This is a genomic window from Sphingomonas glacialis (assembly GCF_006439055.1).
In the GTDB taxonomy this organism is placed as follows: Bacteria; Pseudomonadota; Alphaproteobacteria; order Sphingomonadales; family Sphingomonadaceae; genus Sphingomonas; species Sphingomonas glacialis_A.
The window spans coordinates 55643-112256 of the sequence record NZ_RCZC01000004.1 but is presented as its reverse complement, the minus strand read 5'-3'; the positions used below and the strand labels follow the sequence as shown (position 1 = coordinate 112256).

The following is a 56614-nucleotide window of genomic DNA, read 5'->3' as shown; positions in this document are numbered from 1 at the left end:
GACGACCGCGGCCACCACGACGCAGCTCAGCAGGATGCGGCGATAGTCGGACCGCGAACGTGCGACGTGAGAAGCGAAGCTCATGGCGCGGCCGTCAGGCCGGCGACACCTACGATGCCGGATCCGCAGGAGGCGCCGGCGCGGTCAGAAACCCCGGCGGCGGAACCGGGGTTCGACCGTTCCGGTTTGCGCACGGTGATCGAAGTCCGGTCCAAAACGATTCCCCCGACCTTCCCAAACCGCGAAAGGGCCTGCGCCTTCACGTGTTCGGCTTCCGGCCCCTAGATTCGGATCATATCGACATTTCGTGTCCACACGACAAGTCGCGACGATACCGCGTTCTGCCCTCTGCCGCCGAGGCCGTCGAGGTACACCACCGTATAATTGCCTCTTCCGAGCAGAGTGTTCAGCGTCGAGGGCATACGACAAGCCGGGAACTTCCGGGAGATCCAGCGTCGCGCAGCGATGCCAGGTTTAGCAAAAAGGACAGGCACATGACCATGATCGCCTCTGGAAGCCGCAACATCTTCGCCCGCCACGAGTGCCATCAAGGTAAGACAAACGAACTCGACTTCTGCCGAGATCCACACTTCTAGCCATAGCGGCAGTGCGCGACCCCCTCCCCGCGTACCGCCGGCTCCCCGCGCAAAGCACCGGGGAGTTCGTTCGGTGCCGGCCGCGTCCCGCCTCCCAAAGCGCGGCCGCGCCGGACGACTAGCAAGTCCCCCCAGGTGGCAGCTCGCGCGAGCGGCCGGTAGCTTTCGGCCATGCTGCGACGGTCCGGCGACCGCGACCTCGCAGCAGAACCCCCAACTCGGTTCCATCGGGTCTGGCCAATGCGCCTCGGGCGGCAGTAGGCAGGATCCTCGGATGAAAGATGCAACGATCTTGAAGACAGCAGACAGGACGTCCCGGTGATGCTTCATCCACTGGAGACCCCACCCCATCGGAACGCGGCGACTTCGTCCGTTTCACATCCATGTATAGTGTTCGGAGCCGAGAAACGCCCTAAGAGGGTGCGATGCGATTAACAGACGAATCCGCGGTAATCGCGATCATCGACGATGACGAGCCGCTGCGCGGAGCGCTCGACAACCTGATCCGCTCCTGCGGGTTCCGGACGATGCCGTTCCCTTCCGCCGAGACCTTCCTCGCGATGCCGCGCTGCGAGCGTGTCGATGTGATCGTCACCGACTTCGGCATGCCGGGCATGAGCGGCCTGGAGCTCCTGAAGACGATAAAGGAGCGCGGCGACGTCGCCCCGGTCATCCTGATCTCGGCCCACGCGGACGAGCAACTCGTCGGCCAGGCGCTCGGTCTCGGCGCCATAGCGTGCCTGCAGAAGCCCTTCGACGATGAAACGCTGCTCGCGGAGATCGATCGTGGGCTCGGGGCAGCTGGGAAGCGGTAGCGTATCCCGGCTCCAGCCGGACTGGGCGGCGCCGGTTCTTTCGCCGGACAGATCGGCCGTCAACGGCGACGCGGCCCCCTTCCCTTCGGCGAAATCTGTGCTGGCGCCCGTTCGGTGCCGGCGGGTTGATCGACGTCGGAGGCCAACCAAGCGTCGAAGTTTTTCCGGGCGACGGTGTTCAGGATGGTTGCGAAGGAATCACGGTTTGCAGCGTAAAGCGCGTGTCGCATCTCGGTGAACGCGTTGAACTTCTCCGTCTTCCCATCCGCCAGAAGCTGCGCCTTGTAGCGGCGAACCGTGCCTATCCACGTCACGAGGTACCTGTTGAACTTGCCACGGCTGATGCCGGGCTCGCGCTTGACCACCTCCGCGGTGAAGCCATCGATCTTCCTTGGCTCGAACTCAACGTCCTTGAAGAAGTGGTGGGCGATCCGCAGCAGCCTGAACGAATCCAGCGGCGCGAACTGGCCTGGTTCGACATCGGCGTCGGGTACGCCGCCGACTGCATGCTCCCCGCTATCGCCTGCAGCCTGGATCTCGGCTTCGGCGGCGGCCTTCCGCAGCTCGACCTGGGTTTCGTCCCGAACCTGCCGAAATTCCCGATCCGCGAGCTCGAACAACGCCGCAAGCGTGTTTATCCGACGCCGGAGGGGAGCCGGGATCGACTTCTTGTACTGTATCTCGTGATCGAGCGTGCTCCAGGAATCCTGCATTATGGTCCGGATCTGCAGCTCGAAGCGATCGGACGCGTAAAGATCGTACCCCGGCATCGCGGCTCGATCCGGCCGCAGCTTCAGGTCCAGGTGGAGTCCCTTGTACCCGAACACGTCCTCGGTGCCTTCGACCTCCGCCGTCTTGTCGGTCTCCCCCACCACTTCGAAATTCTCGCGGACCATGGCTCCGATGCGTTCGATCTGATCCTCGTAAAGGCATATCAGCCGGAGGCCGATGAGGTCGGTGATGTGGTCACGGATCTCGTATGGCTGTTCGCGTTCCTCCAGCTCACCCTGGTATTTCCGCGCGAACTTCTTGATCGATTCCTCGCGGTCCTTGATCCGGCCGATAGAGGTCACCGGCCCATGCTGGCCATGGGTGAGCAGCGACCGGAGCAGCGTCAAGAACGCGCCCTTCGCCTGTTCGAGGTGTACCGCACTATCATCGTAATAGTCGCGAAACGCGGCCTTTTCGGCATCGAAATCCAGCGATGGCATGCAATGGTCCCCCGTATCGCACAAGACCACGGGGAACCCTCACGACCAAGCGAAATTCCGCGCCGACTCGAAAGTGCGGTGAGCACCGAGTTGCGCGCGCGCGTCGGGGTCAGACCGAACGGCGAGGCGGGCTGCGCGCGGCAGCCCGCCCGGTTTCTATCCCGCCACCCGCTCGATGGCGGCGACGAGTTCCGCCGGATGCGTGATGAATGGCGTGTGGCCACTATCGATCGATGTCTCTAAGCGTACCGGCGTGGCCTTGACCATCTGGGCCTGTAGGCCGGGGCTGACGACCTGGTCGCGCGCAGTGTGGACGTAGACCTTGTCCACGCTCCCGAACCGCGCCGCCGTCAGATGGACCGGTTCGGCGAGCGGTCCGAGCGGTTCGTCGACGATTGCCTTGGCCACCATCTCGCCGACCTCGGAGGGCGCGTCGTTCGCGAACAGACCTCCGCGCCCCGCGTAGGCGATCTGGGCGATGCCGTGCTCCTTGTCGATCTTGAGAAGCGGGCCGACCTTGCTACCCGCGTCCGTCGTCGCCAGGCCGAGCAGGGACTGCCCGTCCTGCGGCAGATAGGCGGCGACGTACACCAGTGTCTTGATCTTGCTCGGCTCCGCTTCGGCTTCGGCGGAGATCGGGAAACCAGCGAAGCTGTGACCGACGAGGACGACCTTGCCCTTCTCCTGGTTGACCACCGCCGAGACGGCCTTCTGGTACAGCTCAAGGTTCACCTTGTCAGGTGCGGCGGGATTACCCGGTCGGCCCGGCAGGCTCACCGTGCGTACGCGATAGCCATCCTTCTTCAGGCCGGCCTCGACCTGTCCCCAAACACCTGCGGTCTCCCAGGCGCCGTGGACCAGGACGACGGCCGTCTTGGTCTGCGCCAGCGCCGCCGTGGACGAGGCGGCGAGTGCCAAAGCGGATACGACCGAGAGCATCTTCATCGAAATTCCCCTACGCATTGCCGGCCACAAGAGCGCGTCCGGTGTCGCGACCGAGGTAGCCTGCGGATCGGAGAGCGAAAATTATACACATGGATCGGAGCCGGCCGACTTTCGTCACGTGGGACCCATCCAGCCGGACCGCAGGGGATGATGATGACCGCGGGATGGCGGATGGGTCGGGAATTCGCCATCCTGAATGGCGGCGAACTCCCGCCCGAACTACGAGAGCCTCAGCGTTTGCCTACATCACCGACATCCGAAGCCCCGGATCCGAGGTCCGCTGGAACCTGGTTGCGCTGACCGCGACCCGACATGGCGGCCCATTCCGCCGCCGTATGGCAGACGGACTGTCCGAGGATCGAACCCGTCACCTCCACGGACCGGCAGACCTTCTTCTCCTTCTTCGGCTTCGCCGTCGACGTTGGGGCAGCCGTCCCTTCGGTCTGAGCGGCAACGGCGCCCGTAGCAAACAAACCCGCGACAATCGCCACACCAATGCACGTCTTGATCATTCCAAACCTCACATGTCGAAGGCTGCGTACCAGCCATCGAAAGCCGCTAGAGGGGCGGACGAAGGCGGCAATTATACGCCTGTATAGCCGCGGCCGTCGTGTCCCGCGGCTCTAGAAGCCGCGATTCCGCCACAACGGGCGCGACGGGAGAACCGTTCGCACATGCCCCTGCTTCTTTGTCCATCGTCCCTCCCTTCGTAGGTCGTCGTCGGTGAATGCCGGTAGCCGCTTCATAGGAAGCGGGTGCGCGGTGTGACGCGTTCGAGATCCGGGCCGATCGCCTTCGGCCTCGCGTCCATCGCGTAGACGTGTCCGTCGAGCCAGAACTGCTCCTCGACGAGACGTTCGTCCTCGATCTCGCGCCACCACCAGACCTTCTTCTCACCGTCAGCCCAGCGGTAGCCACGCTCGCGCAGCAGGTCCTTGACGCCGAAGTCGGCGCCCCTGGCGCGCACGATCCAGCTATCGCGCGATCAACACTCGATCATCTCGGCCAGGGCGGTGCGACCGGCCCCGTCGCTGTGGCGCAGCAGCTGGATCAGAGTGTCGACATCAGCCGATGCCCGGTGCCCGCAGTGATAGAATCCCGCCTGGACGAGGAGATAGCCAAGCACCCTTCCGTCGAAGCCGCGCGCCTTCCAGTCGACCTGCGCCATCGAACAGGTCCAGGCGAGTTGGCGCGCGTCTTCAAGCCGATCCTCGACCCAGGCGCGGTCGAAGCGGCTGTCGTGCGCCATCACGAAGCTCGACGACCGCAGCAGTCGGCTCGCGGCCTCGGCGTCGATCCCCCGACCGGCGAGATCGGCGTCGGTGAGGCCGGTCAGCGCCTGGATCTGCGGAGTGAGCGGCTCGCCCGGGTTCTCGCGTCATTCGTACGCCTCGTCGATGTCGGTGATCAAGCCGGCGCGATCGTAGCGGAAGCGGCGGAGGCGAGGCCTGCTGCTTTGACACTTGCTCCACTAGATTGGAGATCTGCAGGCGAAGCTGACGAACGCCTCGAGCAGCCCCTCCTTCGCGATTGCCGCCAAGGTGTTTGAGCTGGACGGGGTGCTTCCAGACGCGGCCTTTCCAAGCTTCCGTTGCGCTTGCTAGATTTTGCCAATCGTCAATCTCGGGGCCACGATATCTGTGGAGGCATTCGGCAGCTAAGAGATACGCCATTCGGGATGTCGGTTCCCTACGGCTGCCTTCGCGTGTCCTTATACAGGGTCAATGGTCCAGGCGTTTTATTAACAGGAAGTTGCAGGAACCATTACGCGCACAACGAGTCATAACTCCTGCAGCGACAGTCGGAGCCGAGGATGGCGAAGCCGGTTATCTCAACGCGTTGGATAGCAACGCTCTTCCCGTTGCGCTTGACGCAATGGATAGGACCTTTTCTCCTCGTCGGTGCCATAAGTGGTCTGCTCGCATCCTTAGTCTTGGTGACCGGCGTTGCGAACCTGGCCGCCTCAACCCCGCACCCAGAAGGCTGGGCACGCCTGTTGCATTACGCCTTCCAGCGCTCAACCGCGCACCACGCCGCTGGCATCGCGGCCCCGGCCGACCTCGCGAGTACCGCACTTATCGCCAAGGGCGCCGGATATTACGGGACCGCCTGTGCCCATTGTCATGGCGGGCCAGGGCTCGGCCAGAATCCGATCGTGTTGTCGATGCGCCCGCGCCCGCAGTATCTGGTTCGCGAGGTCGGGACATTCAGCGCGCCCGAACTGTTCTGGATCGTCAAGCATGGTGTCAAATATAGCGGCATGCCAGCCTATCCGGCGCAAGACCGCGACGACGAGATTTGGTCGATCGTGTCGTTCCTGCGTGCGCTGCCCAAGATGACTACCGCGCAATATCGCGCGCTTGCCTACGGCGACGCTTTGAAAACGTCGGACTCGGTCGGCGTGGGCCCGCTTGGCGACACCTTCCTCAAACGTTCCTATAGCTTCGCGCATTCGGATGAATGGCCGCTGGAAAGCAGCTACACGCATCCCGCGATCGGTTTTGACACGTTCTCGATCGACGGTGATGTGATAAAGACCTGCTCGCGCTGTCACACCGATGGCGGTACCGGACGCGACGGCGGCGCGATCCCCAATATCGCGATTCTGAGGCCCGAGTATATCGGCAAGGCGCTCACCGATTATGCTAGCGGAAAGCGGCACAGCGGCTTCATGCAGCCGGTAGCGACACAGCTCGACGCTCGCCAGATCGGTCAGCTCGCAAGCTACTACAACGCGCAGCCGCATCACCGCTCCGATAGCGCGACGGCCGGCACCGACATACTGACGCGGGGGCGCCAGATCGCAACGGTGGGCATCCCGGCGCGCGGGCTGGGCGGATGCGCCGGCTGTCACGACATCACCAAAGCATCGGCGAAAGCATTTCCTATGATAGACGGCCAGCACAGACTGTATCTTGCCGACCGGCTTCGCCAGTTTCGCACGCGACCTAAGAAGGTGGGCGGCAATCCTATGATTGCGATCACCCATCGGTTGGGAGACGGGGAAATCGACGCGGTAGCAGCTTATTATGCAGCCCGTTTGCCCGGAGCCCCCAGCCCGATTACCAAGGAACAGTAAGATTCAGAAACCGCCTCTCCCGACTCTTTTTCGCCGTCCGACTTACGCCATCGGGCGGAATTGTATTTCGCGTGGGCGGAGCGAGACAGCTACGTGCCCATTCAAGACGTTCCTGTTCTATCGGCGGCTTTGATCAAGGCCAAGGTTGATGCCCGGATCGAGGTATATCCGAATGTCGACCACGGGTTCGCCCTCAAATCGTTTTCGACATTCGATCAGAGCGCAAGCGAGCGTCATTGGAAGAAGCTGTTCGATCTCTTCGATCGGAAACTGAAGGCACGCGCATTAGCCGGAACCGCGGCGATTCAGATTGCCAAGGACTTCGATCGAAAGGATTGCAAAGTGGCAGCCATGAAAAGAAGCGTGCGGCAAAGCTCGCCAAACGCCACAACACATGGGTTTCTGCGGAGAGATTATGACATTCGGGCGAGAGACTGTTTGTGAACATGGCAATATTGCACGCGGTGTAGCGCAGCGAACTCGTACGGCCCTGTCACGCTGTGTGGCGAAACCTGATTCGCGCAGAGGTTGCCGACTTTTGTTCGCCCTGCGCAGCGCGGCGATCTCTGGTACTCGCGCCAAGCTTCAAGCTGGTCTGGCGTTACGCCCAACTGTGCCGCAACGAAATCCTTTGGATTTTCCACAAATGCCGCTGCTGCACTTGGCGTCAAGCTGATCGTAGAGCCATCACCATACGCCCCTGGCAGACTGATCACTACTGTGGCGCCCGCGTGCTGTAAGACGTAAACCGCTCGGGCGATCGTCACGCTATCCATTCATCAATCTTCCCCAACTGGCTTCGAAAGTTTTCAACGCATGAAAATCCGTTGCGGGCCACCAAACTGCCCAGCAATAGCACCACCTCCTCCGCCCCGAGCGATTACAGGCTCGACGATGCGCTTCCCGCTTCGGCTATGGCCTGGAACACGTCGCCACGAGGCTGCTGTGTCGCAAGCGCGCGCGGATGGCCTCAGGGTGGCGAGCGGCTTGGACGAGAGAGGGCATAAAAGTCGACCGCGTCACCCTTTTCAGGCCGGCTTGATCGGTATGGAGTCGGCTCTTGACCGTGAGCCGGCGAAAGCGATTTCGTGACGCGAACAAGTGACAGCATCACCTTGCCGCTTGGAAAGATACAAGCGGTGTCAGACTCTACGAAAAAGCTCACTTGCCGACATTCCGAGCATCCGAGCGGTTTCGCAACGCCGGTTGTTCGATCCTGCGCCAGAAGGCATCGCCTCCTCCTTCATCACGCGTGTGATGCGTTGCTCGCTTGCTCGATGACTCCGCTTGCCAGCGATCATTGCAGGATCAGGCCTCGGCGGGCAGCGAAAAGTCCATCGCGGCCAGGTCAGTGAGCAGATCGGGGGCCGTCGGATCCCACCCAAGCCGCGCGCGCGTCCAAGCATTCGACGCACTCATGTCGAGCGTTGCGAAGGGTGCCATCCAGCCAAAATACCGCCCGACTTCGTCGGCTTCGACTGAGCGGACTGGCAGCCCGGTCCCCTTTCCAAGCGCCTCGGCGATGGCGCGGGCGGTGACGCCCTCCTCGACCGACGCATTGTAGCGCGCACCCGGTTCGCCCTTCTCCAGCGCCAGGACGTACAGCTTCGCCACATCGCTGACATGTGCCGCCGACCAGCGCGTCTGCCCCTCGCCGACATAGGCCACCGCCCCGGATCGGCGCGCTTCGGCGACCAACGGCGTGATCGGGCCGGCCTTGGTGGTGTCATGGACTTGCGGCAGCCGGATAGTGCGCACGTCGATCCTGCGCGCGATCAGCGCCGCGCCGGCGAGTTCGGTGGCGATGCGCGGGTTGGCATGGCGCGGGTTGAGCACGTCCTCGGTCGCCGGGCCGCCGTTCAGCGGCGTGCCGATGCCGACGCCAGAGGTGATCAGGATCGGTTTCTGGGTCCTCTCCAGCGCCGCGCCCATCGCGGCGATGGCGCGTTCGTCCTTCTTGGCATTCTCGAAGAACGTCGCGAAATTGTGGTCGAACGCGCAGTGGATCACCGCGTCCGCCGCCGCGGCGCCGCTGACGAGTGTCTCGGGCGGCTCCAGCTCGCCACGATGGACGCCTGCACCGGCCGCTTCGAGGTGTCGCGCACCGGCATCGGAACGGGCGAGCCCGAGCACCTGATGGCCGCGCGCGATGAGTTCGGGAACGACGTGCGAGCCGATGAAGCCGGTCGCACCAGTAAGGAACACGCGCATTTGAAATCTTCCTTTGCCGGAAAGGCATATCGCAGCCGGTTCAAGAGTGTTAAAGTAGTGACGTTATCATGGTATACCGCCTAACAGGATCGATCATGGCCAGCGAAGCGCCCAACCCGCTCCCCAACCCGCTCGGGGCCTATCTCCGCGATCGCCGCACGCGCCTCGACCCGCTGGCCCTGGGGTTTGGCGGCGGTCGGCGGCGCACCCCTGGGCTTCGCCGCGAGGAAGTGGCTGCCCGGGCGAACATCAGCCCGACCTGGTACACCTGGCTCGAACAGGGTCGCGGCGGCGCGCCGTCAGCCGACGTGCTCGACCGTATCGCCAAGGGCCTGATGCCGACCGATCCGGAGCGCGAGCACATCTACATGCTGGGCCTCGGCCGTCCGCCAGAGGCGCGCTATCAGCCGGTCGACGGCATCTCCCCACGGCTGCAGCGGGTGCTTGACGGAATGGTGCTGAGCCCGGCGATCATCAAGACCGCGATGTGGGATGTCGTCGGCTGGAACAGGGCGGCGGCGGTGCTGCTGACCGACTATGCCAAGCTGCCGCGTGAAGGGCGCAACATCCTTCGCATGATGTTCGGCAGCGACCATGTCCGCGCTCGAAACGCAGACTGGGAAGGTGTTGCGCGCTTCGTCGTCGGCGCCTTTCGTGCAGACGTAGCGCGGGCGGGCGCCAACAACAGCGCGGCGGCCACCGAACTTGTCACGGAATTGTCCCGCATCAGCCCCGAGTTCGAGGCGCTGTGGCAAGACAACGACGTGGTCGCTCACGGTGAGGGGATAAAGCGCATCCATCACCCTGAGGCAGGACTGCTCGCCATGGAATTCTCGTCGTTCGCGGTTGAAGGGAGGCCGGAACTCGGAATGATTATCTATAATCCCGCCTCGGCCGCAGACGCAGAGCGATTGCGCATTCTGCTGGGCGCTCACGAAAGCTGAGCGGGAGGCGCCGCCGTTACAGCATATACGACCCAATCCCGGCCATTCTTGCCGCCTTTCCGATTCGCCGAAATCCTCCGTTCATTCACAATCCGATTGGCTTAAATTGCCCGTCTGCTGACCAACGGCTTCCGCGCAGGCAATAAGCGGCAGATGCGGTTGTATGGGATGCACGGCGCCCTGACCAGCGCGCGAGGGCCCCACATTGAATGCAGGAAACGAATGGCTGGGCGACCAGTCTTTATATCGTTGCTGCCCTTGCGCAATTTGCTGGCTTTGTGCCCAGCGCCGGGCTGCGGTTCGCTCGTCAGCCTTGTCTACTGCTCGCGCTCATCGATGTCGGGCTGGCCGACCGCGCCTATCCGGCATGTGGGCCATCCGTGACCGTCGCGCTGTGCAGCTTGCGGTCGATAGAAAGCGTTCGTCTAGATCGCTCTGATGTGCTGGCCGCAGACCTCTGGCCGGGGGGCTCGTGTCATACTGCCGGGTCCGCCCCGATCCTGACATAAAGCGATGGCCGCTGCCGAACACTGCGACCGCGCCAGAATTTACGAGTTTCCTACGAAAACGGCACTCAATCCGCCGGGATTTTTTACGTCGATTTCGGTCAGTGTCGTTCCTCGACAGGGGACAGAATGAAACAGCGTTCGTTGCGAGATTTTGACTTTAAGGTTCGGATGGGTGGAGCAGGTTTGCTTCTGCTGGCGACGTTGTGCCTTTTCTTCCTGCCTGCAAACCGCGGCAATCCAGACGCCCAGCCTAGTGCTTTCGAGTTATGCATGGCGCTAGTCGCAGTCTGTTCCGGCTGTGGCGGTGCAGCCTTGGTCCTTGAAGGCCGCAGGTTGTTCGAGCCGGTTTCAGATCCCTGCACCCGGCGCAACGTGCATGGCGACGAAACACGCGAAAATCGATGAACGCGCATCAAAACAGCCCGGTTACGGGATCGACTTCAGAACTTAGCGCGTCTGAAGCAATAGACCCTTTACTTGCCGGAGCGTCGGAAATGGGCATGTCCCGCATCGGCATTGCAACCGTGATGGCCTATCGGACCGTTCTGTACCGGGTGCCAACATTGCGGCCAGACCAAGGTCGGGTATGATCAGCATCGTGCCTGTCGCCGCGATCTTGCTGTTTTGGCTATTGGCCTGCATTGCAAGCCTATTGCTGGGTCTCAGGTCCCGTCGCCGGCGCGCGCGTCCCACCCGCATCTCCAGGCATCGCCGCGCGCAACCACAAGCGAGAGTTTCCAGGCACCAGAACGAAAACATAACCGATGACGTACGGATGGGTGGTCAGCGCTTTCGCTTTTTCCCTATCTCGTCGCGTGCATCATCGTGCGGCCAGCGCTGCTGCGCCAGACGGCCTAGCACACGCTGATGATCGCTAAGATTGAATTGGTCCTGCGATTGTTCGATCTGGTGAATGGCCGAGATCGGGGCAATGGATCGGCGCCGTGCCAGGTCGCACCCATGATGTGGCCCCAATGGCTGAAACGAAAGTCTGGCAGCGGTCATATCCCATCGGCAATGAGCTGCTGCGGCGTTGATCTTTCGCGTTCATCCTTACAGCCATCGGAGCTTGCGAAACCGAACATAGAGCAAGCCGCATATGACGAAGATTGCGCCAAGGATCACGAAATAGCCATAGTGCCAGCGCAGTTCGGGCATGAACTCAAAATTCATCCCATAGACGCCGGCGATCGCGGTCGGCACCGCGAGGATCGCCGCCCAGGCGGCGAGCTGGCGCGTGATCGCACCGGTGCGCTGTTGCTCGATCAGGTTACCGAATTCGAACACCGAGGTCAGCACTTCGCGCAAGCCGTCGACCATCGTCTCAACCCGCCGTGCGTGGTCGAACACATCGCTGAAATACGGCCTCGCTTCCGGGTCGATGCAAGGAAGATCGGTGCGCGCGAGCTTGCGTGCCGCTTCCTCCATCGGGACGAGAATGCGCTGGAAGCGGATCAGTTCGCGGCGCAGCGCGAAGATCCGGGCGATCTGCTGGCGATCCAGGAAGGTATCGAGGATCCGCGTTTCCATAGCCATGACCTCGTCCTCGATCGCGCGGACGATCGGCAGATAGCCGTCGACGACGAAATCGAGAATCGCATGGAGGACATAATCGACCCCTTGGCCGAGCAACGATGGCGCGGCCTCGAGCTGATCGCGCAAGGGGCGGTGCGACCGGTCCGAACCCTGGCGGACGGTGATTATATGGCTGTGGCCGACAAAGACGGCCGTCTGGCCGTAGTCGATCACGAAGTCGTCGAGATGCGCGGTGCGCGCGATCACGAAGAGCTGGTCGCCATAGACATCGACTTTGGGCAACTGACCATCCCGAAGCGCATCTTCGACAGCGAGCGGATGCAGGCCGTACAGGTCGGAGAGCATCGCGATCTCCTCGGCGCATGGATCGCATAACCCGATCCACACGAACTCCGAGCGATCGTCTGCACGATCGATGCGCTCGTCGATGGCGATGTCGCGAATGCGCACGCCATTCTGGTAGAGGCAGGAAGCGACAACCGTCATGCGTACGCGATCACTGGGACCTGTTTCGCGGATTGGAGCGGTCGGACTGCCCTGGCGCTTGCGTGGTATCAGGTTTCGCTGGATCTGGCGTACGCAAGGAGAGGCGGCCCCCAATGCGTGTCCGCGCCGAGCAGGTAGCAGGACCGGGCGGTCGGGGCGTGGCGAACGTATAGTGTCGCGTTGCCATCAGGCGGCCCTGCGCGGTGAGACGGGGTCCGACACGTATTCGTCGTCGTGCGTCATCCAGAGCGGGATATGCTGGGCGGCAAGCATCGCCTCGGGCGCGATCCGGTCGGCCACGACCGCAAAGCGACCCCCATCGATCAGCACTTCGGGCACCAGCGCGCGACAATTGTAGGTCGAGGCCATCGTCGCGCCATAAGCCCCCGCGGTGCGGAACACCGCCAGGTCGCCGGCCGATACGGCGTCGATGTCGCGCCCCATCGCGAAGGTATCTCCACTCTCACAGACGGGGCCGGCGATATTGGCAACCATGCGCGCTCCAGTGGGGTGGACCGCGACGAAATCATGGAACGCATCGTATAGCGCTGGTCGTGCGAGATCGTTCATCGCGGCATCCACGATCACATAGGGGACGACCGCGCCAGGTTTCACCCAAAGCACCTCTGTGAGCAGGACGCCAGCCTCGCCAGCGACGAAGCGGCCCGGCTCGAACATCAACGTCACGTTCCAGTCGCGCGTCGCTCGCGCCACCATCGTCCCATAGGCCGCGGGACTCGGCACAACATCGCCAGGCCGGTAGGACAGGCCGAGCCCACCGCCGAGATCGACATGGGTGATGGCGTGGCCGGCCGCGCGCAGATCGGCCACAAGACTGCCAACGCGCGAATAGGCCAGCTCAAGCGGATCCAGATCCAACAGCTGGCTGCCGATATGGATGGCGACACCGCGCAGGGCGAGCCCGTCGAGCCTGGCGAGGCGCGCATAGATCTCGACCGCATCATCGATCGCCACGCCGAACTTGTTCTGTTTGCGGCCGGTCGAGATCTTGGCATGCGTCCCCGCGTCGATATCGGGGTTCACCCGCAAGACAGCAGATGCCCGCTGACCCCGCGCGGCCGCCATCGCGGCAAGCACGACACCTTCTTCCTCGAGCTCGAGATTGAATTGGCCGATCCCGGCATCGAGCGCCGCTGCCAGCTCGCGCCGGGATTTGCCGACACCCGAAAAGATGATGCTGCTTGCCGGCATCCCCGCGGCAAGCGCGTGCAGCATCTCTCCCGCCGAAACGATGTCGGCGCCATAGCCTTCCTCGGCAAGGAGCCTGAGCACCGCAAGGTTCGGGTTAGCCTTGACCGCAAAGGCGAGATGCTTGCGTGGAACCGGCGCAAGGCCAGCGCGAAACGCGCGCGCCGAGGTGCGAAGCGCAGCCGTCGAATAGACATAGGCCGGAGTGCCGACCGCGGCTGCGATTGCGGGCAACGGCACATCTTCAGCGTGGAGGACGCCATCGCGACATTCAAAGGGGAGAGACATGATGATTCCGTTAAAAAGGGTGCTCCGTCGTTTCCGACGGGCGGGTCAGGCGTGGCCGCCACCGGAGCGCCTGCGGCGGCGGTCGCGGATCGCTTGGGCGAGCATACGATGCCGGCTCCGCTCGACGCGCAGCGCCGCGGAGACGCGCTTTCCTTGAACGATCAGGGCGAGACCGATGAGCGTCAGGATGAACGCGACAACGCTCAACCCGGCGTGCGTGCCATCGCCGTCGGCGATCCGTGCGGTAACCGCTACGACGACAAGCGCGACACCAAGGCCGCGCCACGCAAGATCACGGTGCGTCATGCCGGACGCCGCACGCCGCATTGGTGATCCGCAATCAAAGCGTGCCCGGCGCAAGCCGCCACGTGTTCGGCGCGCTCTGTATCTGCGTGTTCCTTGCCCTTGCAACCGTGCCACAGCACGATGTCGGCCGGGAATTCGCTTTCCTCGCAAAGCGCGGCGATCGGCTCGCCCCGCTCGAAGGTAATACCGATCGCGGGATCGTGCATCTGGGCTGCCGCCGCGCAGGCGCGATCGAGCAACGCCGGTGCATCGTCGACTCCTCGCGCTTCGATCGCGGTGAATCCGAGCGCGCGGGCAAAGCGCGCGGCGCAGAGCAGCAGCGTCCCGGTCCCGCATTCGGCATCGACGATCCGCACACTGCAGCGCTTGGCGGCGCGCAACGCGGCGAGCGCAGCTGCAACCTCGGGCCAGCGCGGGTCGCGACAGCCCGGGCGGCGTGTGGCCGCACTGCTGAGCTTTCGAGCGACAGGGCGCTTAAGCATAGGTCCATCAATCGTATGTTCAGCGGCATAGGTCATCGATCGGCGTCCTCGATCCAGCGTGAAAGGCAAGCGAGCACAATCAGGCGGCCTTGCGACAGTGTTGCGCTGTTTCCCATGGCTGGACCTGCGCGAAGGAGATTGTGGGTATTAGCGGCGTCGCGACCATCACGATCGTTGCGCCCGGGAACCCGTGGACTTCGCTGCGTGCAAACCCCACGGCGGCGGCGCGGGAAACGAAGCGGCCCTCAAGTTTGCCGCCATTATCCTGCACCAGCCAATGGCCGGCACAATCCTGTCCTACTCGCAATACCGGGACACTTTGGTCGGGTTCCGGATCGTCTGGCGTTGTCATATTATGATTCCTCATGCTGACCATTCAAGACATCAAAGACCACGGGCGGCCGCGGCAAAGGGTGCGGCCTGTGGCACGCGAGAGCCTCTGAGCGCCAAATCGGTCATGGATCGGATGGTCATGCGGTTATCGAGATAGGCCTGCGCGGCATAAAAGCGCGATGTCGTTTCAGCGCGATTTTCGTAGAAAGAGCGTAAATTCGCTCCGCTTGAGAGACGCGAGCATTGGTAAATGGCAATGATTGCGCAACGATTTTCACAGGTAGCCGAGCCGTCGGTATTGCCGCCAAAAACCGGGCGAACGGTTCGCAATATTGCGTGCGTTACGTGACTACGGGCAGCCTGGCGTGTCCTTGACGTTCATCGATCCGACCATATCGACGGGAGCTTGGCGTTAGCCGATCACAATGCGGTCGTCCGGGCGTGGTCCATCGCAGTGTCGTCGCACTTTTGACCATCGAGACGCGTTCGCCCCGTACATTACTGTCGTTCATGGTGCGGGGCATGCCGATGCGGTTCCGGTAGCCGGCGGGTGCCGGACGTCATGCTATGCGGTGAAGCCTTCCTGGATCTGCGATCCTCGAGGAAAATCAGAACGCGAAGGTAGACGTTGAGGAGGATGAGACCCAAAAGTACGGTTAGCGAAATGAGAAGCCCTTCAAGCGCCATGTCTAACTCGTTTTGCTAAGAGACGCATCGAGGTGCCCCGCAGGTCGATCATATCCGCCCAATGGAAGATTGCTTGCCGATTGCGGTGTACCTCACGATCGGCATACCTTCGTTCCGCGTTAAGGCGCGATATCGATTGATGCCCGATCGCGTCTAAAAGGCGTAAAGGTTCTGGAAATCAGCCTGCTTCCAACGAGCCGTTTTTACGCGTTCTTTACGCAAATCGGTCCTGTTCCATCGCGAGAGTTAATGCCGATACGTCGCACAGGGATCGCCTGAACCATTACAGGCGGGCCTCTCCATGTCCTTCGACCTTATCCTTGGCGGCATCGTCGCCGTCATAGTCCTCGTCTACCTGCTCGCTGTGCTCGCGCAGCCTGAGCGGTATTGAGGAGCGCGGCACCATGACCTTTGCCGGTTGGAGCATGATCCTCCTCTTCATCGTGCTGATCGTCGCGCTGGCCAAGCCAGCGGGCGCCTGGATGCACGCCCTTTATGCCCGCGAGACGCTGCCCTTGGGCTTTGTCGAACGCGGCTTTTACAAACTCGCCGGGATCGATCCCAAGGCCGAGCAGAGCTGGGTCGGGTATGCCGTATCGCTGATGGTGTTCAACCTCGGCGGCATTGCGCTCCTGTTCGCGATCCTCAAGCTGCAGGGCGTTCTGCCGATGAACCCGCAAGGGTTTGGCGGCATGGAGACGTTGCTCGCGTTCAACACTGCGGTCAGTTTCGTCACCAACACCAATTGGCAGAATTACGGCGGTGAATCGTCGCTGTCGAACCTCAGCCAGATGGCGGGGCTGACGGTGCAGAACTTCCTGTCGGCCGCGGTCGGCATTGCCGTCGCCTTCGCCTTCATCCGCGGATTTGCCCGCAAGCAGGCTTCGGGCATTGGCAATTTCTGGGTCGATGTGACGCGCGCCACGCTGTACCTGCTGCTCCCGATCTCGATCGTGCTCGCGCTGGTCTATGTCGTGATGGGCGTGCCGCAGACCTTCGGGCCGTCGGTCGTCGCGACGACGATCGAAGGCGCCAAGCAGACCATCGCGGTCGGCCCGGTCGCCTCGCAGCTTGCGATCAAGATGCTCGGCACCAACGGCGGCGGCTTCTTCAATGCCAACTCCGCGCATCCGTTCGAGAACCCGACCGCACTCAGCAACTTCCTGCAGATGATCACGATCTTCGTGCTCGGCGCCGGCCTCACGCTCACCTTCGGCAAGGCGGTCGGCAACGTCCGCCAGGGCTGGGCGATCCTTGCCGCGATGCTGCTCCTCTTCATCGCCGGTGTCGCAGTCGCTTACGGCGCGGAAGCCGCTGGCAACCCGATCCATCACGCGCTCGGCGTCGCCGGCGGCAATATGGAGGGCAAGGAAGTCCGCTTCGGCATCGCGGCCACCGCGCTGTTCGCAGTCGTCACCACCGCCACTTCGTGTGGTGCCGTCATCGGCATGCACGACAGCTTTACCGCGATCGGCGGGCTTGTCCCGCTGTTCAACATGCAGCTGGGCGAGCTCGTCATCGGCGGCGTCGGCTCAGGGCTTTATGCGGTGCTGATCTACTGCATCCTCGCGGTGTTCATCGCAGGGTTGATGGTCGGCCGCACGCCCGAATATGTCGGCAAGAAGATCGAATCGCGCGAGATGAAGCTGGCGGTGATCGCCATCGCGATCCCGCCGCTCGCGATCCTCGGGCTGACCGCGGTCGCGTGCATCACCGGTGCGGGGCTTGCCGGCCCGGCCGCCAAGGGTGCGCACGGGTTCAGCGAGATCCTCTACGCCTTCACCTCGGGTGCCGCGAACAACGGCTCGGCGTTCGGTGGCCTCAGCGGCAACACGCCGTTCTACAATCTGCTGCTCGCGCTCGACATGTTCGTCGGCCGCTTCGGTGTGATCCTGCCCGTCCTCGCGATCTCCGGGGGCCTCGCCGCCAAGCGTCGCGTGCCCGAGGGCGCGGGGTCGTTCCCGACCACCGGGCTGCTGTGGATCGGCCTGCTCGCGGCGATCATCGTGATCGTCGGTGGTCTCACCTTCCTGCCGTCGCTCGCGCTCGGTCCGATTGCGGACCAGGCGCAGGTCGCCGCTGGCACCGTGCTCTAAAAGGTCATCGACATGGCAAACCAGAACGCTTCGCTCTTCACCGGCCCGCTGCTCGCCGCGGCGGTCCGAGATGCCTTCCTCAAGCTCGATCCGCGCAAGCTGATCAAAACGCCGGTGATGTTCGTGACGGCAATCGTCGCGAGCCTCTCCACCATCTTGCTCGTCAAGGGGCTGGTCACCGGCACCGGCCATCCGGTGTTCGAGGGCCAGTTGGTCTTCTGGCTATGGCTGACGGTGCTGTTCGGCAACGTCGCCGAGGCGCTCGCCGAGGGCCGCGGAAAGGCGCAAGCTGCCTCGCTGCGCGCCACCAAGGCCGAGCTTCGCGCCAAGAAAATGATCGGCGTCGCGGGCGCCTGGGAAATGGTAGACGCAACCAGTCTGGTGATTGGCGACGAGGTACTCGTCGAGACCGGCGACCTTATCCCGGCCGATGGCGAGGTCGTCGCGGGCGTCGCTTCGGTCAACGAAGCCGCGATCACCGGCGAGAGCGCGCCGGTGATCCGCGAAGGCGGCGGCGACCGTTCTGCCGTCACCGCGGGCACGCGCGTCATCGCCGATGCGATTACGGTCCGCGTGACCGCAGGCGCTGGTCAGGGCTTTCTCGACCGCATGATTGCGTTGGTCGAGGGTGCGCAGCGGCAGAAGACGCCGAACGAGATCGCGCTGACGATCCTGCTCGCCGGGCTCACGCTGATCTTCCTGATCGCGGTTGGCACGCTGCCGGCGTTCGCCTCCTATGCTGGCGGGATGCTCGCGATCCCTGTGCTCGTCGCCTTGTTCGTGACGCTGATCCCGACGACGATTTCGGCGCTACTTTCGGCGATCGGCATCGCGGGCATGGACCGGCTCGTGCGCTTCAACGTGCTCGCCAAGTCGGGCCGCGCAGTGGAAGCCGCGGGCGACATCGACACGCTGCTGCTCGACAAGACCGGCACGATCACGATCGGCGATCGCCAGGCGACCGCCTTCCTGCCCGTCCCCGGCGTCACCGTCGCCGAGCTGACCGCCGCCGCCCGCCTCGCCAGCCTGTCGGACGAAACGCCCGAGGGTCGCTCGATCGTCGTGCTCGCCAATCAGGACGGCAGCGCTGCGGTGGCAATGCCCGCGGGCGCCGAAGAGATCAAATTCACCTCGCAGACACGCGTTTCGGGTCTCCAGATCGGCGATCGCGCGCTGGTCAAAGGCGCGGTCGATGCGATCCTCAAGCGGCTCCCCGATGCGCCCAACGGCGAGGCACTGCGCAAGATTGCCGACGAGATCGCGCGTGGCGGTGCGACCCCGCTCGCGGTCGCCGATGGCAATCGCCTGCTCGGCGTCGTCCAGCTCAAGGACATCGTCAAGGCGGGCATCCGCGAGCGGTTCGGCGAGCTGCGCCGGATGGGGATCCGCACGGTGATGATCACCGGCGACAACCCGCTCACCGCCGCGAGCATCGCTGCCGAAAGCGGGGTCGACGACTTCCTCGCCGAGGCGACGCCCGAGGACAAGCTCGCGCTGATCCGCAAGGAGCAGGAAGGCGGCAAGCTCGTCGCGATGTGCGGTGACGGCACCAACGACGCGCCCGCGCTTGCGCAGAGCGACGTCGGCGTCGCGATGAACACCGGCACGCAGGCGGCGCGCGAGGCGGGCAACATGGTCGATCTCGACAGCGATCCGACCAAGCTGATCGAGATCGTCGGGCTCGGCAAGCAGCTGCTGATGACGCGTGGCGCACTGACCACCTTCTCGATCTCGAACGACGTCGCCAAATATTTCGCGATCCTGCCCGCGATCTTCGTCGCGCTCTATCCGGGATTGGGTGGGTTGAACGTGATGCGGCTCGCCAGCCCCGAAAGCGCGATCCTGTCGGCGATCATGTTCAACGCGCTGATCATCCCGGCACTGGTGCCGCTCGCGCTGAAGGGCGTGAAGTACCGCCCTGCCCCCGCCGGCACGCTGCTCGCGCGCAACCTCGCCATTTACGGCGTCGGTGGGCTGATCGCACCATTCATCGGCATCAAGGCGATCGACCTCGTCGTCGCCGCTTTGCACCTTGCTTGAGGATTTCCAGATGTTGACCGAAACCTTTCGTGCGCTGCGCCCGACCGTCGTCCTGCTCCTGCTGGTCACGATCGTGACCGGCCTGCTCTATCCCGCCGCGATCACCGGCATCGCGCAGGTCGCGCTGCCGGTGCAGGCCAATGGCAGCCTGCTGAGCGACGTCCACGGGCAGCCGATCGGCTCCGCGCTGATCGCACAGAATTTCACGGGCCCGACCTACTTCCATCCGCGTCCCTCTGCCGCCGGCAAGGATGGCTATGATGCGAGCTCGTCGGCCGCGACCAACCTAGCGCCGGGTTCGAAGGACCTGCGCGATGCCATCGCCAAGCGCGTTTCGAGCGCGCGGGCGGAAGGGATGACCGGGGATCTACCCGCCGACCTGGTCACCACTAGCGCCTCGGGGCTCGATCCCGATCTGAGCCCCGAGGCGGCGTTGCTGCAAGCTCCGCGTGTCGCCAAGGCGCGCGGGCTCGCGGTCGGCAAGGTCACCGCGCTGATCGACGCGCAGACCGAGGCGCCGTTGCTCGGCATCATCGGCGAGCGCCACGTCAATGTTCTGCTGCTCAATCGACAGCTCGACGCAAGCGCCCAGTGAACGAGACCCGCCCCTCCCCCGAGGCGCTGCTGAAAGCAGCCCGGCGCGAGGGGCGCGGCCGTCTGAAGATCTTCCTCGGCGCAGCCCCTGGCGTCGGCAAGACCTTCGAGATGCTGCGCCAAGGCGCCGAACTGCTGCGCAGTGGCGCCGATGTCGTCGCCGGCGTAATCGAAACGCACGGCCGCGCCGATACCGACCGGCTGACCGCGCCGTTCGAGATTTTGGCGCGCGCAAAGATCGAGCACGGCGCGCATACTTTGGAAGAGTTCGATCTCGACGCGATGCTCGCGCGGCACCCCAAGGTCGCGCTAATCGACGAATTCGCCCACACCAATGCGCCGGGCAGCCGCCATCCCAAGCGCTGGCAGGATATCGAGGAGCTGCGCGAGGCCGGGATCGACGTGCTCAGCACACTCAACATCCAGCATGTCGAGAGCCTCAACGACGTCGTCGCGGGCTTTACCCGCGTCCGCGTGCGCGAGACGGTGCCCGATGCGGTGCTCGACGATGCCGAGATCGAAGTCGTCGACGTCCCGCCCGACGAGCTGATCGCACGCCTCAAAGAGGGCAAGGTCTATATCCCGGCCGAGGCGACGCGCGCACTCGGCCATTTCTTTTCCAAGTCGAACCTGTCGGCGTTGCGCGAACTCGCGCTGCGCCGCGCTGCGCAGACGGTCGATCGGCATCTTCTCGACCATGTCGCGAGCCTTGGCGAGGCCGGCACATGGGCAGGCGGCGAGCGGCTCGTCGTCGCGGTCGGCGACCAGCCGGGCAGCGACGTGCTGATCCGATCGGCCAAGCGCCTAGCCGATGCGCTGCACGCGAGCTGGACCGCAGTGGTGGTCGAGACGCCACGCTCGGCGAGGCTCTCGGCGCCTGCGCGCGCGCGGATGGCCGACGCGCTCGACCTCGCGACCGGGCTCGGCGCGACGATCGCGACCGTTCCCGCAAGGAGCGTGCTTGAGGGTCTGTGCGCGCACATCCGCGAGGCGCGCGCCACCGCGGTGGTCATCGGCAAGTCGCGGCGGTCGTGGTGGTTCGAGCTGCGGCATGGCTCGGTGGTCGACCGGCTGGTGCGCGCGCTCGATGGCGTTGCGATCCACGTCGTCCCCGTCGCGGAGGCCAGCGAGACGCGCCGCGAGACGCCGACGACGCGTCCGATCCTGGCGCGCGGCAGCGCCATCGGCCTCGCCTTCGTCGCCGCCAGCACCGCTCTGTCGCAACTGCTGCTGCCAGTGGTCGGGGCCGACGCGATCGACCTGCTCTATCTGCTGCCGGTGATTGCGACCGCGACGCTCTATGGCCTGCGCTCGTCGCTGATCGCGAGCGTCGGGGCGGCACTCGCCTATAATTTCTTCTTCCTGCCGCCGCTCTACACGCTGACGATCACCGATCCGCACAATGTTGTCACGCTGACCGTGTTCGTCATCGTCGCGGTGGTGGCCAGCCAGCTTGCGGGACAGGTGCGGCGCGAAGCCAATGTCGGCGCGCGTACCGCGACCGAGAATGCCGCGCTCGCCGCCTTCGGCCAACGCCTCGCCGCCGTTTCGGACGAGAGCGGCACGGCAATCGCGACGTGCGAGGAGATTGCGGCGTTGCTCGGTGTCTCGACGATCCTGCTCGCCGACCGGGATGGGCGCCATATGACGATCGCCGCCGCGCCGGCGATGGTTGCGCTGAGCCCGATCGACACCGCCGCCGCCGAATGGGCGTTCGACCGCGGCGAAGTGACTGGACGCGACAGCGGCACGCTGACCGCGAGCGAGTGGCAGTTCCACCCGCTGAAGACCGCGCTCGGCGTGCTCGGGGTATTGGGCGTGGCGCGCGAAGGCGGTGACCCGATCCCCGCCGAAAAGCGCGTGCTGTTCGCGACGCTCGTCGGGCAGGCCGCGCTGGCGCACGAGCGGCTGCAGCTCGAGGCGCAGGCGCGCGAGGTCAATTCGCTCAAGCAGCGCGACGATCTGCGCGCGACCTTGCTCTCCTCGATCGGGCACGATCTCAAGACGCCGCTCACCGCGGTCGTCGCCGCCGCCGACGAACTCGCCGTCGCGCACAGCGCGTCGCCCGCCAGCGCGACGCTCAAGAGCGAAGCGCGCCGCTTGCGGCGGGTGTTCGACGATCTGGTCGAGATGACGCGGATCGAGGCGGGTGCGCTCGTCGTCAAGCGCGAGGCGACCGACCTGACCGACGCCGTCGCCGCCGCCGCGCGTGACCTGCGCGCCGAACTTGCGCGGCACCGGCTGGTGCTCGACGTGCCGCCGACGCTTCCCTTGGTCGAGGCCGATCCGCGGATGCTGCACCATGTGCTGATCAACCTGCTCGGCAATGCCGCCAAGTTCGCACCGGCGGATACCGACATCGTGATCGAGGGGCGCCGCACGCCCGACGGGCTGACGCTCGGCGTGCTCGATGAGGGACCGGGCCTCCCGGTCGGCAGCGAAGCACATCTGTTCGACCGTTTTACCCGCGTCGATGGCAATGATCGTACCGGTGGGACGGGGCTGGGACTGGCCATAGTCCAGGGTTTTGCCCATGCGATGGGATTGCGCGTCAGCGCCGCCAACCGCGACGATGAGGGTTCGGCGTTTGTCGTAACATGGCCGAATGCGCTGATCCGGCGCACAATATCGGAATGAGTTTCTTGAAATGTATGTGACGGTGTTGCGTTTATCATGAGTGGTCAGATTCTTATCGTCGACGACGAGGCCGCAATCCGCCGCCTCGTTCGCGGTGCGGTCGAGCGCGGCGGTCTCACTGCCGACGAAGCCGCCAATGCCGCCGAAGCCCTTACCTATGCGCGACGGCCGGGCTGTGAACTCGTCCTGCTCGATCTGGGATTGCCAGACCGCGATGGGATCGAACTGATCCCGCACCTCAAGGCGCTAGACCGCACCGTCATCGTCCTGACCGCGCGGGATGCGATTGCGGAGAAAGTCGCTGCGCTCGATCTCGGCGCCGACGACTATGTCGTTAAGCCGTTCGACACGGACGAACTTCTTGCTCGTGTGCGAGTCGCACTCCGGCGGCACAACAGCTCGCCGGCCGGACACGATCGCCTGCGGGCGGGCGCAGTTGAGATTGACCTCAATGAGCACAAAGTTTGGCGCGACGGCGAACTCGTCAAATTGACACGCAAGGAATTCGCCTTACTTGCCGAATTGACCCGCCATGCCGGAAAATTGCTGACGCACGCACATCTTTTGCGAACCATCTGGGGTGACGGACATGTCGAAGATGTCGCCTATCTCAGGGTTGCGATCCGCGCCCTCAGGCTGAAGCTCGAGGTTGACGCCGCGTCGCCAAGCTATCTTATGAACGAGCCCGGCATCGGCTATCGGCTTATCGTGTGAGATCCGTTCGGGCTGCAGCCTGATGAGCTCGGGCAACAAGAAATGCGGCTAGCGTCGCACGACCGGCGCACGATCCGGGCGCAACCATTCGAGCATTAGCAGTAACTGCGACACTGTCGTGATGGGGATTAGCTTCACTCCTTACGTTTTTGCGCCGAAGCGCGGCACGTGTGCAGGCGCTCTTCCAGCCGTCTCGCAAACGGGAGCCCCCGACGAGAAGCAGTAAGCCAAAACTTGCAAAAGCGAGGGCGGTTAGATTGATCCCCGCCGTCAGCTCTATCTCTGAGGGCCACGCATAAAAAAGCGCAGCTTCGCGGCAGAAGATCATGCCGATCCCAGTACCGAGCAATACGAAGACGCCTACCAAACGATGCAATACATCACGGCGGTTCATTGCGGCCTCAATTTGGCATGGATAACGTGACGGCGTTGCCTGCGTGCAAACACATCGGGCGCATCAGATCGGTAGCGCGGCGCGCCAGAATGGCGTGCCGCGCTTTCCGTCAGAACAGAAATCCGGTCTCGAGCAAGCCGCGAACCTGGTCGCGCTTGTTGAAATCTGCGCCGAAGCCAGAACCGGGCGCGAGCTTGCCGATCCGGGTATAGGAAACTTCGCCACGAGCGAAGAAAATGCCTTTTTGATAGGTCGGCGTGAAAGTCGCAGACCAGGCATCGCTATGCGGGCCGTAGAGCAGGTTGGTCGGCACGCAATCCGTCGCCAGCCCGCAATCATCACCTGAAGATTTCAGATATTCGCCGCGTGCGGCGAGGGAAAGTCCCTTGGCTAGCGTATATTTCGCCAGCAAAGCACCGCCAAAAGTTTCCGCCGAACGGTTGAGGCCAAGCGCGTCATCACGATCGACGCGATTGTATTGCAGATACGGTGTAAGCGTCAGCGGCCCCTTGGCGTAGGTGTAGATTATGTTGAAAATGCTGCCGTTATTCTGGGCAAGCGGCGTCGCATAGGAGCTACGCCGCGACCGCGAGAAGCTCCCCGCACCAATCACCGTGAGCGTGTTGGCGGTGTCGAATGCATAAGATGCAGTGCCGGAGATCCAGTTAAACTTGCCCGAATAATAGCCGTCGTTGAGAGACACCGCAGCACTCAGCTTGCCGTGTGCATAGTTGACCTGCGCGCCGCGACTGATCGACGGCTCCTGATTCCACAGCAGACCGCGTTCGACGTTCATATTCTGAAACGTGAAGGTCGATTCCGCACCGACCATCGTCGGCAGGAAGCCTGCAGTAATCGAGAGATCCTTGCTTAGCACGGCCTTGGCATAAGCCACTGGGACGGGGCCGAAGAGCAAATCCTGTGCCTTGCCCGAACGCAGATAGGACGTGCCGAGCGCGGGCAGGGAATAGGCGCCAGCCTGCACGTAGAGCTGCAGCGGACCCGTCGTGGTCTGGATCTCGACCTGCGCGTTGGACACGTCTGCCGCCGTGTCGGAGGTCACCGTGCCGGGGGTGCTGGTCACATGGCTTTGGGCCAGTGCGACGCCGCTGACTTGCCCGGTTACGGTCACGTCACCGAACGGGCCGGCATTCACGACGATTGGATGTGCGTTGGGTGCAAGTGGCCCGGAGAAACTAGGCGAAGCAACCGGGTCGGCCAAGGCTGACGACGACGCGAAGAGCATACCGCAGCTGCCAACCAGCGCGAGACTGCGGAGGTCGAGCGCGTAGCGCCAGCCGCGTGCCTGCATCGGTAGAAGACGAAAACTCACGTGCAGAATCCTTTTTTCGATGTCGATGCACGGCGCGGTATCTATCCTGCCATAAAGATTCGTGTGGGAACTCAGGTGGTTTGAGTAAAAAACGCGTATAAATGCTCTACGTCGATGCATCCTCGACGCGGCGGTTTTCCAGCATGCGAGGCGATCTACTTTAGCTTGTTGAAGCAAATTATTAAACGCCTGTGCAGGTGTGGATCCTCTGGCCGGCTTCAGGGTCGATGAAGATCCACGAACACGAAGCGTGAACGTGGAGTAGCTTTCGATTTGAGGCACCACAGGCTCGAATGTTGGAGAGTAAGCACTTAGCTGCCGACGACAGGCATCCTCGCAAACACCCGCGCGAATTCGTCCGCGAAGACCGATAACTGGTCGTTCACGGACCGCTACACGCTTCCTAAAACCTGAATTTCATTTGCGCGGTAATGGCATGAATTAACACGCCATTACCGCGCGCCACAGCGATTAACCGACGGGCGCAGCGTTGAGTTGCGTTTACCTCGATTTGCATAACTTGGCTTTTGGCCTTTCCGTGACGGCGCAACGCCGAAACATCTACTTTTAACCGCCGCCTCTTCCTATTGCTCTTCGCGCAAACCGCGCGCATCCTCTTCCAGATCCAGTGACGCGAGGGGGCAAGCGGCATGGCAACAGCACTTTATCAACCGACCCGAATGGCCGAGGAACGTCGGTTTTTCTTCGTGATGTCGATCGCGCTATTTGCGACTGCGGTTGCGGGCTTCGGCTCCGACATTATCACCGGCCGCGCCTGGTTCACCGATTTTCCGTGGCAGGTACATGTCCACGCGGCCGTTTTCACCTCATAGATCGTCCTGTACGTGGTGCAGAACTGGCTAGTGGTGGATGGCCACAATATCATGCTGCATCGCCGCCTCGGCTGGTTGGGCGCAGGGATCGCGACAATCATGGTACCGCTCGGCATCGCGGCGACGGTAATGGCAGTCGCCCGCGGCAGTGTCGCTGGCATCTTTCCGCTCGGCTTCTTCCTAGCGATGGATATCCTTGGCATCCTAGGGTTCGCCGCGCTCACCTTTGCCGCGATCCGGCTGCGACATCGTGCGGGATGGCACAAGCGGCTGATGCTGTGCGGGACGGTGCTGGTAATCGCGCCGGGGATTGGACGGCTAGTAGGCCCGCTGCCGCTTGGCATTCTCACGCCCTTCGCGCTGTTCGCCGCGATCATGCTCTACATCCTGGTCGGCATATTCTTCGACCTGATCGTCCTGCGGCGCATTCACCGCGCCTACTGGTGGGGCGCGGGTACGGTGGCGCTGCTACAGCTGCTGACTGGCCCGATCGGCTTCAGCCCGCCAGTCGTGGCCTTCGCAGAACAGCTTGCCCCGTGACCGGCGCGTCGTCTGGCCTCGACGAAGGCGCCGAGCGCAGGATGACGAGCAAAAGGAAAAAAATTGGAAATCACAGAGCATTACGCCGACTTGCTAAAAGTTATCGCAGGTGAATTTCGCAGCTCGGCTGAGGATTTGACTGGTTGATACGACCCATAAGGCGAAATGCGCAGGCACATTGCTGATCCCCAAATTCCGCTGTTGGTTTATGCCTGAAGCAATACCATTTTCGCAGGCGATACTTCGGGCCGAAGAACTACGACGAGGCATAGATCCGGACATACAGTTTATTGATCTCGGATAATGGTAAGCTTTTTCCCCGGGCTAAGATCAGTAAACGTAAACATAGCAAGGAGTGTAAATGGGCGTTCTGGACGGTAAAATAGCGCTCGTATCGGCGGAACTCGGGGAATTAGCGAGGCTATTAGCCGGAGGATGGTCACCGATAGCGCTTCGGTTGGAATCATTTATTTAAGCCGAGTGAACGAAGCCCAGAACTTTGAAAGTGAATTGCGCAAGAATGACGCAAGGGTGTCTGCTGCACAGGCCGACGTCAGCGACGTGGCAGCGCTTGATCGTGCGATCGACCAGGTTGCAGGTCATCTCGGCGGCCTCGATATTCTCGTAAGTGTAGCCGGGACGCCGATCGTCGGTTCGCTTGAGGCTTACGCGGACGTCGCTTTCGACAGGTCCTTTGCACTTAATGTCAGGCCCCCCTTCCTGGCCGCGAAAAAGGCCGGGTCTCTGATGGCTAAGGGCGGGCGCATCATCATTGGCAGCATCGTCGCAGACAGAATGCCGGGTGGGGGTGGAACGCTATATGCCGCGAGCAAGGCGGCGTTAGGAGGGATGACTCGAGGCTGGCGCGCGATCTTGGGCCGCAAGAGATTACCGCGAATCTGGTTCAGCCGGGGCCGATCGACAGCGAACCCGATCCGGCAGACAGCCCCAATGCCGCTCTGAACAGGGCACCGCTTGCTATCGCCCGTCATGGAGCCGCCGATGAGGTTGCAGGCCTCGTCGCTTACTTGGCTTCGCCGGAAGCAGGTTTCGTCACGGGCGCCACCTATAATATCGATGACGGTTGGAGTTCATAACACGCCCGTCTTGTTCAAACGGCAGGAAAGTCGCACCGGCCGTCGCACGGCTGGCTTGACCCAGAACTGGACCTTCAGCATGCGCTCACCGCTCCCAAAGTTCAGGCATTCGTTCAGGTGAGAAGCGCGACTTTGCCTAAGGGGCAGCGGGACTAATCGCGCCGGAATGCCGGCTCGTATGCAAATAGGCCTGGCAAGCCGCCGGTCATTACGAACAAGACCGGTTCCCCCTTGCGCCATCTACCTTCCCGGATGGCAGCGATGAGGCCCGCAAAAGCCTTTCCACCATAGACTGGATCGAGCAGCAGGCCTTCCGACCGGGCAACCAGTCGTACCGCTTCGAACATCGCGTCGGTCGGCACGCCGTAACCTTCGCCGAGTTGGCCGTCCGTGACGACGATGTCGCCTTCAACGAACTCGCTAGCCGGGTCGATGAGCGCCAGGGTCCGAACAGCAAGTTCGGTGGTGACTGTCCGCGCCTTTTCGATTGGGGCAAGGACGGTGAACGATTCGATCCGGCCGGGCTCGTCTCCTGCCGCCTTCAGCCCTGCGGCCAAGCCGGCATGCGTTCCAGAGCTACCGTTCGGCACGATGATCCGATGGAAGCGAAGCCCGAGGTCATGCTCCTGTGCCATTATCTCCTCTGCACACACAGCGTAGCCGAGACAGCCGAGCGGCGAAGAGCCACCAGAGCCTACGACATAAGCGCGATGCCCCTTGGCGAACAGGTGCACAGCGCGCTCCTGAGCGACGGCCAACGCATCAACATCGGCCGTTCTTCGACGGACAGTTGCGCCGAACAGATCATCGAGCAGCACATTGCCGTTGCGCTGGTAGGCTTCGTCGTCGCGCGTAACGGTATCCGTGAGGACCAGCTCGCAAGAGAGCCCGGCTCGCGCCGCGGCGGCGGCGCTCAGTCTGGCATGGTTCGATTGTCGCGCGCCTGTGGTGATAAACGTATCGCAGCCTTGGTCCAGCGCCTCGCCGATCAGGAACTCCAGTTTCCTAAGCTTGTTGCCGCCCCCACCGATGCCCGTCAGGTCGTCGCGCTTCACGTAGATCGGAGGGCAGCCCCCGCAGCCGAGCACCTGTTCCAGCCGGGTCAGGCGTTGGATCGGCGTAGGCCCCTCCAGCAGATTAAATCGAGGTCGTCTTTGAAGCTGAATTAGCATCGATCGTTCCGGTCCCGCGGTACAGGTCTCTCGTGGCAGCTTCGGGCAGCCTCGTCATGCTCAAGAACTCATAAGCGATCAATTCCTCAGGTACGCATTCGAATTTGGGTAAAGATATGATGCAATGCCAGCGCCTGCTTCGACACAGAAGCCGGCATCAAATGCATTCGGCCAATTCCTGGACGCGGACTTTCATTCACGTTGGCACCTATAGCGCGTTATATCGAATTCTGATGTGAATCGCTGCGCCATAAGCCCCGTACGTGCGTTGAGCACATCTGGATTAACGGAGATCGCGCCATGGCTACAATTAGTGCTACCTTCGAGACACGACGCGAAGCCGAGCTGGCAATTGAACACCTAGTGCAAGAGCATGGCATAGACCGCGACGACGTGGAAGTTGGTACGGAGGGCGACCAGAACAGTGCTGGGGTCGAGGCTAGTGGCTCGGACAACAAGACTGAACTTGAGAGCGGCACGGGAGACGAAGCTGCCCTGAACGGCCGCATCTCGCTCGTCGTTACGGTTGACAGTGAGGAAACCTCTAAATCCGTGCAGAGAGTTCTCGAGAAACATGGCGGAGATAAGGTTACTATCGAAGGATGATGTTCTCGATAGATACCTAGCGCGACTTCATCGCATCGAGTGATGCCCCGAGAAGGTCTCGGACTCATACTTTAGAGGACCGGGCTGCGGTGGTGACTGAACCGAGATCCAGACATTCGCAGCGCCCTTTTTGCTTCGCCGACTTCTGCCATTCGACAATCTTGCTGTGAGAACCGGTTTTAGGTCGACGGCGCGTTTCTTCAACGGCGATAATTGTTAGATTGTAGGCCGGCCGCTTCCGGGCAAAGTGGAGTGATGGCGGATATTGTTGCTGGGTGAATTGTTGTCGTCGAAGTCCCGCCATGAACGGCGGCACCACAAAGGACGAACATGCTGATATTGGCAATGGCCGTTGCAATCACGCAGGCGTCTCCCGGAGCCATTGAGCCACCCAGGCCAGGTACAATCACGGTAGATTTGAGCGGGGAAGATCCCGTATGGGAAGATCGTGGCGAGGCTGCTGATGACGACCCGTTTGTCAGGGCTACCCGAGACGCGTTGGGGTATGCCAACTTCCTCGTTCTGCCCCCCGGTATCCACAGTCGCTACATTGCAAGTGTCGAGGTTAGCCAGCAGGAACGCGGGTCCGTTGCTGCCGACGGTGTCGAGGCAAAGCCGGCTGGCAACATCGGCAATTGGGGCGGAGGTGTTCGGATAACGCTACCTTCAAAAAAGACTAATCTGCGCGCCCTCATCATAACGCGATTAGACATCAAGGTGCGTCTCCGTAGCGACGGCCAGCTCGTCTGGTCAGGCAGTGCGCTGACCGCTCAAGTCGAAGGGACCGGAGCGGGCTCGATTGCGGCGTTGGGCGTAAAACTAGCGAATGCAGTGGTCTCGCAATTTCCCCTGACGGTGGAAGTGCCGATTTCGGTTCCATGACCAGCCTTGGACACGCCGAAAATTGTCACTTTAGGGCCCCGTTGCGAAAGGGAACCCCTTTGCAATGCACATTTGCGCTAGTCTAAAATGCTAGGGCTTCGGTATATATCCTACGGCGACACGTGTTCCTTAGGCTGCCGAACTGCCTGTCATGCTGAGTTGACCGATGTGATCCGTAGGGACCAGTAGATCGTATTAGCTTTGCCGGATTTGGCAGCTCCATGAACATTAAGCCCGCTATCGATGTCATGCGCGACGTCGCAAGGAGATGTGGATCCGAGGGGCACTTGGCGCGCCAAACACGCTTGCCGTCCACGCCGAATAGATACTGCAGTTTCTTTTAAGCAAACGTCGAGCCCGATATATTCGTCCATGGCTGTTCTCCATCAGATGCTTGGGCCCGGCTTCCAGTCGTGAGCCCGTACCGCCATCTTATCGGGGAACAGCCACCAGCATCCATCTTGAACGCTTGGGCTTCGCTCCGGCGATTACCCATGTTCACATTCGAAGCCAACCGCAATCCTTTGCTACTGGTCGTCGAACAACCGTTGCCACAAGACCGCCCGCCATCGCTAGGCTGGCGGAATGAATGGCCGTTCGGACAACCGGCCCTGGTTGCTATCTTCCTCGTCTTCCGCAACATGTCCTCTATGTCGGACTTCAGAGATGCGGATCCGCCAATGCATTGGCCCTCAGTCTCAAGAAGTTGCTGAAAATGCTTATCCGCGCTGGCTACGACATCGGGTTTGCGACCGACCATCCGGTGCCTATGCTCGCAAACCTAAGCGTCCATCCCTCGCGGAATCGCGATCTGCGTACAGCGCAGCGCATCATGACGACGCCAGACGTACCGATGTACGATTATCTCGATTCGTTTGGAAACGTATGCACGCCTCTGACAATTCCTACCGGCGGCATCACAACCTCTTGCGGCTTCGTGATCGAAGACCCGTTCGCGCCCGACGAAGTGGAGCCAGATGCTCAGCAGGTACCCGTTGAGGAAATCCCGGACAAGATCTTGCTGTACCTACTCGGCAGCCGCTATTGCGAGACAGACCGATTGTCGGAGATCGCCTGGGCAACGTTCGGCGGCCTGTCTGGCTGGACGCTGGTGCAGGCGATCGTAAGCTTCGTGCACGAGCGCATTTCGTTCGACTATACCACCGCGCGACCCGACAAGACCGCTTTCGACGCATATAACGAGCGTGTCGGCGTATGCCGCGATTACGCCCATCTTGCGGTTGCCTTGTGCCGCGCCATGAATGTGCCCGCGCGCTATTGTACCGGCTATATGGGCGACATGGATCTGCCCGAATTGGTCGGGGAGATGGACTTCTCGGCCTGGTTCGAGGCGTATCTCGACGGCCGCTGGTTTGTGTTCGACGCACGTCACAATTATCCTCGCCGCGGCCGCATCCTGATGGCGCGCGGTCGTGACGCGACTGACGTCGCGCTGACCAACACCTTCGGTAGCGCGGCCCTGGTGCGCTTTCAGGTCTATACCGACGAAGACAGGTTGGGGATGATTGCTCCGCGCTCCTGACGCCGAGGGGCTTACGAAGCCAGTTTGCGCGCGCGCAGCAACGCCACCTCGTGCGGGCCTCGACCACGAAACGCCTTGAACGAGTCCATAGGATCGCGGCTATTTCCTGGAGCGAGCACGTCGCGACGGAAGCGCTGCGCCAGCGCGGGATCGAACAGATCCCCCACCTCGCCGAACGCCGCAAAGGCGTCGGCATCGAGCACTTCGGCCCACAAGTAACTGTAATAGCTACCGGCATAGCCTCCGTCGAACACGTGCGTAAAATGCGTGAGGCCATGCCGCGGCGCGATCGTCGCCGGCATGCCGAGCGTGGCAAGAATGTGCGCGGCGAAAGCCTTGGCGTTGGATATGGCGCTCGGATCATGATGCAGTGCCAAGTCGACGATCGCCGAAGCGAGAAATTCGATCGTCGCAAAGCCCTGTCCGAAATCGTCCGCATGGCCGATCGCCGTGATCAACGCTTCCGGGACATCGAACGCCGCCAGTGTCTCGGGTGCGACGATCCAATGCTCCATGAATTTGCTTGGGAACTCGACGAAATCGCGGGCCACTGCGGTGCCCGCGTGGCTTGGATAGACGACATCCGACAACAAAGCGTGGAGCGCATGGCCGAATTCGTGGAACAGCGTGCGCGCCTCATCGATCGATAGACCGGTATCTGTACCGCCCGGCGCCTTGGCAAAATTTGCGACGAGATAGGCGATCGGCTGCACCGGGCCATCGAGTTTTTCCTGCACGCGGAGCGACCCCATCCACGCGCCACCGTGCTTTTCGGCGCGTGCGAAATCATCGGTGTACAGCAAGCCGAGCGGAGTGCCGTTGGCTTCGCTCACCGCCCAAGCCTGCACGTCGGGGTGCCAGCCAGCGAGCGCGGGACGATGCTCGAAGCGAAGGCCGTAGAGCCGTTCTGCGGTGGAGAAGGCCGCTGCGCGCACGCGCGCCAGCGTCAGATGGTGACGGACCTCCGTGCCGTCGAGTGCGTAGCGCGCCATCCGCACCGTCTCGGCGTAAAAACGCCAGTCCCACGGCGCGAAGTCCGGAATCCCGGCAGTGCGCTCAAGTTCGGCCTGTTCGGCCTGCGCTTGCAGCAGCGCAGGCTCCCATACGCGTAGCAGCAATGCCATCGCCGCCTCGGGCGTCTTTGCCATGCTATCGGTAAGCGCGTAGTCGGCGTAGCTGGCATATCCGAGCAGCGCCGCACGCTCGTGCCGCAGCGCGAGGATCCGCTCGACCAATGGACCGTTGTCTTGTGCGCCGCCGTCACAGCGTGTCGTAAAAGCGCGCCACATCCGCTCGCGCAGGTCACGCCGTGTCGAAAAGCTCAGCATCCCCTCGACATCGCCGCGATCGAGCGTCAGCACGTAACGCCCGGCAAGCCCGCGCAATTCCGCGCGACGGGCGGCGGCCGCCTGCATCGTTACGGGCAGGCCATCGAGATCGGGGCGGTCGAGCACCATCTCCCATTCGGCTGCCGCTGCCAGGACATTCTGCCCGAACTGGGTCGTCAGGGCCGCCAGTTCCTCGGAGATCGCCGCATAACGCGCCTTATCGACTGCCTCGAGCGCGGCGCCGCCATCGACTAAGCCGCGATAGCTCTGGTCGAGCAAGCGCAGCTGGGCCTCGTCGAGTGCGGTTTCGTCCCGTTTTGCCCACACCTGCGCCACACGCGCGAACAAATGCGGGTTGTGCGCAACCGCAATGCCGTGTCGCGTCAGCATCTGTGTCACCACCGGCTCGATCGCGCGGATCGCTGCATCGGACTGCGCCGAGCTGATCGTCCAGAAAATCCGCCGCACGCGCGACAGCCGAGCGCCGGCTCGCTCGAGCGCCTCGAGCGTGTTGGCGAAACTCGGCGCCGCCTGGTCCGCCACAATCCGCGCGATATCGGCTGCGGCTTCCGCCACCCCCTGCTCGAAGGCCGGAACGAACATCTCTGGTGTGATGGCCGTAAAATCAGGCGCGCCGAACGCCAGCGCGCTCTGGTCGAGGAGCGGGTCGCGAGCAGAGGAATCAGTCAAGCGCTAGAACCTCATCGGTATGGACATCGAACCCGGTCAGCTGCGCTGCGCCAAAGGTCGTGGTAAGCGCGGTGTCGGTGGCATCGCGGCCGCGGGCCATCAAAATCCGCCCGATCCGCGGCCGGTTGTGGCGCGCATCGAACGTATGCCACGCGCCGCCGAGATACACCTCGAACCATGCCGAGAAATCCATCGGCGCGTCGACCGGCGCAATGCCGATATCCCCAAGATAGCCGGTGCAGTAGCGCGCGGGGATGTTCATGCAGCGACATAGCGTGATCGCAAGGTGCGCGAAGTCGCGGCACACACCTTGGCGCTCCTGATGCGTGTCCCACGCCGTCTTTGTCGGGCGGGCATAGTGATAGCCGAACTCGACATGCTCATGGGTAAAGTCGACGATCGCCTGCACCCTGGCCCACCCCGCAGGGGCATGCCCGAAGCGCGACCAGGCCGTGTCGCCGAGTCGGTCGGTCTCGCAATAGCGACTGCCGAGCAGAAAGATCAGCACATCGTCGGGCAGGTCCTCGACTGGATGCTGCACCGCCTCGGGCGTGAGCGTATCGGGCAGTCCGCTATCCTCGACGGTGAAATCGCTCGTCAGCGTGAGGCCGCCGGCAGGCACCGTCACTCGCGAGCAGACGTTCCCATAGGCATCGACATAGTCGTACATCGGCACGTCCGGCGTCGCAACGATACGATGCGGCGTCACCAGACCCTTATGGCGCGAGGGGTGAATGCTGAGCATCGCCATCATCGGGGTCGGCGTATCGGCTTCGTAACGGATTTGGTAACCGGCGCGGATCAACATGATCGTACGTCTCCCTCAGATCGAACGGCTTTGCGGGTAGGATTCGGCAGCTGGGTCCTCGACTGAGATGTTCACACCGACCGTCATGTCCAGAAAACTGCCGGGAAAACCGGCCCAGGTCCCCGAGATCGGCACTGCCTGGTAGATATCGCGCGCCACTGCCACACGGATCAGTCCGCGATTGCCGATGATGCCGTTGGTTGGGTCGAACTCGACCCAGCCTGAGCCGGGCAGGTAGATCCGCACCCAAGCGTGGGTGTTGCCCCCGCCGACATGCGTATCGCGCGTCGTCGGGCTGTAGACATAGCCCGAGACGAAGCGCGCGGCGAAACCCAGCGCGCGCGCCGCCTCGATCATCAGCATGGCGTAGTCGCGGCACGTGCCCTTGCGCGAGGTAAGCGTCTCGATCGGAGTCTGCGTACCCTTCTCCGGGCGCGAGACATAGGTGAAATCACGCTTGATCGACGCGGTCATGCTCGACAGCATGGCGAGCGTATCGGTGCGACCACCGGCATCCAGAAAGCTGCGCGCCCAATGGTCGATTTGACGCAGCGGATCGAGATGCTGGCGCTCGATTGAGCGCAGCAGGTCGGGCATTTCCTCCGACGAATAGGTAAAGGGGTAGAAGCGCGCATAATCTTCGATATCGACGTTCTGCAGCGGCGCGGGGTTGTGCCGAACGCGCACCTTGCTGTCGATCGTCAGGCTTTTTGCGCGCTTTTTGAAAGTCGCGATCGCGACGGAATTGCCGAACACGTCCTGTAGCCAGCGCAGATCGGACGGCGGTGGATCAATGTCGAGCGTGGCCTCGACCAGATGCTGGTCATAGCTTTCACGCGGGCGGACCATGATACGGTGCTCGCCAAAAGCCACCGGCTGGCGGTAGGTATATTGCGTTACGTGAGAGAGAGACAGCAGAGGCATTGGATGTCCGTCGCATGAAGAGCCAGTCAAGCCAAATGCTGCTCGCAGCAGACGATCCACCACCGGTCCAGGTGATCAACCCGCAAGGTCGGTCGCCGTTCCTCCTCCTTGGTGATCATGCCGGCAATCTCGTGCCTGGAGCGCTCCAGCGGTTCGGCCTCGGCGCCGAGGATATGCGCCGTCATATCGCCTGGGATCTTGGAACTGCCGACTTAGGCGAAGCGCTGTCCGCAGCGCTCGACGCGATGTTCATCCGCCAAACCTATTCGCGGCTCGTGATCGACTGCAACCGTGATCCGGACGCGGCCGATGCCATGCCGGCTATCAGCGATGGGACCGTCATCCCGGCCAACGGTTCGCTGAGCGACGCAGACCGGTTGGCGCGCGTGGCCGCGATCCACGCGCCGTATCAAAGCGCCATTGGCGCCGAGCTCGCGCGACGGGACGTGCTTGGGCGCGCAACGACGCTGGTGAGCTTGCACAGCTTCACTCCGGTGATGAACGGGGTGAGCCGCCCATGGCATATCGGCGTCCTGTATTCCGAAGGTGATACGCGTTTCTCAACTAAGCTGCTGGACCTGCTGCGCGAAGAGGATGACTTATGCGTTGGCGACAATCAGCCTTACGCCATGGACGCGACAGACTTCACGGTGCCACGCCATGCGTTCAGTTCGAAGCGTCGCTATGCCGAGATCGAGATTCGCCAGGACCTGCTGTCCACCCATATGGATATCCGCGCATGGGCCACGACTATCGCCAATCACCTGACACAGGTCGATGCAGATCTCGTTGAAAACCAAGTCTGAGATCTCATCGCGTCCGCACGGTATCCTACAGAGTTCGCTCGGAAGAGATTTTGCCAATACGTTCACTCCATTGATTCTATTGAATTCGGATTTCAGTCGCTCGTTCAAGATCTGGACGCGGAATATCAGGCAGCTGGAGAAGGTACAGCAGAGTCCTTGCGCCGCCGATCGAGCGCGGACAGTTCCGCCAGAAAGTTGACGATCTCCCGGCGGCGCCGGTCTTCGTCGGCAAATTCGCCGTCGACACCGAGCAGCCAACGGAGCGCGCGCTCGTCGGGCTTTCGATGGAGTGCGGCGATTTGGTCGGCTCGCGTGTCGACGTCATCCCTGCTTTCAGCGAGCCCAGCTGTGACGAGATCATCGGCCTGCCGTTGGAGGGCAACGGCGATCTCCCCGAGGGCAAGTTCGGGATGGTATTGAACGCCCCAGAAAACGCCGCGATCGTGGCGTATCTCGACAGCTTGAACCCGTGTCACGGGGTTGGTGGCAAGGAGCCTGGCACCTTCGGGCAGTTCCTCGACCTCATCACCGTGGATCGCAGGTGCGTCCCAAGTATCAGCTCGACCAGCGAGCATCGGATGGCCTTGCCCCGCCTTGGTGGCCACGATGCGTCGCGAAATACCAGCCTCCATCCGCTCCGGCATCTTTCGAACGCGGCCGCCGGCCGCCGTAACAGCAATCTGCAGTCCGGCGCACGAGCCGAACGATGGCGTTCCCGAGGCGAACACCGCACGCATGAAGGCGAGCTGTCGCCGCACCTCGGGCGTGTCGTCGTAAACGTGCAACGGCGATCCGGTGAGGAAAACCGCATCATAGCGGGTGATGTCGTCGGGCAAGAAGGTACGAGCATCGTCGTCGGCTGGCTGAACGATATCGATCGCACAATCTGGCGAGAGCTGTTTCAACGTCACAGAGTAGGTTTCGCCTGAACTCTTGCCCGCTTGGGCACGACGCGCTTCACGCTCGGTGAGGGTCTCGCTGTCGGCAATCAGGAAGTGTGGCAGGGTATGTCTCGATCATAGTGAGGTGTCAGTGGAGGTCGATGCACGCTTCGGTCGGCCCACATTGTCCAAAGTGCGCCGTGGATGGTGTCCGCTTTTCCGGTGAGGCCCTGGCACCTCCTCCATCTGCAACGTGCGGTAAATCCGCCTCCTTGATAATCTTAGCGTACGATCTCGGTGCAGTGCCCTTCGAGCGCGCGCTCCGCGTCCAGCTCAGCGCCCGAGCCGCAATAGAGTTCCGCGCACTCCTCTCGCAGGCATCTGCCCTCGATCGTGATATCGTCGCGATAGGTGTCGCCGACGATCGCAAGCGTATCGAAGTGACGCGCCTGGAAAAACACCTGATGCCTGTCGTTCTAACCATTGCTGGTGAGGACACGGCCAATCTTCGAACACCATGGGGGAATTGGGGGAGCCAAACGCCGCAAGCGCACCGGCGGCGGCGCGTCGTGTTTGCGCTCAGGGCCTCGCGGATCGTGTTCGGTCGGTGAAGACATCCGGCAGACGCAATGCCATAGCCGCGTTATTTCACCTATCGTCCCTCGCGGGACGTGTCACTATGCGCCCGTAAAAGACAGAGCTGTTTGGGGTTGGATGGAGGCGAGCATGGCGAGTGACGTATCGAGGCGCGGCGTGCTGCAAATGAGCATCGGTGCGGCCTTGGCTGTGCCAGGCTTAACGATTTCCAAGGAAGCACGGGCGCAACGCGAGCGCGACTCGGTCGGCATCGCAGTGGTCGGATTGGGCAAGCTCAGTCAGGGGCAGATCCTGCCCGCGCTCAAGCGGACCAAGGGGGCCCATCTCGCTGCTTTGGTCAGCGGTGTCCCGGAAAAGGCGAAGAAATGGGCTGACGAATTCGGCCTGGCCGACAGCGCGATCTACAATTATCACAATTTCGATGCCATCGCGCGCGATCCGACGATTCAGATCGTCTACATCGTGTTGCCCAATTCGATGCATGCCGAATTCACGGTGCGATCGTTCAAGGCCGGCAAGCATGTGCTTTGCGAGAAGCCAATGTCGGTCACGCTGACCGAGGCGGAGCGGATGATCGCGGCGGGCAAGGCCGCCAACCGTCAATTGATGATCGCCTATCGCTGCCATTATGATCCCGTAAACGTCACGGGCATGCAGTTGATGCGCAAAGGCGTCATCGGCACGCCCCGGTTGATCAATGCGGTGATGGGCAAGCAGACGACCCTGTCCGATTCATCGGATGCTTGGCGGCTCGACATGGCAATGTCGGGCGGCGGTGCGCTGGCCGACATGGGGATCTACGGCATCAACGCTACACGCTATCTGCTGGCGGAAGAACCGACCGAGGTGCGCGGCTGGGCGCGGACTGACAAAAGCGATCCGCGATTCAAAACGGTCGAGGACATGGTCGTGTGGCAGATGAAATTCCCGTCGGGCGCGATCGGCGACGGATCGTCCTGCTTCTCGCAGCCGGGCACGATGGCGTGGCAGGCGATCGGGACCGAACGGCGGCTCGTCGCCGATCCGGGCTGCTTCTATGGCGGCAATGCGATCAAGATCGTCGGTGGAAGCAACGACACCCAGCCGCAAGTGGCCGAAATCGACCATTTCGGGAATGAGATGAACTGGTTCGCCGACGTGGTTCGAGGGCGTGTGCCCAATGTCTCGCCAGGTGAGGAAGGGCTGCAGGACATGCGGATCATGCATGCGATCCTGCAGTCGGTGGACAACGGCGGCAGCGCCGTCAAAATCGCCTTCGGCTATAAGCGTGCCTACGATCCGGCGACTACCGTCGGAATCCGTACGTCGATCTGATCCGATAGCGGCAACGCGCCCAACTGGACGCACCGACCTATCGCGTTAGCGCACGCGGCCGGCCCGGTTCTCGAACACGAGGTTCGACACAGTGGCGGTCTCTGCCACGCCGGGCAGGTGCGAGGTAAAGCCGATCCCGACGTAGAACGGGGCGGTCAGCTTGAGCGTGATAGGCGCCCCGAACTGGTGCATCGGCTCGCCTTGTTCGCTCACCCACAGCGTGAACTGGTCGCCTTTCTTCTCGATGCCAATGCGCTTGGCGTTGAGCGTGAGCAGACTGTCGGGCGACTTGCCGCCGGGCAGGCCGCCGCGACTGCCGATGCGATATTCCATGTCGCTGAGCCGCCGCCCCTTCTCGGGGCGCTGTGCCAGATGGATCATACCGTCGCCGTGAAGCGCGACCAGGGCTTCCTTGGCATCGTCGTCGAGCGACTGGCGGATCACGAGCAGCGCCTTGTGGTCGCGAAAGCCGCCGTCCGGATAGGCGAGGTTGGCCGCAAGCGAGACGTCGCCGCTAATCCGCTTGAACAGAAAGCGGAACTCGTCACGGGTGTACCAGACGTTATAGCCTGCCGAGCGGATCGTGTAGGTATCGCCGGCCAACGACGCCCTACCCGGGACGAGCGCGCCGCCGACATCGGCCTGTCCTTTGAACACGCCGATCGGGCTGTTCTCCACGCGCGTATCGCGGTGGAAACCGGCAGGCGGTCCGACCTGAGTGTGCTGTGTCGATTGTGGATAGGCCCAGTCAGGTGCGAGCGGCGCGCCGGGCGGACTGTTTTTGGCGGAAGTTCCGGCAATCTCAGGCGACTCCTGCGCTGGCAAGGCCATGGCAAGGGCCGCGGCAAGGAGTGTTACAGTCGCAGCGGCAATCCCGGATATCGGTCTCTGCATGATCGTTCGCTCGCTTATCGCTGCGGATCTGGGGCGCGGAACGGTGAACAGCAGGGTTTGCCGATTGCACGGAACTCCATCAGTTCGGCGCGCGTCCCGTCAGGGTCGAGCAGGTTCAGCTGCCACTTGGCGTCGCGTCCGATCTTGGGCGTCTGTTCCTGTCCTTGCAGGCGGTCGCCATTCCACAGCAGCGTATAGGCTGCGCGCGCGTCGGGAATGCCGAGCGCGAAATGGTTGAGAACGCCCAAGTCCGCCGCCGACATTGCGGGCGGGAGGCCGGTAGTGTCGGGCGTCCCGACGACCATATATTCGATCCAGTCGCGCCCATCGGGCAATTGGAGCGAGATCCAGGTGGGATGATCGTCGCGCATCCCGCCTTCCCAATAGGGGCGTAACCCAAGGATCGCCTTGTAGAAGCGATCCTCATTGGCGCGATTATGGACGATGAAGCCGACATGCATGACGTGGCTCGAAAGCGGGTTGGACGGTACCGCGGGCAGGCGGGCGGGCGGTTGCAGGAATTGCACCACGGTTCCCTCGGGGTCGGTTACCGAAAACCAGCGGCTGCCGTCGGCGGCCGTGCTCAGCTCTGCAGGCACGGTGATGCCGTGCGCCGCCAAATATGTCCGCATTACATCGGCGTCCGCGGTGTTGAACGCGACGTGCGCCAGGCGGTTCATGGAATGCTCGCCGGGCGGCAGCGGCAGCACCTCGACGAACTGGGTCGGCGCGAAATAGTAGCGTACGCCCGATGGGTGTTCGGGATCGGGCAGCTTTACCGCGCCCAGATCATGCACATAGAAGCGTTCGCTCTTTGCCGGATTTTGCGCATAGACCGCGATGTGCGACACGCTTGCGAGCGGCGGACGGGCAAGGCCCTCCGCCGCGACTGGTGCCGCAGGTGAGAACGCCGCCAACAGAACGCACCAGCACCCTTTGATTAGCCTATTCATTCAGTACGCCCCTCTCCGTGCGCTGGTTGCGCTATCATCGAATGGTGTAGGTCGGTCCCGGACGTTTAGCGAGAGTCGAATGGCAGCGTCGGCGTGCGAATACGCTCGCCGAGCGCCCGGTAAGCGTCGAGTGCGGCATGATGCTACGGTAGATTGCCCACCATCCGGAGCTCGCGCAGCGCTGCTCGCCAGAATGCTCCGCCTCGCGACGCAGTCGCCGCAAGCCATTGCGCCCCAGGCAGCTTGTCCACTTCGACATGACAAAAATGAGAATTGCTTTTGCCTGAAGCCCGCGCCGATACGAACCGTGAAACATGAAAAGGGCAACGCGGTGGCGAACGGAAGATGCGTATTGGTCAGCGGCGCGGAAAGCGGGATTGGCGCGGCTTGCGCGATCGCGTTCGGAGCGCTTGGCGACAAGGTGGTGGTGCTGTTCCACGATGCGCATAACGATGGAAGCGATACCGTCGCAAAGGTGAAGGCAGCGGGTGGCGCTGCGATCGCGGTCCAGTGCGACGTCGGCGATGAAGCATCGGTGGAGGCGGCGTTCGTGGCCGCCGAGCTGGCGTTCGGGCTCGTAACGGTGCTGGTCAATTCCGCGGGGATCAACATGGCGGGTGTGCCGGTGCGGCAAATGACACTGCCGCAATGGCAGCGCATGCTGGACACCGATCTGACCGGCGCGTTCCTCACCTCCCGCCGCTTCGTGCGCGACCGGCCCGCGGAGAGTCCCGGTGCGATCATCCACATATCGTCGATCCACGCCTATGCCGTGCGCGCCGGCGGCGCTGATTACTGCGCGGCCAAGGGCGGCCTGACCAATCTCATCGAGACGCTCGCGATCGAGGAAGCGCCCAACGGAATCCGCGTGAACGCGATCGAGCCGGGCATGATCCTGACGCCGATGAACGCGCGCGCCAGTGACGATCCCACCTATCGCAAGTCGCTGGAACGGAACATCCCGATGGATCGGGCAGGACGGCCCGAGGAAGTTGGCGATCTTGCGGTGTTTCTCGCCTCCGACAAGGCGTCATACATCACCGGCGCGCGGATCGTGATCGATGGTGGTCTGTCGCTGATGCAGGCGCTCGGCGCATGATCGGGGGAAAGCCCGCGGCCCCCTCGTCGGCGGCCGGCGCCACGCACCAGTCCGAGATCGCGCCCGGCGTGCCGATTGTCCGGTCGCGCCTGCCCGCCGACAGCGTGACCGGCGACCGCAAGGTTTTGGTCTATCCGTCGTCCAATGCGGTCGATTTCAACGTGCAGGAATTGCAGGACATCCACCTGATGGGGCCGCCGCCGCTCATGGCGCGCGACCTCATGAGCCCGTATGTCTGGCTGGAGCCGGACGGCCGTTTCGGCATCATGGTGCGCGCGGTGACGCAGCCCGGCGTGCCGATGACCGACACGGGCATCATCTGGGCCGGCTGGAGCGATGACGGCGTGCACTTCGCGATGCTCGACCAGCCTTCGATCGTGCCCGGCGCCGCCGGCGAGAAGGATGCGGGCGGGGTGGAAGATCCTACCGTGGTGAGAATAGAGGACGGCAGCTACGTCGTCTATTATACCGGCGTCGAGGCCGACATGGCGCATGGCGAGATGTTCTACGCCACCGGGCCGAGCGTCGACAAACTGAGGAAAGCCGGCGTCGCGCTCGCCTCCTCCAAGTCGCTCGGCAATACCAAGGAAGCGACGGTCGATCGCGAGAAGGATGGGCGGTGGAGCTTGTTCTACGAATACGCCGCCGATGAGGCCAGCCGCGTCGGCCTGGCGATCGGCCCCAAGGTGGACGGGCCGTGGGACGAGCAGCCGACGCCGTTCATGCCGCGCGAGGATGGGTGGGACAATTGGCACCTGTCGACCGGTCCGATGCTGCTCGATGATCCCGAGATGCCGGTAATGTTCTACAACGGCGCGACGCACGATGCGCGCTGGCGGATCGGCTGGGTGGCCTTCGACCGCGAACTGACCCGCGTGGTGGACCGCTGTATCGAGCCTTTGATCACCCCGCCGCCGGTCCCCGACCGGACGGCAAGCGACATCGCGTTCGCAGCCTCCGTCACCAGTCGCGACGGCGAGGTCTGGCTATATTATTCCCTCGAAGACCGGCGTTTATCGAGAGCGCGGCTCAAGCGAAGCTGACGACAGTAAGCGCCACGGACCCGGATCGAGCGGGCACCTTCGCGACAGGAGGTTTTGCGAATTAAAGCGTTATGCGCCGTCGAACTGCGCCCGGGCTGATTCCGACAATGCTAGTCCATTCATCTGGCCTCAAAGTGCTCGGGCAGCGCGTACGCTTAGCATCGGACAATGCGCTTGCGATCCCGACTCCGGTTGAGCAGGGCGGGCTATTGTCTGGGCCAACATCTTAGCCAAAAACGACTGCTCGGCGCGCTCGTGTCATAGCTAGAGATCGCAGACGGCACCGATGCGGAGTAAGCTCCGCTCAATGCTAAGAGGAAACGCCGCCTCACCTGCGCGGCGTTTTCGTTTCGGCTGCAGTTTTGGCTATTTGAGGGGAGTGTAGCGGCACGTGAAGCGTGGCGGCCTGGCTTGCTCGCTCGGCGTCAGATGAATGTGCAGCCTGTCGCCGATCTTGGTGTCGAGCGCAAAGGCCTGCTCCGCCTCGTAGAAATCGTCGCGATGCGCATCCTTCCAGTCGGAAATCGTCTCGAGCGCGCGGGACTTGGCTTCGGCGACCGTATTGGCGACGACGAACATGTTCTTGTGTTTTTCGGCAAAGTCCTCGCCGTCATAGCCCCCCAAATTGACGAAGAAGAGCCGTTCGCGACCCGCGCGTGGTTCTGGACGCAGGGTGACATCATACCCGTCGGCATGATCGATCTCCGCCCAGCAGTCGATGTGCAGTGTACCCGGCGTGCCCCACCACTGCGCACGAAGCTGGGCGTGCGTCTCGTGCAGCGAGGCCGCTACCACGAAGCGAACATCATGGATCTCGATATGTGCGGCGGGATGCTCGCCGCCGATATAAATTGCGAAAAGCTTCATCGGGATGCTTCCATTCAGCATGCTTCTTGGTCCGGGCGCGCACGCGCGGCCTCGATCGCTATGATCATATCTTTGCCGACGATCTGGCCCATCTCGTACGAACTGGTGATCCCCTGGATGAAGGGATGGCGCCCCAGGATGTAGGGTATGCTCAGGCAGAAGAGACGCGATGCGGCTGGATTGTCAGACGCAGGATGAAACAGCGCATCGACCGCGACACCCTTTGGACCACGGGGATCGCCTTCGGATGCGTCGAGCACGACACCTTGATCGAGCAGTGTCTGGAACGGGAAAGATTCGATCCCCAAAGGACGCTGTCCGGTCGCCTCGATGAAAGTCGGGAAGTGGTGCCGTTTGCCATCGCGGATCAGCGTCGCGCCGGCCTCGGCGCCATGCGTGTCGATGCGGCAATTTTCGCCAAGCGCGATCACGCTGAGGCAGTCGGCGCGATGGAGCGCAAGCAACCGCTCGATCGAGACATGCGGCACGGTTGCATATTCGTCGACGAATACGGGTTTGAGAAAGCGATTAAAACGGTCGAGCGCCTCGGCCTCAAGGTGGGGCGCAATCAGCGCGAGCACTTCGTGCATGCGCAGAATCGCATAGCGCCAGGGAACGGTGCGCTGCGCATCGTAATTCGCGCGGGCCTCGGCGAGGTTTGCTTCTGCCCAGACGAACGGATCGGCCGCCATGCGCTCGGCAAAATAGCGATCAGCAAAGTCTTCGAGCACGAGGTCGGCGAGCCCGACACGCTGCGAATAGTCGGGATCAGCATTCTGCAGTTCCTGCTTGAACAGCGCATAGGACTGCTCGAGCAACGTGTCACACGCCTGCCCGATCAAACGTTCGATCGCGGCCGGCGTGCAGATCGCGAGCGGCTCGTACGGCACGGGGTGGAAGAAATCTGCTTCGGGGAGCAGTCCCTTGCGCGATATCATCGTGAGATGCAGTGCTTCGGCACCGGGATGAATACGGTAGTCGATCATCGACTGCTCGGTTTCGATGAAGCTGCCATGCGCAACCGCCACGGCGACGGCCGCATCGATCGCCGTGAGAGAGCTGCCGCGAATGCCGATTTGAGCCGCAGGAACTCTCTGCAAAGCGGTCGCAGGCCAGGGACTGAGAAAATATCCCGGCCGGACCTCGGGTTCTTCAGGCCATTGGTGCCCCGTCGCCAGCACCACCCGGTCGAACGTTCGACGATAGGCTGCACCCCGTATTGGTGACACGTCGAGGCGCAACCCATCGGGTTCGGCAACAATATCGGTCACGCGACACCGTGTCGCGATCTCGACTGTCACGCCCCGTCTTTGCGCGTGCGCGATCAGGGCGGTGAACTGGTCGAGGAAATATTCACCGAGCGCGAGGCGTGGATAGAAAGCATGCTCGTCGATGTGGTCGGGGTCGATCCCCAGCCGGACAAGCCTTGCCCGCGGCTGGCGACCGAGCCACGCTATCAACGTCTCGTCGATGTGCGGGATCTCGATGCTTGCGATGTTCGACAGCATCGCCGGATCGTTCCAGCCCGGCCGATAGGGTGTCCCAAGTCCAGCGCGCGGCTGCTCTTCGAAAATGGTGATAACGTCCGGCAAGACCATTCCATCGAGCAGCGCGCACAGCGTGTAGATTGTGGTCGGGCCGGCGCCGACGAACGCAATGGAAAAGGGCATCCAGCGGAAATGCACGTCGAGGGAATTTGTGCCACCAGCAAGGCGCCTTCCTCGGTTGAAAGGCGCCTCTTCCGATGGACCACTGCGATTTGCGCGTTTAGGCGACTAAGCGCGCATCTTGGCCGCAGTCGTTCGCGAAGAATAGCGATGGTTGGCTCGCTTCCGACCGTATGCCCGTTGTCCGTGAATGAGAGCGAAGGTCGCCATCGCAGCGACGGACCGACGGTGGTCGAGTCCCCCCCAAACTGCCGCAACGACCCGATAGACGACCCTTAGGCCACCGTGCCCGCGTCACGGAACCCGCCCTCGTTCAGATTCCAATTTAGCCCATCATCGACAATAGGCCGCGTTCCGGTTGGCTATCCCCATCGGAACACGACGACTGCCGTCAGTGTCGAGCTAGCTGGCGGGCGGCTGCCTCGGCCGTGTCTTCAGGCCGCGTATTGAATGCGATCGCAGCCTCTGGCGCCCCCTTGTGGACGAGATTGACCACGGTCTCGAACAGGCCGAGGCTCTTGGCCGGCAGCCGCAGACCTCCACCGATCACCACACAATCATAAGCAGCTCCGCGCAGCGCCGTTTCCAACGTAGCGCTGCCAGCTGCATCGGGCGTGATCATGCATGTGGCGCCCTGCCAACCGCGCTCGCGGATCTTGTCGAGCGCTATGGCGATGCCCGCTTTGATCTTGTCTGCGTCGAAGCCGGGCGGCAGCGACGGGTCCGAAAAGTCGACGGTCTCGGGTTGTTGCCCGACGAACAGGATGCTGGTCACGAGAAATCTCCTGGTAAAGGGGGGTCAGAATTCAGGCTGCCGCCCACGTAGCGGCTGCACCCTCGGCAAAATCGCGATACGAACGCGGTGCGTGGCCGAGCAAAGCCGTGAGGCGGGCGATCTCGGCATCGGTGGCGATCGCGCCGTCCTCCTGGTAGCGGCGCATCATCAGCCGCATGTCATAGGCGAGCCACGCCGGTCCAAAGGCCTTCAGCCGCTGTTCGAGCGCCTCAAGATCGTTGCCGACATAGCCGATCGGTCGCTCGAGCACATCGCTCCAAAGCGCGGATATCGTATCGGCGGTTAGCACATCGGGACCAACAAGTTCGTACGTCGCGTGCGGCCGCGGTGCGTCGGCCCGCTCGCGACGCAGCAGCTCGTTGGCGGCTGCCTCGCCGATGTCGCGGACATCGACCATTGAAATGCCCTTGTCGCCGATCGGCATACCGTAAACGCCGCCGCTGAGCAGCGCGTCCTTCTGCCGCAGGTCGTTCTGGATGAAATAGGCCGGGCGCAGGATGGTGACTGGCAGTTCCGCGGCGTGGATCATCCGCTCGACCGTCATCTTGCTCGCGAAGTGCGGAACGTCGGTATAGGCCTCGCCCTTGAACACCGACAGATAGACGACGCCCTTGACCCCGGCGGCGCGCGCCGCGTCGAGCGTCAGCATCGCCTGCGTCAGTTCGTCGGGGGCGTTTGGCACGAGTAGGAACAGCGTACTCACGCCGGTCAGCGCGGCGCGGACGCTGTCGATATCAGACAGATCGCCGTGTACGGCGGCGACGCCGGCGGGGAACTGCGCCTTGTCCGGCGTGCGCGTCAGCGCGCGGACCTCGGCGCCGTGGCCATCGAGAAAGGCCAGCACTTGCGTGCCGATCGTACCAGTGCTGCCAGTGACCAAAATCGTCATGTCGTATCTCCGTGTTTGGCGAGACGCCTCCTGTCCCCGCTGGACACAAGGTAGACGTTCCGCTCTTGTAAAGAAGATGGCATGATCGGAACTCGACGTCTCGATACTGGAACACTAAATGGATCTCGGAGCCCTTGCCGACTTCAACCTCGTGGCCTCACACGGTGGCTTCGGCCTCGCCAGTCGCGCCGCACATCGTCCCAAGGCGACGCTGTCGCGCAAGGTGGCCGAACTGGAAGCTCATCTGGGCGTGCGGCTGATCGACCGCGGCTCTCGGACGCTGCGCCTCACGCCGGAAGGCCGCGCGCTGCACGACCGCACCCAAGGTCCGCTTGCCGAGATTGGTGAGGCCGAGCAGGCCGTCGCCTCGGGGGCGTCGATGCCGCGCGGCGCGCTGCGGATCAGTGCGCCGATCGTGTTCGCGCATGTCCTGCTGGCGCGCGTCGCGGCGGATTTCGTCGCGGCCTATCCGCATGTCGCGCTCGAGATCGTCGCCGAGGATCGCAAGGTCGATCCGGTCGAGGACAATTACGACCTGGTGATCCGCATCAACCCGGATCCCGACGAGCGCCTGGTCGGGAGACGGATCCTCGAAGATGAGCGCGTCCTGGTGGCATCGCCGGATATGCCCAAGCCGTTCCGGACAGATCCAGGAAATGCCGCAACGACGGTGGCTGCGGTCGGGCATATCGCTACGTCGGCGGATGCGCTCTGGCGCATCAGGACCGATGAGGGCGTGCGCGTGCTGAGCCCACAGATGCGGCTGAGGTTCTCATCCTTTCTCATGGTTCAGGACGCGGTTTTGGCGGGCGCGGGCGCCGCGCTCATGCCGAAACTCCTCGCGGCGGAAGGCGTGGCCGCCGGCCGGCTCGTCATCTGGGGCGTCGACGACGGACCAAGGGTCGAGATCTGGGCGCTTCAGAACTCACGCCGCCTGTCGAGCTCGAAAATTCGCGCCTTTCTCCATGTTCTGATGTCGCTCGAGTAGCTGGAGTCGCCACACCTTTTCACGCCTGAAATATCGAAAGGATAACAAAATGCCGGCTGGCAGTCCTGAGGTTGCGACGACCCAAGGGTAGACCTTCAGGACGATAAGACCGTCACCCTCCCCTGCTCTTTCATTCAACCATATCAATCGCAATCCGCTCGCTGGTGTCTCCGCCAAGGAGTGTCGCGGGTAGAGATTACTCTGTCGCAAGAACACCTTGACCTACCCGGCCGGTGAGGCGCAGCACGTGCGAAGCCGAGGAGGCTTGCATGGCTAGCGACGATCCGTTTCTTGATACCGGCCTGACCCGCCGCGCCACTTTGCAGGCAAGCGCCGCGCTCGTCGCGCTGCCGCTGGCGGGCGCTACGGCGACGGAGGTGGGAGCGGCGCTCCCTGCTAAGCCATCGGGGCAGGCTTTCGACCTGCACACCACGATCAACGGTCGGCCCATGGCTGTTGAGATCGATACGCGCACTTCGCTGCTCGATCTGCTGCGCGAGCGGCTGGCGCTCACCGGCGCCAAGAAGGGCTGTGATCACGGCCAATGCGGCGCGTGCACGGTCCATGTGGATGGGCAGCGCGTCGCATCGTGCCTGACGCTTGCTGCCAAGATCGACGGCCGCCGTGTCACGACAATCGAGGGATTGTCGGACGGGCAGACGCTACACCCTATGCAGCAGGCGTTCATCGACCATGACGCTCTGCAGTGCGGTTACTGTACGCCCGGTCAGATCATGGCGGCAGTGGCTTGCGTCGCCGAGGGCAACGCGACCAGTCGCGAGCGGATCCGCGAATATATGAGCGGTAACATCTGCCGCTGCGGCGCCTATGTCGGGATCGTCCAGGCGATCGAGGACGCCGCAGCCAAGATGGAGCGGAAAGCATGAAGCCGTTCAGTTACGCGCGCCCGGCCACGCCGGCGGAGGCCGTGCAGGCGTTCACTGCCGCCGGCGCAGGCGCGCGCTACATTGCCGGCGGTACCACGTTGTACGACCTGATGAAGCTGGACATCGAGCGGCCCCGGCACCTGATCGACGTGACTGCGATCCAAGGAATGGACGCGATCGAGACGAGCGGAGATCGGCTACGGTTCGGCGCCCTTGCAACGATGAGCGCGGTCGCGGTCGATCCGGTGGTCGCGCGCGACTATCCCGTGCTGGCAGAAGCGTTGTGGAAGGCCGCATCGCAACAGCTGCGCAACATGGCAACCGTGGGCGGCAACCTACTCCAACGGACGCGTTGTCTCTACTTCCGCAACGGCAGCGGCAACCCGTCGTCCGTCGGCGCCTTTCCCTGCAACAAACGCGCGCCGGGCTCGGGGTGCGCGGCGATCGGGGGGCTCGATCGTGGGCAGGCGGTGCTGGGCCAGAGCGACGCATGCACCGCGGTTTCGCCTGGCGACTGGCCTGTCGCACTGACCGCGATGGACGCCGAGGTCGAAGTGGTCGGCCCGGCCGGTGTCCGCACCGTTCCGGTTGCCGCGCTCTACCGGTTGCCGGGCGACACGCCGCATTTGGAATTTACCCTCGCGCCCGGAGAGATGATCGTCGGGATCACCGTCCCCAAAACGGCTGCCGGGCACCGTTCGACCTATCACAAGATTCGCGACCGTGAGAGCTACGCCTTCGCGATCGCCTCCGCGGCGGTAGCCTTGGATATGGACGGAGACCGCGTTAGCCGCGCCCACGTCGCGCTCGGCGGCGTCGCGACCCGACCCTGGCGCGCGCCCGAGGCCGAGCGATTGCTTGTCGGCAAGCGGCTGACGCCCACCGTGGCGCTTGACGCCGGCCACGCGGCGTTCGCGCAGGCCAACGCCGGACGCCAGAATGGTTACAAGGTCGAGCTGGGCGCGCGCACCGTTGCCGACGCGCTGACCATTGCTGCGGGAAGGACCGTTTGATGACCACAGCTCCATTTGCCGACCGCGAGCGGATCGATGCACGCGAAAAGGTCTTGGGTGCCACGCGTTATGCGGCCGACTTCGCGCTGCCGGGCTTGCTGTACGCCATGATGGTGCCAGCTACGATCGCCAAGGGTCGGATCACGACGCTGCCGGTCGCGCCTGCGATGGCGGTGCGCGGCGTTGTGCGGGTGCTGACCGCAGAAGATTTTTCGCCGCCGCCGGCGCCCGAGAAGGGCAGTCAGCCACCGCCACCGATGATCACGGCCGAGATAGCCTATCGCGGCCAGCCGATAGCGCTGGTGGTCGCCGAGACGCTTGAGGCGGCGATCGAAGGCGCGGAGGCGATCCGGCCAACCTATGCCGCGGAGCCGTTCGTACCGCTGATCGACAGTCCCGGCGCGGTACGCGAGCCGGCCAAACCCGTCCAGGCTGGCGACACGCTCCGCGTTCTCGCTGCCGCCGACATTACGGTGGACGAGCACTACCTCTCACCGGCGCAACACCACAACCCGATCGAGATGCTGTCGACCACCGCCGAGTGGCGCGGCGGCAAGCTTACCATCCACGAAGGGTCACAATCTTCGGGATCGATCCGCGCGGCGGTCGCCCGGGCGCTGCTGCTCGATCCTGCAGTCGTGGAGGTCAAAAGCACCTATGTCGGGGGTGCCTTTGGCCAGAAGGGCGCGGTCCAGCGCCAGACGGCGATCGTCGCGCGCTGCAATGCTGATCGGACGGCCGGTCAAGCTGGTGCTCCCGCGCGGCCAGATCTTCCACAATGCGACCTTTCGGCCGCTCAGCCGCCACCATGTTACGCTCGGCTCCGGTGCCGACGGTCGGATTGCGGCGATCCGCTACGATGCCGACCACCAGCAGTCGCGCAAAGGCCAGTTCCCGCCAAGTTATCACGAGTCGACGTCGAGGACCTACAGCGTTGCGAATTACGATGGTACGACCGCGAATGTCCGGCTCGACACGCAGGACCCCGGCTATATGCGCGCGCCGCACCCCCATCCGGCGCACTTCGCCTTGGAAAGCGCGATCGATGAGCTCGCGTACAAGCTGGGTAAGGACCCGGTGGCGTTCCGCCTTGCGCACGAGAACACCACCGACCCGATTAGCGGACATCCGATATCCTCCTGCTTCCTCAACGACTGTCTTGCCGAGGGTGCGCGCCGGTTCGGTTGGGACCGGCGGACGATGCCGCCCGGGTCGATGACGTTTGCCAACGGCACGCTAGTCGGCTGGGGTGTCGCGGGCGGTGCCTATCCCGCGAACATGACAGCGGCGATCGCAACGCTGTGCATCGGCGCCGACGGAAGCACGCGCATCGCCGTGACCGGGCACGAGTTCGGGCAGGGCATCCGCACCGTCATCGCGCAGCTGCTGGTCCGCGACCTGGGTATCGACCCGGCGCGGCTGGAGATCGCGATCGGCGATACGAGCGTGGCACCCCAGCACACCACGGCCGGTTCGTGGGGCACCGCCTCGCTGGTGCCCGCCGTGGAAAAGGCCGCGGCGGCGATTAAGGCGCAGCTCGCGGAGCTGCTCGCCGGGCGCACGCTGCCGGGAAACATCCATCGCCAGCTCGTCGCCGTCCGCCGCCCGTTCCTGCAGGTCGAGATAAGCAACCTCGGACCCGGACAGGAACCCGCCGCGCTCGACCGGCTACGCGCCGGTGGTAACGCCAAGATCGGGCCGGATTACCCGACCTTCACGAGCTTCAGCTACATCGCGCATTTCGTGGAGGTGCATGTCGAGCCGCGCACACGGCGCGTGCGCGTGCCTCGCGTAGTGAGCATCGCCGACTGCGGTCGGGTCGTATCCCCTCGCACTGCCGCTAGCCAGGTTCGCGGCGGCGTCACCATGGCACTCGGCTCGGCGCTGCGCGAAGCAACCGAGGTCGATCCGCGCTATGGCGGCTGGCTCAACGACGATCTGGCCGACTATGTCGTCTCGGTGAACGCCGATATCGGCGATATCGAGGTGGCGTTCATCGACCGCCCCGATCCTCTGCTCAACCGTGCCGGGTCGAAGGGATTGGGCGAGGTGTCGATGGTCGGCGCAGCCGGCGCGGTCGCCAACGCGGTCTATCACGCGACGGGCAGGCGCGTGCGCAAGATGCCGATCCGTATCGACGATCTGCTCTGAGCCTTTCGTTTGCCTTTTCCTTTAGATGTCTGTTCAGCTGCGCTAACAAAGCCAGATTGTACCAGCTCTCTTCGCGGTCGTGCCTCTCCGGGGCACGTGCAGGATCGACGAGCGTTCCATAGACTGCAACTAGGGGAATGCACTTGCGCGGTCTGGATTTCAGCTCTTGGCAGAGCCTGCTCGCCACCGTCTTCGGGCTGACGCTGGTTACGTTGTTGGGGGTGGGCATCCGTCTGCTCACCCAAATGACGTTCCAGCAGCGCCGTGAGCGCATGAACCGCCAGATCAACGAGCGCCTCAGGACACTCATCGCCGCCTACAAGGTCCTCGGCGGATCATTCACGGGGGACCTAACCGTGGATCCGGCCCACCGGCGCGACGTGCGGCGGCGGGAGCAGGGCGGCGTCGCAGAGGAGCCGATGGCCGCGTTGGATCTCAGTGCCGAAGGCGCGGCGCGGTCGGACCGCACGCGCCGCATCCGCGACGCGGTCGAGGCCGCGCTGTCCGACATCATCCTGCTCGGTACCGAGGAGCATGTCCGGCTGGCGGACAGGGCGGTTCGCGAGCTGGTCGCGGGCCACCCGGTCCACACGCATGAGCTGGTCGTGTCGCTGCGCGCATTCGTGCGCGATGCGCTCGATCTCGACCCGATCCCGGGCGATCTGACCATCGCGATGCAGGGACCCACGCGTCCGACTTCGTCCGGCGGCGGCAGAGGCGGTACCAACAAGGACGATGCTGGCCGGAGCGGCGGTGGTGGTGGTGGTGGTGGCGGTAGTGGCGGTGGCGGTGGTATGGGTGGCGGCGGAGAGCCTGGAGGCGGCGGCATGGATAACGATGTCCCTGGCGACGATCCGCACCATGTCGCGGCGCAGAAATCGGAGCGATAGGCCAAGCCTGCCCGATCTCAGTCGTTTCTGACCCATGCCCGGTCGTTCATGAGCATTTCGCCCCTTCCCAAAACCCGCCGTTCGCTCAGTTGACCTCGTCGAGAGAATGAACCGAAATCACTTTTAAGGAGAACGCGGTTTTTCAAACTTTCGACCGAAAAAGTTCGCGCGGCAATCCACTCACCGCGGCTGCGGGACGTTTGGATTGTGCGACCCAGTTGGAAGGGCCCTTCCGAGGATATCCGGCATCATGCTCTCCGGAGTATATCGACATTTGTTACGGATCGGGGTGCCCATCGCAGTGACAGGCACAGGCACAGGCACAGGCACAAATCTACCTAGGGGTTGGTACTTCGGAAGGATATGGCTGACTGAAATCTGATGATAGCGGTTGATAATGATCAACCCGCACGCGCCCGATGTTACCCCTCGCTCCGGACCGGAAGAGCGCCAGTATCTGCTGCGGCGCGCAGAAGACCATCGCCAATTAGCCGAGAAAACCGACGATGTGGGCTCGCAGGCGATCCATCTGCGCCTTCATCGGCTCTACAGAGAGCGAGCCGCCTTAAGCCCATACTACCTCCCCGGCGAATAAATCTCGTAACGCACTAGCACCCTGTATCGTTTCCCGCGGTCCTTCCAGGCGACAATTGCGAAATGCGGCGTCAACGTTCAAAGGTGATAGAGACACCTTCTCAGGGTGAGAGATGATGCACGAACATCCCAACTTGCCACGTGCCCGCACTCGGCTGATCGAGCAGATAGCTCGTTCGCTGATCGAACGCTTCGGCAGTGACGCTCTATCAGTAGCCTCGCGACAGGCGGAGGCAGGCGAGAAGCTCGATCCGTCCGTCGCCAGGAGTTGGCACGAAATCGCCGTCAAGATCGAAAGTTTGCAGACCCTTTCGGATGCAACTGCGTCTTCCACCACCGATCGCAATTTTGATATCGATTCAGCACACAATGGCGAAGATGTTGGGCTAACGTGATCGGATCGAATGGCTTGGGGATCACAGCGGTGGCGCCAGCGTCCGCGTAAAGCTCCAGGAGTTGAGGCCGTACCAGACCGGTAAATATGATAATTGGCGGGCGGCTAGAACCCATGGATATATCGAGAGACGTCATCACTTCGAATCCCGACATATCGGGCAAGCAAACATCGAGTAGAATGGCATCAAAAACGACAGGCGCCTGCAAAGCCGCGCCAATCGCGTCGCAGCCGCAATCTACGGACTCCACCCTGACGAAGGGATCTAACTTTAAGGCAATCTCAGAAATGGCGCGAATCGATGGGTCGTCCTCGACAAGCAGCACATTGAAAAATGCTCCCACAAATACACGCTCCAGTTTCGTCGCCTGGCGACTTGCAGGCTATCGAGCATCTGTATTTCATCACAAGCGTCGTCGCTTTCATAGTATCGAAACGTCAGATACCATAAAAATGATCGGCTAGGTCCAGCGAGATAGTCCGATCGATCGACGGAATCACTAGGTCCATTTCGGACTTTTCGTAAATTGTCAGGAATGACGAATAATTGAGATCGCCGGTGGTTCGTTGGAGCGGTACCGACCAATTATTCTGTGAATAATGTAGTCGATCGGAAGCCTTTCGGCGGCTCGACCCATAAGTGGACGCTTGCTGGCGCGTCCGACTTCCCGCTTGCGGCCGTCCGTTCAGCCAGCCGAGCAACTGCTCCGTACGAGACTTTAGCCGCGCGACCGCTCACGATCCCTGCCGCGTTTCTCGTCACGCGCCATTCGCCGCCACGGCCAGCACCCTTCGATCTCAGTTTCGAGAGAGAAGCTTAGGAAGGTACGGATCGCGATAATGGCACCAAGTAGCCCAACGCTTGAGAAGGTTAGAGGGGCGGTGATCGTCGAGATTATGTCGGCTCCGACGAGGAGCTCGAGACCAAGGAGAATGCCACGCCCCAAGCCTGCTCGATAACGCTGGTACGCGTCTTCCCAGTTCGTCCTGCTGCCGTCGACGGCGAACCTCGCCGAGGCGAGCATCACACCACCCAGAATTATCGCCGCCCCGACCAGCTCCAGGAGCTTGGCGAGTGCATCCACGATATTGTGCGCCTGCTCAATCATGCTGCTGGTTACGCGGAAAAGGCGTCGTATTGCTATAGGTCGGTTGGACTCACTGGCCGCACGTTCCTGCAACGACCCTACCCGCCTATATCTTCATGCCTACGCTCAGCGTAGCCCGTCGGAGCAGCGCGAACGAACGTGATGGCAAAGCTGTTCGAAATTACGCCTGCACTCCACTTTGTTGGCTTTCGCAGCGAGGAGTATCATTCGGCTGTTCGGATCTGGGGTAAGCCCGATTTCGTCCACCCCGCCTGGGACCGATGGGCGCAGCAGGACATACACCCGGTTAACACTGTCATCTTCGCGCGGGGACTGAGGCGAGTCCAGTGGCCCGCTTCAACTATCCGAACCGTACGTGATCAGTCGCATAACTCCCGGCCGCTATTACCCAATCGGCTTTTCCATGACTTTGTTGATGATGGTTTCAGTTCCCGCCTCGCTGATTGTGCGACCCAAGTCGATGGCGACGTCTGGCGTCACATTTACAAAATTGCCGTCGTATCCCTCGACTAAGACGTGCCCGTCTTCGACTAATACCTTCCTTGGCGATCCATAGGGTTCGATCCGATCTCCGCGCTGCGCATGCTGCGCCTTCTCGGCTTGCGTACGGGGGATGAAGCCAGCCGGTCGGCTCATCGGTTTCACTGGCGTTTGGATCGTGATCTCTTGCATTCTTCCGGACCGCCCTTGTGACGACGCTTGCGAGGGCTAGCCGTCTGCTTCGACGGGCGCGCCATCGCGCCCTATCGGGTTACCGGGGCCGGCCTACCGCCGCGCACTGTCTCGGAATTCGGAAGCCGCGAGATCGAACAGCTTCTGCGCGACAATGACGGCGGATGGCGCATTCGGTGCCGTAGCGTCCGCACCGACGTCCTGGGCAAGCGCCGGATTTGCTGTAAACATTGGCCCGCCGA

At 62.7% G+C, this 56614-nt stretch carries 57 protein-coding genes and 2 pseudogenes (2 of these 59 cut by a window edge); 30 read left to right on the top strand and 29 right to left on the bottom strand.

Translation table 11 applies throughout. From position 1 onward, the window contains the following. A protein-coding gene (locus EAH76_RS15100; RefSeq protein ID WP_140851111.1) for a sensor histidine kinase crosses the window boundary here: on the bottom strand, positions 1–84 show its start. 1830 nt of this gene lie to the left of the window's left edge; the window shows 84 of its 1914 coding nt (coding positions 1–84); its start codon is at positions 82–84; its stop codon lies beyond the left edge, outside the window. A gap of 937 nt (positions 85–1021) precedes the next feature. On the opposite strand from EAH76_RS15100, the gene EAH76_RS15095 reads away from it, so the two are divergent. Continuing rightward, positions 1022–1411 carry a response regulator transcription factor gene (locus tag EAH76_RS15095; protein ID WP_140851110.1) on the top strand — a complete coding sequence of 130 codons (390 nt, stop codon included), beginning with the start codon at positions 1022–1024 and terminating at the stop codon, positions 1409–1411. A gap of 59 nt (positions 1412–1470) precedes the next feature. On the opposite strand, the gene EAH76_RS15090 is transcribed toward EAH76_RS15095, so the two are convergent. From EAH76_RS15090 to EAH76_RS15070, 5 genes are all read right to left on the bottom strand, one after another. Continuing rightward, on the bottom strand, positions 1471–2622 hold the full coding sequence (locus EAH76_RS15090) for a GTP pyrophosphokinase (protein WP_140851109.1): 1152 nt from the start codon (positions 2620–2622) through the stop codon (positions 1471–1473). A gap of 156 nt (positions 2623–2778) precedes the next feature. After that, positions 2779–3567 carry an alpha/beta fold hydrolase gene (locus tag EAH76_RS15085; protein WP_140851108.1) on the bottom strand — a complete coding sequence of 263 codons (789 nt, stop codon included), beginning with the start codon at positions 3565–3567 and terminating at the stop codon, positions 2779–2781. Positions 3568–3797: 230 nt separating this feature from the next. After that, positions 3798–4079 (bottom strand): hypothetical protein, encoded by a 282-nt coding sequence (locus EAH76_RS15080; protein WP_140851107.1) that lies wholly within the window; start codon positions 4077–4079, stop codon positions 3798–3800. A 230-nt stretch (positions 4080–4309) separates the two neighbouring features. Further along, positions 4310–4534 (bottom strand): hypothetical protein, encoded by a 225-nt coding sequence (locus EAH76_RS15075; protein ID WP_140851106.1) that lies wholly within the window; start codon positions 4532–4534, stop codon positions 4310–4312. A gap of 18 nt (positions 4535–4552) precedes the next feature. After that, complete coding sequence (locus EAH76_RS15070; RefSeq protein ID WP_140851105.1) at positions 4553–4816, bottom strand: hypothetical protein; 264 nt, start codon at positions 4814–4816, stop codon at positions 4553–4555. 564 nt (positions 4817–5380) lie between these two features. Between EAH76_RS15070 and EAH76_RS15065 the strand changes: the two genes are divergently transcribed. Both EAH76_RS15065 and EAH76_RS15060 read left to right on the top strand, forming a co-directional pair. Next, complete coding sequence (locus EAH76_RS15065) at positions 5381–6646, top strand: c-type cytochrome (RefSeq protein ID WP_140851104.1); 1266 nt, start codon at positions 5381–5383, stop codon at positions 6644–6646. A gap of 60 nt (positions 6647–6706) precedes the next feature. Next, entirely contained in the window at positions 6707–7090 is a 384-nt protein-coding gene (locus EAH76_RS15060; protein WP_140851103.1) for a dienelactone hydrolase family protein, read from the top strand. Between the two features lie 864 nt (positions 7091–7954). On the opposite strand, the gene EAH76_RS15055 is transcribed toward EAH76_RS15060, so the two are convergent. Then, on the bottom strand, positions 7955–8857 hold the full coding sequence (locus tag EAH76_RS15055; protein WP_140851102.1) for an SDR family oxidoreductase: 903 nt from the start codon (positions 8855–8857) through the stop codon (positions 7955–7957). 95 nt (positions 8858–8952) lie between these two features. Between EAH76_RS15055 and EAH76_RS15050 the strand changes: the two genes are divergently transcribed. Continuing rightward, on the top strand, positions 8953–9801 hold the full coding sequence (locus EAH76_RS15050; protein WP_140851101.1) for a helix-turn-helix transcriptional regulator: 849 nt from the start codon (positions 8953–8955) through the stop codon (positions 9799–9801). Between the two features lie 635 nt (positions 9802–10436). Continuing rightward, complete coding sequence (locus EAH76_RS15045) at positions 10437–10715, top strand: hypothetical protein (protein WP_140851100.1); 279 nt, start codon at positions 10437–10439, stop codon at positions 10713–10715. A gap of 648 nt (positions 10716–11363) precedes the next feature. Here the strand turns inward: EAH76_RS15045 and EAH76_RS15040 are convergent. Continuing rightward, the gene (locus EAH76_RS15040) at positions 11364–12332 is read right to left on the bottom strand and encodes a magnesium and cobalt transport protein CorA (protein ID WP_140851099.1); all 969 of its coding nucleotides are present in this window, start codon (positions 12330–12332) and stop codon (positions 11364–11366) included. A 186-nt stretch (positions 12333–12518) separates the two neighbouring features. Next, the gene (lysA, locus tag EAH76_RS15035) at positions 12519–13829 is read right to left on the bottom strand and encodes a diaminopimelate decarboxylase (protein WP_140851098.1); all 1311 of its coding nucleotides are present in this window, start codon (positions 13827–13829) and stop codon (positions 12519–12521) included. On the opposite strand from lysA, the gene EAH76_RS23970 reads away from it, so the two are divergent. Beyond that, entirely contained in the window at positions 13791–14162 is a 372-nt protein-coding gene (locus EAH76_RS23970) for a hypothetical protein (RefSeq protein WP_162559941.1), read from the top strand. The two genes, lysA and EAH76_RS23970, sit on opposite strands and share 39 nt — an antisense overlap. On the opposite strand, the gene EAH76_RS15025 is transcribed toward EAH76_RS23970, so the two are convergent. From EAH76_RS15025 to EAH76_RS15015, 3 genes are all read right to left on the bottom strand, one after another. Then, positions 14132–14617, bottom strand: a complete 486-nt coding sequence (locus EAH76_RS15025) for an SAM-dependent methyltransferase (RefSeq protein WP_140851096.1) — start codon at positions 14615–14617, stop codon at positions 14132–14134. The two genes, EAH76_RS23970 and EAH76_RS15025, sit on opposite strands and share 31 nt — an antisense overlap. Before the next feature lie 79 nt (positions 14618–14696). Beyond that, entirely contained in the window at positions 14697–14969 is a 273-nt protein-coding gene (locus tag EAH76_RS15020) for a DUF3088 domain-containing protein (protein WP_140851095.1), read from the bottom strand. A 32-nt stretch (positions 14970–15001) separates the two neighbouring features. Next, positions 15002–15280, bottom strand: a complete 279-nt coding sequence (locus tag EAH76_RS15015) for a hypothetical protein (protein WP_140851094.1) — start codon at positions 15278–15280, stop codon at positions 15002–15004. Between the two features lie 658 nt (positions 15281–15938). Here EAH76_RS15015 and EAH76_RS15010 point away from each other — a divergent pair. The 6 genes from EAH76_RS15010 to EAH76_RS14985 are packed head-to-tail and all read left to right on the top strand — an operon-like array spanning position 15939 to position 23718. Next, positions 15939–16028, top strand: coding sequence for a potassium-transporting ATPase subunit F (locus EAH76_RS15010; protein WP_140851093.1), 90 nt, complete (start codon positions 15939–15941; stop codon positions 16026–16028). Positions 16029–16041: 13 nt separating this feature from the next. Next, positions 16042–17733 carry a potassium-transporting ATPase subunit KdpA gene (kdpA, locus tag EAH76_RS15005; RefSeq protein ID WP_140851092.1) on the top strand — a complete coding sequence of 564 codons (1692 nt, stop codon included), beginning with the start codon at positions 16042–16044 and terminating at the stop codon, positions 17731–17733. A gap of 12 nt (positions 17734–17745) precedes the next feature. After that, the gene (kdpB, locus tag EAH76_RS15000) at positions 17746–19773 is read left to right on the top strand and encodes a potassium-transporting ATPase subunit KdpB (RefSeq protein ID WP_140851091.1); all 2028 of its coding nucleotides are present in this window, start codon (positions 17746–17748) and stop codon (positions 19771–19773) included. 10 nt (positions 19774–19783) lie between these two features. Beyond that, positions 19784–20368, top strand: coding sequence for a potassium-transporting ATPase subunit KdpC (gene kdpC, locus EAH76_RS14995; protein WP_140851090.1), 585 nt, complete (start codon positions 19784–19786; stop codon positions 20366–20368). Next, positions 20365–23004: a sensor histidine kinase gene (locus tag EAH76_RS14990; protein ID WP_140851089.1), complete on the top strand. Its 2640-nt coding sequence runs from the start codon at positions 20365–20367 to the stop codon at positions 23002–23004. Before kdpC ends, EAH76_RS14990 begins: the two co-directional genes overlap by 4 nt. Before the next feature lie 36 nt (positions 23005–23040). Then, positions 23041–23718 (top strand): response regulator, encoded by a 678-nt coding sequence (locus EAH76_RS14985; protein WP_140851088.1) that lies wholly within the window; start codon positions 23041–23043, stop codon positions 23716–23718. Positions 23719–24221: 503 nt separating this feature from the next. On the opposite strand, the gene EAH76_RS14980 is transcribed toward EAH76_RS14985, so the two are convergent. Continuing rightward, a complete protein-coding gene (locus EAH76_RS14980) occupies positions 24222–25445 on the bottom strand; it encodes an outer membrane beta-barrel protein (RefSeq protein ID WP_241659715.1) in 1224 nt (407 codons plus the stop codon). A gap of 650 nt (positions 25446–26095) precedes the next feature. Between EAH76_RS14980 and EAH76_RS14975 the strand changes: the two genes are divergently transcribed. The 3 genes and pseudogenes from EAH76_RS14975 to EAH76_RS14965 all read left to right on the top strand — a co-directional run bounded on the left by EAH76_RS14975 (position 26096) and on the right by EAH76_RS14965 (position 27915). After that, positions 26096–26278 (top strand): hypothetical protein, encoded by a 183-nt coding sequence (locus EAH76_RS14975; protein ID WP_140851087.1) that lies wholly within the window; start codon positions 26096–26098, stop codon positions 26276–26278. A gap of 51 nt (positions 26279–26329) precedes the next feature. Next, positions 26330–26818 carry a hypothetical protein gene (locus tag EAH76_RS14970; RefSeq protein ID WP_140851086.1) on the top strand — a complete coding sequence of 163 codons (489 nt, stop codon included), beginning with the start codon at positions 26330–26332 and terminating at the stop codon, positions 26816–26818. A gap of 435 nt (positions 26819–27253) precedes the next feature. Beyond that, positions 27254–27915, top strand: a pseudogene (locus tag EAH76_RS14965) (SDR family NAD(P)-dependent oxidoreductase). Positions 27916–28067: 152 nt separating this feature from the next. On the opposite strand, the gene EAH76_RS14960 reads toward EAH76_RS14965, so the two are convergent. Further along, complete coding sequence (locus tag EAH76_RS14960) at positions 28068–29087, bottom strand: D-cysteine desulfhydrase family protein (RefSeq protein ID WP_140851085.1); 1020 nt, start codon at positions 29085–29087, stop codon at positions 28068–28070. Between the two features lie 300 nt (positions 29088–29387). On the opposite strand from EAH76_RS14960, the gene EAH76_RS14955 reads away from it, so the two are divergent. The 3 genes from EAH76_RS14955 (at position 29388) to EAH76_RS14940 (ending at position 32118) form a co-directional block, all read left to right on the top strand. Continuing rightward, positions 29388–29693, top strand: a complete 306-nt coding sequence (locus EAH76_RS14955) for a hypothetical protein (RefSeq protein ID WP_194151017.1) — start codon at positions 29388–29390, stop codon at positions 29691–29693. Positions 29694–30023: 330 nt separating this feature from the next. Beyond that, on the top strand, positions 30024–30575 hold the full coding sequence (locus EAH76_RS14950; RefSeq protein ID WP_140851084.1) for a hypothetical protein: 552 nt from the start codon (positions 30024–30026) through the stop codon (positions 30573–30575). A gap of 715 nt (positions 30576–31290) precedes the next feature. Then, entirely contained in the window at positions 31291–32118 is an 828-nt protein-coding gene (locus EAH76_RS14940) for a transglutaminase-like domain-containing protein (protein WP_140851321.1), read from the top strand. 11 nt (positions 32119–32129) lie between these two features. Here the strand turns inward: EAH76_RS14940 and EAH76_RS14935 are convergent, their stop codons facing one another. The 3 genes from EAH76_RS14935 to EAH76_RS14925 are packed head-to-tail and all read right to left on the bottom strand — an operon-like array spanning position 32130 to position 35868. Further along, complete coding sequence (locus EAH76_RS14935) at positions 32130–34136, bottom strand: M3 family metallopeptidase (protein WP_241659714.1); 2007 nt, start codon at positions 34134–34136, stop codon at positions 32130–32132. Continuing rightward, the gene (locus tag EAH76_RS14930) at positions 34129–34944 is read right to left on the bottom strand and encodes a transglutaminase-like domain-containing protein (protein ID WP_140851083.1); all 816 of its coding nucleotides are present in this window, start codon (positions 34942–34944) and stop codon (positions 34129–34131) included. The genes EAH76_RS14935 and EAH76_RS14930 overlap by 8 nt, the downstream gene beginning before the upstream one ends. Positions 34945–34959: 15 nt before the next feature. Next, the gene (locus EAH76_RS14925; RefSeq protein WP_140851082.1) at positions 34960–35868 is read right to left on the bottom strand and encodes a transglutaminase family protein; all 909 of its coding nucleotides are present in this window, start codon (positions 35866–35868) and stop codon (positions 34960–34962) included. 14 nt (positions 35869–35882) lie between these two features. Here EAH76_RS14925 and EAH76_RS14920 point away from each other — a divergent pair, with 14 nt between their 5' ends. Beyond that, positions 35883–36674 carry an N-formylglutamate amidohydrolase gene (locus EAH76_RS14920; RefSeq protein WP_140851081.1) on the top strand — a complete coding sequence of 264 codons (792 nt, stop codon included), beginning with the start codon at positions 35883–35885 and terminating at the stop codon, positions 36672–36674. Positions 36675–36799: 125 nt separating this feature from the next. On the opposite strand, the gene EAH76_RS14915 is transcribed toward EAH76_RS14920, so the two are convergent. Together EAH76_RS14915 and EAH76_RS14910 are read right to left on the bottom strand one after the other, a co-directional pair. Next, entirely contained in the window at positions 36800–37585 is a 786-nt protein-coding gene (locus EAH76_RS14915; RefSeq protein WP_241659713.1) for a type 1 glutamine amidotransferase, read from the bottom strand. Positions 37586–37836: 251 nt separating this feature from the next. After that, the gene (locus tag EAH76_RS14910; RefSeq protein ID WP_140851079.1) at positions 37837–38016 is read right to left on the bottom strand and encodes a hypothetical protein; all 180 of its coding nucleotides are present in this window, start codon (positions 38014–38016) and stop codon (positions 37837–37839) included. Positions 38017–38281: 265 nt separating this feature from the next. Here EAH76_RS14910 and EAH76_RS14905 point away from each other — a divergent pair, with 265 nt between their 5' ends. Continuing rightward, on the top strand, positions 38282–39466 hold the full coding sequence (locus EAH76_RS14905) for a Gfo/Idh/MocA family protein (protein ID WP_241659712.1): 1185 nt from the start codon (positions 38282–38284) through the stop codon (positions 39464–39466). Positions 39467–39511: 45 nt separating this feature from the next. Here EAH76_RS14905 and EAH76_RS24305 read toward each other — a convergent pair whose 3' ends face one another. After that, positions 39512–40144: a hypothetical protein gene (locus tag EAH76_RS24305; RefSeq protein WP_206667878.1), complete on the bottom strand. Its 633-nt coding sequence runs from the start codon at positions 40142–40144 to the stop codon at positions 39512–39514. A gap of 230 nt (positions 40145–40374) precedes the next feature. Then, the gene (locus tag EAH76_RS14895) at positions 40375–41313 is read right to left on the bottom strand and encodes a VOC family protein (protein ID WP_140851078.1); all 939 of its coding nucleotides are present in this window, start codon (positions 41311–41313) and stop codon (positions 40375–40377) included. 352 nt (positions 41314–41665) lie between these two features. Between EAH76_RS14895 and EAH76_RS14890 the strand changes: the two genes are divergently transcribed. Beyond that, positions 41666–42412: an SDR family NAD(P)-dependent oxidoreductase gene (locus EAH76_RS14890; protein ID WP_140851317.1), complete on the top strand. Its 747-nt coding sequence runs from the start codon at positions 41666–41668 to the stop codon at positions 42410–42412. Further along, on the top strand, positions 42409–43455 hold the full coding sequence (locus tag EAH76_RS14885; RefSeq protein ID WP_140851077.1) for a glycosidase: 1047 nt from the start codon (positions 42409–42411) through the stop codon (positions 43453–43455). Before EAH76_RS14890 ends, EAH76_RS14885 begins: the two co-directional genes overlap by 4 nt. Before the next feature lie 366 nt (positions 43456–43821). Here EAH76_RS14885 and EAH76_RS14880 read toward each other — a convergent pair whose 3' ends face one another. From EAH76_RS14880 to EAH76_RS14865, 4 genes are all read right to left on the bottom strand, one after another. Continuing rightward, positions 43822–44322, bottom strand: a complete 501-nt coding sequence (locus EAH76_RS14880; RefSeq protein WP_140851076.1) for a DUF1543 domain-containing protein — start codon at positions 44320–44322, stop codon at positions 43822–43824. Positions 44323–44336: 14 nt separating this feature from the next. Then, on the bottom strand, positions 44337–46007 hold the full coding sequence (locus EAH76_RS14875; RefSeq protein WP_241659711.1) for an FAD/NAD(P)-binding protein: 1671 nt from the start codon (positions 46005–46007) through the stop codon (positions 44337–44339). Positions 46008–46380: 373 nt separating this feature from the next. Beyond that, positions 46381–46764 carry a hypothetical protein gene (locus tag EAH76_RS14870; RefSeq protein ID WP_140851075.1) on the bottom strand — a complete coding sequence of 128 codons (384 nt, stop codon included), beginning with the start codon at positions 46762–46764 and terminating at the stop codon, positions 46381–46383. Positions 46765–46795: 31 nt separating this feature from the next. Continuing rightward, the gene (locus tag EAH76_RS14865; protein WP_140851074.1) at positions 46796–47674 is read right to left on the bottom strand and encodes an SDR family oxidoreductase; all 879 of its coding nucleotides are present in this window, start codon (positions 47672–47674) and stop codon (positions 46796–46798) included. A gap of 118 nt (positions 47675–47792) precedes the next feature. On the opposite strand from EAH76_RS14865, the gene EAH76_RS14860 reads away from it, so the two are divergent. From EAH76_RS14860 to EAH76_RS24115, 8 genes and pseudogenes are all read left to right on the top strand, one after another. Then, positions 47793–48662 (top strand): LysR family transcriptional regulator, encoded by an 870-nt coding sequence (locus EAH76_RS14860; protein WP_140851073.1) that lies wholly within the window; start codon positions 47793–47795, stop codon positions 48660–48662. A gap of 269 nt (positions 48663–48931) precedes the next feature. Then, positions 48932–49549, top strand: a complete 618-nt coding sequence (locus EAH76_RS14855; RefSeq protein ID WP_140851072.1) for a (2Fe-2S)-binding protein — start codon at positions 48932–48934, stop codon at positions 49547–49549. After that, positions 49546–50562, top strand: coding sequence for an FAD binding domain-containing protein (locus tag EAH76_RS14850; protein WP_140851071.1), 1017 nt, complete (start codon positions 49546–49548; stop codon positions 50560–50562). Before EAH76_RS14855 ends, EAH76_RS14850 begins: the two co-directional genes overlap by 4 nt. Then, positions 50562–51218, top strand: a pseudogene (locus EAH76_RS24785) (molybdopterin cofactor-binding domain-containing protein); the annotation flags it as partial. The gene EAH76_RS14850 and the pseudogene EAH76_RS24785, both read left to right, overlap by 1 nt. A gap of 1 nt (position 51219) precedes the next feature. After that, on the top strand, positions 51220–52713 hold the full coding sequence (locus tag EAH76_RS24500) for a xanthine dehydrogenase family protein molybdopterin-binding subunit (RefSeq protein WP_347233106.1): 1494 nt from the start codon (positions 51220–51222) through the stop codon (positions 52711–52713). Between the two features lie 137 nt (positions 52714–52850). Next, positions 52851–53603: a hypothetical protein gene (locus EAH76_RS24120; protein ID WP_206667876.1), complete on the top strand. Its 753-nt coding sequence runs from the start codon at positions 52851–52853 to the stop codon at positions 53601–53603. A 397-nt stretch (positions 53604–54000) separates the two neighbouring features. Continuing rightward, positions 54001–54198, top strand: a complete 198-nt coding sequence (locus EAH76_RS14835; RefSeq protein ID WP_140851069.1) for a hypothetical protein — start codon at positions 54001–54003, stop codon at positions 54196–54198. A gap of 112 nt (positions 54199–54310) precedes the next feature. Beyond that, entirely contained in the window at positions 54311–54592 is a 282-nt protein-coding gene (locus EAH76_RS24115; RefSeq protein WP_140851068.1) for a hypothetical protein, read from the top strand. Here the strand turns inward: EAH76_RS24115 and EAH76_RS24860 are convergent. From EAH76_RS24860 to EAH76_RS14810, 4 genes are all read right to left on the bottom strand, one after another. Further along, positions 54483–54917, bottom strand: a complete 435-nt coding sequence (locus EAH76_RS24860) for a response regulator (protein WP_431357995.1) — start codon at positions 54915–54917, stop codon at positions 54483–54485. The two genes, EAH76_RS24115 and EAH76_RS24860, sit on opposite strands and share 110 nt — an antisense overlap. Before the next feature lie 393 nt (positions 54918–55310). Beyond that, positions 55311–55700: a DUF1622 domain-containing protein gene (locus tag EAH76_RS14820; protein ID WP_140851067.1), complete on the bottom strand. Its 390-nt coding sequence runs from the start codon at positions 55698–55700 to the stop codon at positions 55311–55313. Between the two features lie 384 nt (positions 55701–56084). After that, entirely contained in the window at positions 56085–56372 is a 288-nt protein-coding gene (locus EAH76_RS23965; RefSeq protein WP_161989048.1) for a hypothetical protein, read from the bottom strand. A 93-nt stretch (positions 56373–56465) separates the two neighbouring features. After that, positions 56466–56614: the final stretch of a cobalamin B12-binding domain-containing protein gene (locus EAH76_RS14810; protein ID WP_140851065.1), read on the bottom strand. Its footprint extends 760 nt past the window's final position; the window shows 149 of its 909 coding nt (coding positions 761–909); its start codon lies off the right edge, out of view; the stop codon is at positions 56466–56468.

Bases quoted from the DNA above. Each gene is read 5' to 3' on its own strand.
- EAH76_RS14880 (WP_140851076.1), bottom strand. From the start codon at position 44,322: ATGAAGCTTTTCGCAATTTATATCGGCGGCGAGCATCCCGCCGCACAT.
- EAH76_RS14955 (WP_194151017.1), top strand. From the start codon at position 29,388: ATGGCTACAATTAGTGCTACCTTCGAGACACGACGCGAAGCCGAGCTG.
- EAH76_RS15080 (WP_140851107.1), bottom strand. From the start codon at position 4,079: ATGATCAAGACGTGCATTGGTGTGGCGATTGTCGCGGGTTTGTTTGCT.
- EAH76_RS14950 (WP_140851084.1), top strand. From the start codon at position 30,024: ATGCTGATATTGGCAATGGCCGTTGCAATCACGCAGGCGTCTCCCGGA.
- kdpC (WP_140851090.1), top strand. From the start codon at position 19,784: ATGTTGACCGAAACCTTTCGTGCGCTGCGCCCGACCGTCGTCCTGCTC.
- EAH76_RS15045 (WP_140851100.1), top strand. From the start codon at position 10,437: ATGAAACAGCGTTCGTTGCGAGATTTTGACTTTAAGGTTCGGATGGGT.
- EAH76_RS24500 (WP_347233106.1), top strand. From the start codon at position 51,220: ATGTCGGGGGTGCCTTTGGCCAGAAGGGCGCGGTCCAGCGCCAGACGG.
- EAH76_RS15065 (WP_140851104.1), top strand. From the start codon at position 5,381: ATGGCGAAGCCGGTTATCTCAACGCGTTGGATAGCAACGCTCTTCCCG.
- EAH76_RS14970 (WP_140851086.1), top strand. From the start codon at position 26,330: ATGCTGCATCGCCGCCTCGGCTGGTTGGGCGCAGGGATCGCGACAATC.
- kdpB (WP_140851091.1), top strand. From the start codon at position 17,746: ATGGCAAACCAGAACGCTTCGCTCTTCACCGGCCCGCTGCTCGCCGCG.
- EAH76_RS14835 (WP_140851069.1), top strand. From the start codon at position 54,001: ATGATCAACCCGCACGCGCCCGATGTTACCCCTCGCTCCGGACCGGAA.
- lysA (WP_140851098.1), bottom strand. From the start codon at position 13,829: ATGTCTCTCCCCTTTGAATGTCGCGATGGCGTCCTCCACGCTGAAGAT.
- EAH76_RS15040 (WP_140851099.1), bottom strand. From the start codon at position 12,332: ATGACGGTTGTCGCTTCCTGCCTCTACCAGAATGGCGTGCGCATTCGC.
- EAH76_RS15050 (WP_140851101.1), top strand. From the start codon at position 8,953: ATGGCCAGCGAAGCGCCCAACCCGCTCCCCAACCCGCTCGGGGCCTAT.
- EAH76_RS15095 (WP_140851110.1), top strand. From the start codon at position 1,022: ATGCGATTAACAGACGAATCCGCGGTAATCGCGATCATCGACGATGAC.
- EAH76_RS14860 (WP_140851073.1), top strand. From the start codon at position 47,793: ATGGATCTCGGAGCCCTTGCCGACTTCAACCTCGTGGCCTCACACGGT.
- EAH76_RS15010 (WP_140851093.1), top strand. From the start codon at position 15,939: ATGTCCTTCGACCTTATCCTTGGCGGCATCGTCGCCGTCATAGTCCTC.
- EAH76_RS14855 (WP_140851072.1), top strand. From the start codon at position 48,932: ATGGCTAGCGACGATCCGTTTCTTGATACCGGCCTGACCCGCCGCGCC.
- EAH76_RS14905 (WP_241659712.1), top strand. From the start codon at position 38,282: ATGGCGAGTGACGTATCGAGGCGCGGCGTGCTGCAAATGAGCATCGGT.
- EAH76_RS24115 (WP_140851068.1), top strand. From the start codon at position 54,311: ATGATGCACGAACATCCCAACTTGCCACGTGCCCGCACTCGGCTGATC.
- EAH76_RS23965 (WP_161989048.1), bottom strand. From the start codon at position 56,372: ATGCAAGAGATCACGATCCAAACGCCAGTGAAACCGATGAGCCGACCG.
- EAH76_RS15090 (WP_140851109.1), bottom strand. From the start codon at position 2,622: ATGCCATCGCTGGATTTCGATGCCGAAAAGGCCGCGTTTCGCGACTAT.
- EAH76_RS14865 (WP_140851074.1), bottom strand. From the start codon at position 47,674: ATGACGATTTTGGTCACTGGCAGCACTGGTACGATCGGCACGCAAGTG.
- EAH76_RS14925 (WP_140851082.1), bottom strand. From the start codon at position 35,868: ATGCCTCTGCTGTCTCTCTCTCACGTAACGCAATATACCTACCGCCAG.
- EAH76_RS14820 (WP_140851067.1), bottom strand. From the start codon at position 55,700: ATGATTGAGCAGGCGCACAATATCGTGGATGCACTCGCCAAGCTCCTG.
- EAH76_RS14930 (WP_140851083.1), bottom strand. From the start codon at position 34,944: ATGTTGATCCGCGCCGGTTACCAAATCCGTTACGAAGCCGATACGCCG.
- kdpA (WP_140851092.1), top strand. From the start codon at position 16,042: ATGACCTTTGCCGGTTGGAGCATGATCCTCCTCTTCATCGTGCTGATC.
- EAH76_RS14960 (WP_140851085.1), bottom strand. From the start codon at position 29,087: ATGCTAATTCAGCTTCAAAGACGACCTCGATTTAATCTGCTGGAGGGG.
- EAH76_RS14985 (WP_140851088.1), top strand. From the start codon at position 23,041: ATGAGTGGTCAGATTCTTATCGTCGACGACGAGGCCGCAATCCGCCGC.
- EAH76_RS14895 (WP_140851078.1), bottom strand. From the start codon at position 41,313: ATGAATAGGCTAATCAAAGGGTGCTGGTGCGTTCTGTTGGCGGCGTTC.
- EAH76_RS14885 (WP_140851077.1), top strand. From the start codon at position 42,409: ATGATCGGGGGAAAGCCCGCGGCCCCCTCGTCGGCGGCCGGCGCCACG.
- EAH76_RS14850 (WP_140851071.1), top strand. From the start codon at position 49,546: ATGAAGCCGTTCAGTTACGCGCGCCCGGCCACGCCGGCGGAGGCCGTG.
- EAH76_RS15020 (WP_140851095.1), bottom strand. From the start codon at position 14,969: ATGACAACGCCAGACGATCCGGAACCCGACCAAAGTGTCCCGGTATTG.
- EAH76_RS24120 (WP_206667876.1), top strand. From the start codon at position 52,851: ATGCACTTGCGCGGTCTGGATTTCAGCTCTTGGCAGAGCCTGCTCGCC.
- EAH76_RS15055 (WP_140851102.1), bottom strand. From the start codon at position 8,857: ATGCGCGTGTTCCTTACTGGTGCGACCGGCTTCATCGGCTCGCACGTC.
- EAH76_RS15085 (WP_140851108.1), bottom strand. From the start codon at position 3,567: ATGAAGATGCTCTCGGTCGTATCCGCTTTGGCACTCGCCGCCTCGTCC.
- EAH76_RS15025 (WP_140851096.1), bottom strand. From the start codon at position 14,617: ATGCTTAAGCGCCCTGTCGCTCGAAAGCTCAGCAGTGCGGCCACACGC.
- EAH76_RS14940 (WP_140851321.1), top strand. From the start codon at position 31,291: ATGCTTATCCGCGCTGGCTACGACATCGGGTTTGCGACCGACCATCCG.
- EAH76_RS15070 (WP_140851105.1), bottom strand. From the start codon at position 4,816: ATGGCGCACGACAGCCGCTTCGACCGCGCCTGGGTCGAGGATCGGCTT.
- EAH76_RS14920 (WP_140851081.1), top strand. From the start codon at position 35,883: ATGAAGAGCCAGTCAAGCCAAATGCTGCTCGCAGCAGACGATCCACCA.
- EAH76_RS14975 (WP_140851087.1), top strand. From the start codon at position 26,096: ATGGCAACAGCACTTTATCAACCGACCCGAATGGCCGAGGAACGTCGG.